The 48842-nt window shown below is 45.9% G+C and carries 44 protein-coding genes and 1 pseudogene; 30 read left to right on the top strand and 15 right to left on the bottom strand.

Features of this window, described 5'->3' with window-relative positions; translation table 11 throughout:
* From AKL11_RS25495 to purM, 7 genes and pseudogenes are all read right to left on the bottom strand, one after another.
* Positions 1–314: pseudogene (locus AKL11_RS25495) on the bottom strand (IS630 family transposase); the annotation flags it as partial.
* 5 nt (positions 315–319) lie between these two features.
* On the bottom strand, positions 320–823 hold the full coding sequence (locus AKL11_RS00745; RefSeq protein WP_067514605.1) for a helix-turn-helix domain-containing protein: 504 nt from the start codon (positions 821–823) through the stop codon (positions 320–322).
* Positions 824–986: 163 nt separating this feature from the next.
* Positions 987–2150, bottom strand: a complete 1164-nt coding sequence (gene mltC, locus AKL11_RS00740) for a membrane-bound lytic murein transglycosylase MltC (protein WP_245673385.1) — start codon at positions 2148–2150, stop codon at positions 987–989.
* A 77-nt stretch (positions 2151–2227) separates the two neighbouring features.
* The gene (gene gloA / locus AKL11_RS00735) at positions 2228–2635 is read right to left on the bottom strand and encodes a lactoylglutathione lyase (protein WP_095210061.1); all 408 of its coding nucleotides are present in this window, start codon (positions 2633–2635) and stop codon (positions 2228–2230) included.
* A 22-nt stretch (positions 2636–2657) separates the two neighbouring features.
* A complete protein-coding gene (locus AKL11_RS00730) occupies positions 2658–3497 on the bottom strand; it encodes a DUF3108 domain-containing protein (RefSeq protein WP_095210060.1) in 840 nt (279 codons plus the stop codon).
* Entirely contained in the window at positions 3494–4156 is a 663-nt protein-coding gene (gene purN / locus AKL11_RS00725; protein WP_067514600.1) for a phosphoribosylglycinamide formyltransferase, read from the bottom strand. Before purN ends, AKL11_RS00730 begins: the two co-directional genes overlap by 4 nt.
* 105 nt (positions 4157–4261) lie before the next feature.
* A complete protein-coding gene (gene purM / locus AKL11_RS00720) occupies positions 4262–5308 on the bottom strand; it encodes a phosphoribosylformylglycinamidine cyclo-ligase (RefSeq protein WP_067514598.1) in 1047 nt (348 codons plus the stop codon).
* Between the two features lie 375 nt (positions 5309–5683).
* On the opposite strand from purM, the gene AKL11_RS00715 reads away from it, so the two are divergent.
* Complete coding sequence (locus AKL11_RS00715) at positions 5684–7627, top strand: ankyrin repeat domain-containing protein (RefSeq protein WP_067514596.1); 1944 nt, start codon at positions 5684–5686, stop codon at positions 7625–7627.
* Positions 7628–7697: 70 nt separating this feature from the next.
* Here the strand turns inward: AKL11_RS00715 and AKL11_RS00710 are convergent, their stop codons facing one another.
* Entirely contained in the window at positions 7698–9374 is a 1677-nt protein-coding gene (locus AKL11_RS00710) for an acyl-CoA dehydrogenase family protein (RefSeq protein ID WP_067514594.1), read from the bottom strand.
* 200 nt (positions 9375–9574) lie between these two features.
* Between AKL11_RS00710 and AKL11_RS00700 the strand changes: the two genes are divergently transcribed.
* From AKL11_RS00700 to AKL11_RS00685, 4 genes are all read left to right on the top strand, one after another.
* Entirely contained in the window at positions 9575–10735 is a 1161-nt protein-coding gene (locus AKL11_RS00700; protein ID WP_095210059.1) for a DUF2066 domain-containing protein, read from the top strand.
* 3 nt (positions 10736–10738) lie between these two features.
* Positions 10739–11821, top strand: coding sequence for an AI-2E family transporter (locus AKL11_RS00695; RefSeq protein WP_067514589.1), 1083 nt, complete (start codon positions 10739–10741; stop codon positions 11819–11821).
* A gap of 202 nt (positions 11822–12023) precedes the next feature.
* Positions 12024–12740: a DnaA regulatory inactivator Hda gene (gene hda / locus AKL11_RS00690; RefSeq protein ID WP_095210058.1), complete on the top strand. Its 717-nt coding sequence runs from the start codon at positions 12024–12026 to the stop codon at positions 12738–12740.
* 31 nt (positions 12741–12771) lie between these two features.
* Positions 12772–13896 (top strand): hypothetical protein, encoded by a 1125-nt coding sequence (locus tag AKL11_RS00685; RefSeq protein ID WP_067514587.1) that lies wholly within the window; start codon positions 12772–12774, stop codon positions 13894–13896.
* Positions 13897–14227: 331 nt separating this feature from the next.
* On the opposite strand, the gene AKL11_RS00680 is transcribed toward AKL11_RS00685, so the two are convergent.
* From AKL11_RS00680 to arsC, 3 genes are all read right to left on the bottom strand, one after another.
* Positions 14228–14878: a DUF938 domain-containing protein gene (locus tag AKL11_RS00680; RefSeq protein ID WP_067514585.1), complete on the bottom strand. Its 651-nt coding sequence runs from the start codon at positions 14876–14878 to the stop codon at positions 14228–14230.
* 161 nt (positions 14879–15039) lie between these two features.
* Positions 15040–15405 carry a DUF2069 domain-containing protein gene (locus tag AKL11_RS00675; protein ID WP_067514583.1) on the bottom strand — a complete coding sequence of 122 codons (366 nt, stop codon included), beginning with the start codon at positions 15403–15405 and terminating at the stop codon, positions 15040–15042.
* A gap of 14 nt (positions 15406–15419) precedes the next feature.
* On the bottom strand, positions 15420–15767 hold the full coding sequence (gene arsC / locus AKL11_RS00670) for an arsenate reductase (glutaredoxin) (protein WP_067514579.1): 348 nt from the start codon (positions 15765–15767) through the stop codon (positions 15420–15422).
* 127 nt (positions 15768–15894) lie between these two features.
* Here arsC and AKL11_RS00665 point away from each other — a divergent pair, with 127 nt between their 5' ends.
* From AKL11_RS00665 to AKL11_RS00655, 3 genes are read left to right on the top strand one after another with little or no spacing between them, the layout of a single operon-like run.
* On the top strand, positions 15895–17136 hold the full coding sequence (locus AKL11_RS00665) for a YihY family inner membrane protein (RefSeq protein WP_067514577.1): 1242 nt from the start codon (positions 15895–15897) through the stop codon (positions 17134–17136).
* Positions 17137–17190: 54 nt separating this feature from the next.
* Positions 17191–17667: a TlpA family protein disulfide reductase gene (locus AKL11_RS00660; protein WP_067514576.1), complete on the top strand. Its 477-nt coding sequence runs from the start codon at positions 17191–17193 to the stop codon at positions 17665–17667.
* Positions 17660–17935, top strand: a complete 276-nt coding sequence (locus AKL11_RS00655) for an acylphosphatase (RefSeq protein WP_067514575.1) — start codon at positions 17660–17662, stop codon at positions 17933–17935. The genes AKL11_RS00660 and AKL11_RS00655 overlap by 8 nt, the downstream gene beginning before the upstream one ends.
* Before the next feature lie 68 nt (positions 17936–18003).
* Here the strand turns inward: AKL11_RS00655 and AKL11_RS00650 are convergent, their stop codons facing one another.
* Together AKL11_RS00650 and AKL11_RS00645 are read right to left on the bottom strand one after the other, a co-directional pair.
* Complete coding sequence (locus AKL11_RS00650; protein WP_253705154.1) at positions 18004–18615, bottom strand: lytic transglycosylase domain-containing protein; 612 nt, start codon at positions 18613–18615, stop codon at positions 18004–18006.
* Positions 18575–20293 (bottom strand): proline--tRNA ligase, encoded by a 1719-nt coding sequence (locus tag AKL11_RS00645; protein WP_067514574.1) that lies wholly within the window; start codon positions 20291–20293, stop codon positions 18575–18577. The genes AKL11_RS00650 and AKL11_RS00645 overlap by 41 nt, the downstream gene beginning before the upstream one ends.
* A 136-nt stretch (positions 20294–20429) precedes the next feature.
* Between AKL11_RS00645 and AKL11_RS00640 the strand changes: the two genes are divergently transcribed.
* Both AKL11_RS00640 and AKL11_RS00635 read left to right on the top strand, forming a co-directional pair.
* Positions 20430–20879, top strand: a complete 450-nt coding sequence (locus AKL11_RS00640) for an HIT domain-containing protein (protein ID WP_253705153.1) — start codon at positions 20430–20432, stop codon at positions 20877–20879.
* A gap of 54 nt (positions 20880–20933) precedes the next feature.
* The gene (locus AKL11_RS00635) at positions 20934–21140 is read left to right on the top strand and encodes a SlyX family protein (protein WP_067514572.1); all 207 of its coding nucleotides are present in this window, start codon (positions 20934–20936) and stop codon (positions 21138–21140) included.
* A 168-nt stretch (positions 21141–21308) separates the two neighbouring features.
* Here the strand turns inward: AKL11_RS00635 and AKL11_RS26390 are convergent, their stop codons facing one another.
* The gene (locus AKL11_RS26390; protein WP_067514570.1) at positions 21309–21929 is read right to left on the bottom strand and encodes a cold-shock protein; all 621 of its coding nucleotides are present in this window, start codon (positions 21927–21929) and stop codon (positions 21309–21311) included.
* A gap of 571 nt (positions 21930–22500) precedes the next feature.
* On the opposite strand from AKL11_RS26390, the gene AKL11_RS00625 reads away from it, so the two are divergent.
* From AKL11_RS00625 to ruvA, 11 genes are all read left to right on the top strand, one after another.
* Entirely contained in the window at positions 22501–22842 is a 342-nt protein-coding gene (locus tag AKL11_RS00625) for an HU family DNA-binding protein (protein WP_067514568.1), read from the top strand.
* A 184-nt stretch (positions 22843–23026) separates the two neighbouring features.
* Positions 23027–24274, top strand: coding sequence for an OprD family outer membrane porin (locus AKL11_RS00620; RefSeq protein ID WP_067514566.1), 1248 nt, complete (start codon positions 23027–23029; stop codon positions 24272–24274).
* 144 nt (positions 24275–24418) lie between these two features.
* Positions 24419–24883: a tetratricopeptide repeat protein gene (locus AKL11_RS00615; protein ID WP_067514564.1), complete on the top strand. Its 465-nt coding sequence runs from the start codon at positions 24419–24421 to the stop codon at positions 24881–24883.
* 30 nt (positions 24884–24913) lie between these two features.
* Positions 24914–26461: a hypothetical protein gene (locus tag AKL11_RS00610; RefSeq protein ID WP_067514562.1), complete on the top strand. Its 1548-nt coding sequence runs from the start codon at positions 24914–24916 to the stop codon at positions 26459–26461.
* 389 nt (positions 26462–26850) lie between these two features.
* Positions 26851–28425: a coiled-coil domain-containing protein gene (locus AKL11_RS00605; RefSeq protein WP_067514558.1), complete on the top strand. Its 1575-nt coding sequence runs from the start codon at positions 26851–26853 to the stop codon at positions 28423–28425.
* A 197-nt stretch (positions 28426–28622) separates the two neighbouring features.
* A complete protein-coding gene (locus AKL11_RS00600) occupies positions 28623–28895 on the top strand; it encodes an FmdB family zinc ribbon protein (protein WP_067514555.1) in 273 nt (90 codons plus the stop codon).
* A 61-nt stretch (positions 28896–28956) separates the two neighbouring features.
* Positions 28957–30741 (top strand): aspartate--tRNA ligase, encoded by a 1785-nt coding sequence (aspS, locus tag AKL11_RS00595; RefSeq protein WP_067514553.1) that lies wholly within the window; start codon positions 28957–28959, stop codon positions 30739–30741.
* A gap of 57 nt (positions 30742–30798) precedes the next feature.
* Positions 30799–31545, top strand: a complete 747-nt coding sequence (locus tag AKL11_RS00590; RefSeq protein ID WP_067514551.1) for a YebC/PmpR family DNA-binding transcriptional regulator — start codon at positions 30799–30801, stop codon at positions 31543–31545.
* Between the two features lie 168 nt (positions 31546–31713).
* Positions 31714–32208 (top strand): CAP-Gly domain-containing protein, encoded by a 495-nt coding sequence (locus AKL11_RS00585; RefSeq protein ID WP_157673342.1) that lies wholly within the window; start codon positions 31714–31716, stop codon positions 32206–32208.
* Between the two features lie 259 nt (positions 32209–32467).
* Positions 32468–32986, top strand: coding sequence for a crossover junction endodeoxyribonuclease RuvC (gene ruvC, locus AKL11_RS00580; RefSeq protein ID WP_067514546.1), 519 nt, complete (start codon positions 32468–32470; stop codon positions 32984–32986).
* A 12-nt stretch (positions 32987–32998) separates the two neighbouring features.
* The gene (gene ruvA, locus AKL11_RS00575) at positions 32999–33616 is read left to right on the top strand and encodes a Holliday junction branch migration protein RuvA (RefSeq protein WP_067514545.1); all 618 of its coding nucleotides are present in this window, start codon (positions 32999–33001) and stop codon (positions 33614–33616) included.
* Here ruvA and rarD read toward each other — a convergent pair.
* A complete protein-coding gene (gene rarD, locus AKL11_RS00570; RefSeq protein WP_067514544.1) occupies positions 33613–34503 on the bottom strand; it encodes an EamA family transporter RarD in 891 nt (296 codons plus the stop codon). The two genes, ruvA and rarD, sit on opposite strands and share 4 nt — an antisense overlap.
* A gap of 247 nt (positions 34504–34750) precedes the next feature.
* On the opposite strand from rarD, the gene ruvB reads away from it, so the two are divergent.
* The 9 genes from ruvB to ybgF all read left to right on the top strand — a co-directional run bounded on the left by ruvB (position 34751) and on the right by ybgF (position 48605).
* Positions 34751–35755: a Holliday junction branch migration DNA helicase RuvB gene (ruvB, locus tag AKL11_RS00565; RefSeq protein ID WP_067514543.1), complete on the top strand. Its 1005-nt coding sequence runs from the start codon at positions 34751–34753 to the stop codon at positions 35753–35755.
* Between the two features lie 581 nt (positions 35756–36336).
* On the top strand, positions 36337–39906 hold the full coding sequence (locus tag AKL11_RS00560; RefSeq protein ID WP_067514541.1) for a hypothetical protein: 3570 nt from the start codon (positions 36337–36339) through the stop codon (positions 39904–39906).
* Between the two features lie 83 nt (positions 39907–39989).
* Positions 39990–43385 carry a PAS domain-containing hybrid sensor histidine kinase/response regulator gene (locus AKL11_RS00555; protein WP_067514539.1) on the top strand — a complete coding sequence of 1132 codons (3396 nt, stop codon included), beginning with the start codon at positions 39990–39992 and terminating at the stop codon, positions 43383–43385.
* A gap of 179 nt (positions 43386–43564) precedes the next feature.
* Positions 43565–44245, top strand: coding sequence for a protein TolQ (gene tolQ / locus AKL11_RS00550; protein ID WP_245673389.1), 681 nt, complete (start codon positions 43565–43567; stop codon positions 44243–44245).
* A 17-nt stretch (positions 44246–44262) separates the two neighbouring features.
* Positions 44263–44700, top strand: coding sequence for a protein TolR (tolR, locus tag AKL11_RS00545; RefSeq protein ID WP_067514535.1), 438 nt, complete (start codon positions 44263–44265; stop codon positions 44698–44700).
* A complete protein-coding gene (gene tolA, locus AKL11_RS00540) occupies positions 44701–45525 on the top strand; it encodes a cell envelope integrity protein TolA (protein WP_067514533.1) in 825 nt (274 codons plus the stop codon).
* Positions 45522–46856, top strand: coding sequence for a Tol-Pal system beta propeller repeat protein TolB (gene tolB / locus AKL11_RS00535; protein ID WP_067514531.1), 1335 nt, complete (start codon positions 45522–45524; stop codon positions 46854–46856). Before tolA ends, tolB begins: the two co-directional genes overlap by 4 nt.
* A gap of 318 nt (positions 46857–47174) precedes the next feature.
* On the top strand, positions 47175–47726 hold the full coding sequence (locus AKL11_RS00530; RefSeq protein ID WP_067514528.1) for an OmpA family protein: 552 nt from the start codon (positions 47175–47177) through the stop codon (positions 47724–47726).
* 105 nt (positions 47727–47831) lie between these two features.
* Positions 47832–48605, top strand: a complete 774-nt coding sequence (gene ybgF / locus AKL11_RS00525; protein WP_172807220.1) for a tol-pal system protein YbgF — start codon at positions 47832–47834, stop codon at positions 48603–48605.
* Positions 48606–48842 lie beyond the last annotated feature (237 nt).

Here is a 48842-nt window from a genome sequence, read left to right as displayed (position 1 = left end):
TCTTCTACCAGAACAATTTTATCAACATCCTTGTAGCGACCATCCACCAATGCTTTGACCTGATGCGCCCAGTCGATCGCGGTTCTACTGTCGGTTACCTCTACATGCCGCCAACCAGCCAGTGGTTCGAAAATCATAAAGAGATTACTGACACCGTTACGCTCATACTCTGTGTCGTATCGTTCTGGATTACCGGGTTCAATAGGAATGGGATTACGTACCTCAATTAACTGCTGCTTGCTGGTCTCATCCAGACATGCCAACGGTCTTTTGGGGTCATATGGAAGCTTGTAAAGCTCCAGAATATCTTCCATGGCACTCACAAAGTTGGCGCTTTCTTCCTTGGGAATACACCATTCTTTTTTCTGCCAAGGCTTAAGTTCGTTTTTTTTAAAGATTCATGGATGGTGCTTCTGGATATTTCATCAATGTACTCCAGCTCGATCATCTTGTCCCTGAGGAGGTTTAACGTCCATCGCGCGTTTCCTTTTGGCGGTGCAGAACAGGTCAGAGCGATAAGGTGAGCCTCTAACTCACCATCCATTTTCCGTTTTCCTCCATGACGACTGTGCTTGCTATTGATCGCAACCTCTAATCCTTCCTCAGCAAGGCGTTGACGAAGACGACAGATAGTGAGCGGTTTCACGTTGAAGGCTTTAGCTGCCTGCTCATGGGTAAGCGGCGAGTGATTTTCATCGATGGCGAGTAAAATTTGTGCGTGGCGTTTTTTGTGTTGCGCAATTATTGGTTTTTCTTGTTTGATTAAAGCCTCAAGCATTGAGCGTTCATCATCACTTAAACGAACATGGTATTTAACGTTCATGACGGCTCCATCTTTTGTTGCAGTGGAGCTGTCAGGATAATACAAAATTCAGTCTATCATTTGACGGTGGATGGAGTAGTAGCTTATAAAAAAAGTTTATTTATGTTCTGTTTGATTTTAAATCTGTAAAGGGTTTGATGTTGCAACGATGCGGACGTATCTCTTAAATCTTCCCCTCATAGAAGTCTTTCTGGGCAGTGGAGACTTTTTCCAGGTAACGTCGGCTTTCATCTCTCGGGTGTTTCTTCGTCAAGGCCCAGTACACTTGATTGGGTTGCAGGTTATTGATTTTTTGCACCGCTCGATTCCGGTTTCTATCGAATGTGGCAAACACATTACCGGCACCGCCATTATATGCTGATATCGTCGTGTATTTTCGAGAGAGTGGGTTATTTATTTTCTTTAAATAGTGGTTATTCAATAGGGCAAGGTACGCGGTACCAGTATCAATATTATTGTGGGGTTGGAATAACCAGCTCTTTGAAGGTTGCCCTGGCAAGTTCTTCACCTTGTTGAACACATCACGGCCGGCAGTTTTTGGAATAATCTGCATCAAGCCATAGGCATTGGAAGAGCTGACTGCATAAGGGTTAAAGCTGCTCTCGGTACGAATTACTGCATAAATGAGGCTTTCTTCAACGGCATAAACCTTAGAGTATTTCCGCACCAGGCTGGCGTATTGATATTCCCGCTGGGATAAATGATCTTCTACCAGACTGAAGTCCACCGCATACACTTGGCCTTTTGCTGATTTTCTGCTGCTCATCTGTCGATCAATCAAATAATCCGCATAGCGAAGTGCTCGCCATTGCCAGCGGATGGGCTGGCTTTCATGGTCTAGCACTTGTCCGTAGAGCATGGGTTCTTCACCGACGGGTACGTCTTTATCACTGAACAGGTCAACCTGATCTGGCGCGTAGGGCGTTAACAGAATGGCGGCAATGGCTTTACGAAGATCCTGGCGATCCAGCGTTTCTACGTGAACGCTGCCCGCTTCAAAATCCACAAATACACGGGTGCGGTAATGGTTGGTGTATTTAACATACTCTTTACTGGAGGACTTTTTTTCATCCCCCCAGTTTACCCGGGCTTCTTTCAATAACAGGTGAACCAGTGCTTCAAAACCAATGGTGTCTTTTTCCAGATTCATACCAATAGCTATGGCATCACCGGCAGGCCCCAGTTCATTTAAGGCGGCATTGGTTACATAGTTCTTTACATGGTTTTTTGCATAGCTTTTGGAATAATTAACGGCCTGATCTGTAGAGCAGGCAGAAAGCAGCAGGGGAAGAAGAGTCGGCAACGCCAGAGTGCGAAGACGTGGCATGATTGGCATCCATGTCATTGGTTCAGTAAGTCCACCGAACCAATTTACCACTTTTGTCGTTTATAAAGTAATGGTGATTATCCCTTAAGCCCGGCAGAAGCTGCTTTGGCCTGAATCAGTTCGATTTTGTAGCCATCAGGATCTTCAACAAAGGCAATTTCAGTGCTTCCACCAAGAACCGGGCCGGGTTCACGGGATATTTTTCCGTCGGCAGCGCGAATGGTTTCGCAGGTGGCATAAATGTCGTCAGCACCAAGGGCAATGTGGCCAAATGCACTGCCAAGGTCGTAGGAATCCGTACCCCAGTTATAGGTCAGTTCAATCACAGCCTGTTCGGACTCATCACCGTAGCCAACGAAAGCCAGGGTATATTTGTACTCTTCGTTGTCATGCTTTCTCAGCAGTGTCATGCCGAGCACTTCAGTATAAAATTTGATGGACCTATCAAGGTCGCCAACGCGCAGCATCGTGTGAAGAAATCGCACTGCAGAATCCTCAAAAAGTAACTTAGGGTTTATTTGTCAAACGAGCAGTCTGACTGTCTTTAAAGGGCTTGCCATCTATGGAAGCATTCTTGATTTCAATGGTGTAAGACGTGCCTTTTTCTTCCTGTAACAGCTTTACCAAAAAGTAGTCATAATCTTTGGCAAACCAGAGCCAGGTGGAGCGGTCATTATCATCCCGTTTGATTTTAACCTTGATGGTATTGAGTTTACCAACCCCGGTTTTTATGACTTCTTCACCTTCGATAATGAACTGCCGCTCATACACTTCATCATCATCAGCAACCTCATAACTGAGTTTTGGTGGGTTGCTGGCGGCGAGATCCATGCGTAATTGCAGTTGATAGCTCAGTTTATCGAGGGTTTCCGGTTTCAGGTTGATGGCCCATTCTTTGTCACCCTGTTGCCAGTGGATCTTGTTTTGCTGCCAGTTGAAAGAGGCATACTCTGTGGGTTTTTTACCCAGGCCAGTGCGCTTGTAGGTGTACTGGTTGGCAATCAGCTGATTACCCTCGGACAAAAACTGGCTGGTTTCATTAAGACCAACAAAGGCGGTATCCGCACTGAATGAGAGTGTCCATGTGCCATCGGCGTTTTTTTCCAGTGAACGGCTGCCGGTACCGGAAAAAGGCAAACCTTCTACAGAAGCCGTGTACTCAGCGGTATAGGGTTTCAGAATAGGGTGATGTTTGCTTTTACCCGCCATCTGTTGGCCGGAGGCCGATGGTTGAGCCGCGCTGCCAGAGTTTGCAATGGCCAGTAGCGCTATAAAACACGCGGTTTTGAATCCTGTGGATGTGGGATTCAATGTCTGTTTCGTTTGTGGCTCAGCCTGAAAAGTCATGCCAGCTCCAAAGCATTTTCCTTGAGTTGATAGCCTAGCGGATTTATCGGGTGATTATCCAGTAAGACTTTGTCGTCCTTGAATTGCAGGCGGCCACTGGTAATCAGATGCGCTGTCAGGGGGTAGATTTGGTGTTCCATCGTCTGCACCCGCTGCATCAAGCTCTCTTCATTATCGGTTGCTTTTACTTCCAGTGAAGCCTGAATAATATGAGCACCACTGTCCAGTTCTGGCGTGACAAAATGAACGGTGCAGCCGTGTAATGGCTTTTTATCTGCAAGCACTCGCTTGTAGGTGCCAAGACCTTTGTAATCAGGGAGCAGAGAGGGGTGTATGTTAATCAGCTTGCCGGCAAAACGATCCACAAACTCCGGGCTTAGAATCCGCATGTAGCCAGCCAGTACCACCAGATCAGGATCAAACCGGTTCACCTCTTGGATCAGTCGCAGGTCAAACGCGGTGCGAGAGGAGAACGCTTTGTGATCGAGCCCCAGAGCCGCCACTTTATGCTGTCGTGCTCGCTCAAGGCCATAGGCATCAGGAATATTGCTGATCACGCCAACGACCTGATAACTGTATTTATGTTCCTGATCCAGAAGTGCCTGAAGGTTAGTGCCGTTGCCTGAGAGTAGAACGACAACTCGCTTTTTTTCGCTCACTGCTGATTCCTGATGATGTTTAGAAATAACATTTAAAAAAACGGACTCACGAAAGAATGTGAGCCCGGTTCAACTTTGATGAGGAAACGCCGGTAAAAGTTCCGGTTAACGGAAAATCACCGTTTCACCTTCCGCTTCAGCCGTCTCAATATGACCAATAACCATTGGCGCTTCGCCCAGTTCCACCAGACGCTGCATTGCCTGCTCTTGATGGCTTGCCGGGATGCAAAGAATCATGCCAATGCCGCAATTGAAGGTACGGTACAGTTCAAAAGCGTCAATGTTGCCTTGTTCTTGCAGGAATCGAAAGATGGCGGGGATTTCCCAGCTGTTGGTATCAATCACCGCCTGACAGCCTTCGGGAATCACTCGCGGCAGGTTCTCTGGCAAACCGCCACCGGTATTATGTGCCATGGCGTGAACCGGCAATTCTTTTTGCAGTTGGAGTAACGATTTCACATAGATGCGCGTTGGCGCCATCAGGTGTTCAGCTATGGGTTTGCCTTCCAGAGGTGTGCTCAGATCAGTGTCAGAGACTTCCAGCACTTTTCGAATCAACGAATAACCATTGGAATGAGGACCGCTGGACTTCAGACCAATTAATACATCGCCCGCTGCCACTTTACTGCCATCGATGATTTCAGACTTTTCCACCACGCCCACACAGAAGCCAGCCAGGTCGTAATCATCGCCCTGATACATGCCGGGCATTTCGGCGGTTTCGCCACCAATCAGGGAGCAGCCGGAAAGTTCGCAACCTTTGCCGATACCGGCAACTACCCGTTCTGCCACATCCACATTGAGTTTGCCGGTGGCGTAGTAATCCAGAAAGAAGAGAGGTTCTGCGCCGCACACCACCAAGTCATTCACGCACATGGCCACCAGATCGATGCCGATGTCGTCATGCATGTTGAGATCCATGGCCAGCTTCAGCTTGGTACCAACGCCATCGGTGCCAGAGACAAGAACGGGTTGTTTGTAACCTGCTGGCAGTTCGCAAAGGGCGCCAAAACCGCCAAGGCCTCCCATCACTTCCGGGCGTGCGGTGGCTTTTGCCACTTGTTTTATTCTGTCAACCAGAGCATTTCCAGCGTCGATATCTACGCCAGCGTCCTTGTAGCTCAGGGAAGTTCTGGAGTCCGATTTGTTCATTGGTATGAATCCGCCTGTGGCCAGAGCTTGTTATTGACTGAGTCTGTTCGGGAACTCACGTGACTCAGTTTGAAAATTCGGGTGGATAAGGGCGGGTATTTTAGGAGGGTGGTGCGCTGATCGCAATGATTGGTGCAGAGAAGTTTGTCAATTGGTGCGGCGAATTCTGGCTCGATAACTAAGCTTGTACATCAACTGGTTGTTTGATTTCAGATTTATTGACTCAACATCAATCACTTAATTCTTGAGTTCGGTTCACGTCTAGCTTGTATAGATAGCGGGATTGGCTCTAATAAATTTACGACTAATCCCTGAGGTTATCATGACTCTCACGTAGAGTCGGTTTCTGTTTTACTGCTTTCACATGAGAATAAAATGCTGACAAATACTTCACCAGCATCACAGTTGCTGTATGTTCGGAATAGTGCGGAGGTTGTTGCGGACAAAGAAAGGAAAATACGGTTTGTTGAAGCTGACAATTTGATAAATGGGTTTTGGTTAAAACGGGGTGGGGTGGATATTTCACAAGGCTTTTTTGGTCCTTATAGCAGGCGTGTTAGCTTCTCTGAGCCTGTTGCTACTGTTGACCTTAAGCCGAATAATGCCCCGCCTTTTGCGCCGGTTAGTCTAAGAGAGCTGAACCCTGCTACCGATTGGTCTACTGCTGAATCGGTAGATCGTGTTGGGGGATGGTTTGCTGATGGAAATGCAAGCGCATTTCTAAACACCCTCCATGAGTTAGGGCAGGAAAATCGTTTTATTGAAAGGCAGCGGGCTGCAGAGGGTGCTGGAAGCGAAAAAGTATCAACAATAGCAACCTCAGGAGCAGGTTCTGATGAATGCTACCTCGACCCTGATGTTCAGCTTGTGGCTTATTGTCTCGCCGTCATAGTAGAAATGCATGTGTATAAAAAGGTTAGTCGCCATGATGAACGTATTGAGATATTGGCGTTTATAAAGCAGAAGCTCGAAGAGAGTCTTCCGGGTACTAATCCGCTCAAACCGGTATTTACTGCTTTCTTTGATAATGCTATGCAGACGGAGAAGGCACTGTTTCAGCTTTCCTGTGATATTTCAGGGCAGACGTTTATTCAGCGTCATCATGATGAGTTGTGTGGTTTTTATGTGGATGAGTCTTCCGGGCGGTACCGACATTTGCAAGATATCTACCCTTATCACGCCATAAAAATGGTTAATGGTTTGAGCTATGTTCTGACGGTGAATATTAATACGGGTTTATGTCTTCAGCATCTTGAACAAATCAGTCACAAACTGGGCGATGGCGGTTGCTGGTCAGAAAATGTTTATCAGAAAGTAGCATTTGAGAAGGGCGAATATTCCCAGGCAACAATGGAGTCGATTATCAAGAATTCGGTGATTATTTGTAGTAGTTTGGAAGACAGAAAAAACGCTGCGGGTTTTATCAGGCGATTCAGTAATGTAGAAGCGGTTATGGCGGATAGAGATAATGCTAAAAAACTGTTACAGGTGACCAATTATAAACAGGCAATAAAAATTGACCCAAAAGACCCTTCTTGTTTTTTTCTGGCATCCCCTTTATCAAAACAGGATAAAAAAGCACAGCTGACAGAGTTGGTTGATGGTTTTAATTGTGCAGTTCAGGGATTGAAAAATGGGGATCTGCCATCACAACAAAAAGAAACGGCTTTACGCAAAGAGATAGTAAAAGTGCTGAGGCAGGTATTGGCGGTTCACCCTTTTCAATCAGGCAATACAAATCTGGTTTCTCTTCTGGATGTGCTTTTGTGCCGAATTGCTGGAGTTCGGTATATCAAAATGGATGCCGTCAGCTATTTGTTGTTTCCTGATGAAGCACTTTTAGCCATGCAGAGTAAAAAGATTAATCGATTGACATCCACCTCCGGTAACCCTCTCTTTAACCTTATTGAATGTGAAGCGGTCAATGAATTGAAGGTGGTATTGGACAGTGGGGCAAAAGAGTTTATTAACAGGAAGCAAAATGGTGTTACACCTCTGATGCAAGCCTGCTTAATGGGCAATGCCCGGATGGTCGATGCGCTTCTGAAAAATGGAGCGGATACCCACACCACTTCTCTGGTACCTAAGAAAAGTCCGTCAAAAGAAGAGTCACTTATGACAGTTGCGCTTACAACACCGTTTTCTCCCGAGATTATTGAACTGCTTCTTGCTTCAAAAATAGATCTTGATAATTCATATCTCGCATTGTGTCAGTATCAACAAAAAATGCCGGAAAACGCCTCTGCTAAGTTGAGAGGGTTAGTGGGTTCTCACTTAGCTAATATGATCGATGGCGCTAAAGTCAAAGATCCATGGTGATCAATACATATACATCCAGTTTACCTCAGCTTCACCACTTTCTGTCTATGGAGGAAAGTGGTGATGACAGTCAAAGATCGGGTTGTGCTTTTTTCAGGATTTTTATGCAGTCTGTGCATGCATCCAGCGTACCTAGATTGAAACCGTCACGGTTCTCAATACGGGAGCGGATAAATGCTTCAGTGACTGTTTCATCGCCATGCTTTATTAAGATAGCAGCTTGCAGGCTGATGGCTAATTTATCAACCAGCGTACGAGCTCGACGTTCAATACTGTCAGTGTCGTAGAATGTTTCTCTCAAATTTTCCAGATACTGATCATAGCTGCGATATTGCCCGGCAGATTGTTGCAGCTCCTGGAAAAAGGCATCCAGCACTTTGGGTTCTTTTTGTATCGCACGTAATACATCCAGACACTGAACATTACCGGAGCCTTCCCAGATCGCATTCACTGGTGCTTCGCGATAAAGCCGTGGCAGGATGTTTTCTTCCACATAACCCACGCCACCGATGCACTCCATCGCCTCATACGTAAAGTGCGGTGCGCGCTTGCAAATCCAGTATTTGCCAACGGCGGTGGCAAGGCGTGCGAATAACTGCTCTTGCTCGTTATCAAGATTATCCAGTGCGGCGCCAACCCGCATGGACATGGCAAGAGCTGCCTCGGACTCAATGGCAAGATCCGCCAGCACGTTTTGCATCAGCGGCTGATCGTGAAGGTTTTTACCAAATGCAGCGCGTCCGCCAGTGTGATGAATGGCTTGCGCCAACGCTTGTCTCATTAAAGCGGAAGACCCAACCATGCAGTCAAAACGTGTCATGGCCACCATATCGATAATGGTGGGTACGCCGCGGCCTTCTTCGCCAATCATCCAGGCAAATGCACCTCGAAGTTCTATTTCCGAAGAGGCGTTGGAGATATTGCCCAACTTGTTTTTCAACCGCTGGATGTACATGGCGTTTTTATTACCATCCGGGCGCCAGCGGGGCATCAGAAAGCAGGAGAGCCCCTTTTCTGTGTGAGCCAGCACCAGGAAAGCATCGCACATGGGCGCGGAGCAAAACCATTTGTGACCAAACAGTTCGTAGGTTTTGCTATTCCCTGTGTCAGACGTTAGCGGGTAAGCCCGGGTGGAATTAGCGCGGACATCAGAACCGCCTTGTTTTTCCGTCATGGCCATGCCGATGGTGACGCCGGCTTTTTCAAAATAAGGACGGTTACCATGGTCATAGTGGCAAGCGGTGATTTTTGGCAGCCACTCTTTAGCGATTTCTGGCGCATGTTTCAGAGCCGGCACGGCGGCAAAGGTCATGGTCAGTGGGCAACCCGAGCCCGCATCGGCCTGAAAATGGAGGTATTCCATGGCTGCCCGGGCGACATGGGCGCCTTGTTGCTCTGAAGTCCAGGGAAGAGAGTGCATGCCTGCGTTAATGGCTGCACTCATCAGCTGGTGATAGGCCGGATGAAAACGCACCAGATCTACGCGATGACCAAAGCGATCGTGTGTTTCAAACAGAGGTTTGTTTTCGTTGGCAAGAAAGCCGGCTTCTTGCAGTTCGTGGCCGCAGTGGTGACCGTATTGCTTTAATTGATCTTCTGCCCAGTTTCCGCCATAAACTGCTGTCCAGCGCTGTAGAGCGTCATCACTGGTATAGAGGTTGTAGTCTTTCAGGGCGCTGGGTTGATTGGTCACCTGATGAGTTTCTGAACTTTCGTTTTCTTTTTGACGATCAAAGGTCAGCGACATAGCGAGGGGCACCGGCTTTTATTATTCTGAATTTTAGAAACAGTTTACTGGTATCTTTTCGTCTGTCAGTAGCAGCAATGCAAAAACATGATTTTTTCTTAGATTCTGGGCGGAGATTCAAGCCTTGCTGTGTAAATCTGCTCTTTTTGTTGTAAATTGTGGCAGAATTACATTTTGCTTTTTTGAACAGGATTTTTTCGATGCCGGCGGCTGTGCAATGCCAAGCTACCCAGACTGGAACGACCAGTGTCACGATCCAACATGTCTTCCTCTTTATGGCAAATGCTTTAAGGGGTCGTTACCTGCTGCCTATGCTTTTGGCGCTGAGCGTGATGGCGTTGTCGAGCGTTACTCAGGCTGCTGTGGTTAAAGGTCTGTATCGTCATGAAGTGCCTATCGCCGGTCAGGATGGCACACAGCGGGCTGAAGCTATGAGTCAGGCGCTGTCGGATGTGCTGGTGAAAGTTGCCGGGCAGCGGGGTGTGCTTACCAATATCTATATTCGAAATGCATTGTCTAAGCCGGAAACCTATATCCGGGAGTTTGGTTTTCGTACCGATGACACTTCAACAAACCGGCAGAAATATTTTCAGGCGACCTTTGATGAGCTGGCAGTGAATCAGCTGCTGGAACAGGCAGGTGTGCCGATTTGGGGCAAAAATCGCCCATCAACGTTGATGTGGTTGGCCATTGAAGATCGTGGTCTACGTACTTTGGTAAGCTCCGCTGATGAGTTGCCAAGAGTGTTTGGTCAGGCCTTTTCCCAGCGAGGGCTGCCATCGCTGTTTCCATTGATGGACTTTGAGGATGAGGCTGCTATTTCTGCGGTGGATGTGTGGGGCGGCTTCAGTGGAAAGATTCTGGAAGCGTCCAAGCGGTATGGCTCGCAATCTATTTTGTCCGGTCGTCTTGCGGAAGATAATGGCCGTTATTACGGTCGTTTAAACCTAACGTTCCGTGGTAATACCCAATCTGCAGCGATTCAGGGGCTGAACAGTCAGGGGGTAGCACAGACTGCATCGGATTTGGTTGGTTCTGTTTTATCGCAACATTATGCCGTCAATACGTCCGATGCCAGCAGTAAGGTGAACCTGACGGTGGAAAACGTCAGCACGCTGGATGATTATGCAACACTGGTTAAGTATCTTGAGCGAGTCAATGCGGTTCGTGCTGTGGATGTGGAAAATGTTCGTGGTTCAGTCATTAGTCTGGAGTTGACCATCGATGGCTCCGAAAGCCAGCTGGCGGATGCCCTTGCTCTTGGTCGGAATCTCGAGCCAGTGTCGTTGGTCAGTCAGGATGTTAATGATCCACTGAGCGAAATAACGGCCATGACCTATCGCTGGACAGGACGACAGTAACTCATGCAGCTAACGGTTCACCAGCGCTATATGATTGCTGCAGTGGTTGTGGCGTCGATTCTTCTTGTGCATTTTCTGGGTGCTGTATTGACGCCATTTGTCGTCAGTATGGTGCTGGCTTATCTGGGCGACCCTCTGGCGGATTGGCTTGAATCTAAAGGGTTGTCTCGCTCATTATCAGTCACCTGCGTTTTCTTCCTGATTTTTAGCATTCTTGCCATGGGGTTGCTGCTGGTGATTCCGGCGCTGGCGCATCAGATTAAAGCTGTCGTTCAATTGCTGCCGGTATGGGCAGTGTGGATCGAAAGCAACCTGGTTCCGCTTATCTCAAAGTATGTCTCTATTGATCCGGCTCTTTTTGATTTCAGTGAAATGTCTAAGCAGCTGGCTAGCCAGTGGAAGAATGCTGGTGGTTTGTTAGCCAATTTGGGTGTGTCTATTTCCCGATCTTCCATGGCTTTACTGGGCTTTCTGGCGAATTTGACCCTGGTTCCGGTGGTGACATTTTATCTGCTTCGAGACTGGGACAAGATGATGGGCGACCTGAAAATGATGTTGCCCAGAAATGTGGAGCCAGTGGTTGTCACTCTGATGAAAGAGTGTGATGAAGTTCTGGGCGCCTTCCTGAAAGGCCAGCTGATGGTAATGATGGCTCTGGGTGGCATTTACAGCCTGGGCTTGATGATGATTGGCCTTGAATTTTCTATCCTGATTGGCATGTTGGCCGGGCTTGCCAGCATCATTCCTTATATGGGGTTTGTGATTGGTTTCGCCGCAGCCATTGTGGTTGCCCTGTTCCAGTTTGACACTTATACCGGTATCGCCATGGTGACGGCGGTGTTTTTGGTCGGTCAGGTTTTGGAGAGTTGGGTGCTGACGCCAATGCTGGTGGGTGAGCGCATTGGTTTGCACCCCGTTGCTGTGATTTTTGCCCTGATGGCCGGTGGCCAGTTGTTTGGCTTTGTAGGCATGCTGATTGCTCTGCCCATGGGCGCGATTATTATGGTACTCTTGCGACACTTGCATAGAAACTATAAGTCCAGTGACCTTTATCATGCGGGGCTGAATAAAGATCGGGACGGGTAAAAATGGAGGTAGTCGGGAATTCTCTGTAGAAAAATCCCTTTATCTTCAAGTTGTTTGACTGGTGTCAATGTCGGTTGATAAATGAACGGTTTTATTTATCTCCGCTATTTTGTAACTTTGCAGTATCTGTCGTGATGATCCAAACGAAGGATCAGGAAACGAGCGGCAGAATAAGAGCGCTCACGTTACGTTTACGGATTTGATGTCCATTATGAGTTTGCCTGTGCAGCTTCCGCTTGGTGTCCAGCTTAGAGATGATGCCACGTTTGCCAACTTTTTCAGCGGTCAGAACGACACGCTGGTAAACCTGTTGAATATGGACAGGGCGGCAGCGGGCATTGAATCTGAGCAGTTTATCTTTGTCTACGGAAATTCCGGTGTTGGCTGCAGCCATCTGCTGCAGGCCGCCTGTCATCAGGTGGATAGCCGTGGTGGCAGAAGTATTTATCTGCCCATGAAAGAGTTGATCCATTATTCACCCAAAATGCTGGAAGGTATTGAACACCTGCAGCTGGTGTGTCTGGATGACATTGGTGAAGTGGCTGGTGTGGATGAATGGGAAGAAGCACTGTTTGATTTGTTTAATCGCCTTCGTGATTCGCAAACCCGTTTTCTTGTGGCGGCAGGCAATCCACCCAAATCCCTGGGTATTCAGCTTCAGGATCTGGTTTCCCGCTTAAGCTGGGGGCTGGTGTTTCAGGTTCACCCACTGAATGATCACGATAAACTCTCTGCGTTGAAATTACGGGCACGGTTCCGTGGTTTTGACCTCAGTGATGATGTTGCCCGGTTTATTATCCATCGTGGCTCCAGAGATATGGGGCAACTGTTTGGTATGTTGCAGAAACTGGACAGTGCTTCGCTGCGAGCCAAGCGTAAGTTGACCATACCTTTCGTCAAAGAAGTGATGGGCTGGTAGCTTTTCCACTGTTATCGGGAGCAACAGACACATGTCTTTTATTGGCCGTCGTTGGTTGCGCCCTGTTCTTGTATCTCTTTTTGCCGTTCTTGGCTTATTTTTTGGCTTTCTCTATTTCACTAATGAGTCTGAACATAGCAGCCCTGACTCTGCGCTTGAGATACCAGTAAACTCTAAAGTGGATGAACAGGTTGATGCTGGTCAACAGGTAGAAGATGACACAACTGATTTACCTGAAGAAGAGCCTGATGACTCAGAGAAGCCATCTTTAGAAGACACTCCCACTGAAAAAACAGTTGATCCTGATAAAAAAGATCAGAAAGAACCGGTCATTGATATCAACCAGCTGCTTGCCAATCCTGGGTTAAGTCTTCTGGATGGGAGTGTGTTTGGAGTTGAATATGACGCTACGAATGGTCAAGGAAATTTACGAGTATCTCGCTGGGCTGATGCTCAGAAAAATCATTATTTTAAACGACTAACCGCTGATAAGTCCGGCGCAAGTATTATTAACTTTAGTGGGGATCGTCGTCATCTTTCTGAAAATGAACTGGCTGAATTACTGGTTCGCCGGATTCAATGGATTTCAGATCATCCCTTTGAATACCTGTCTCAGGTTATTCAGATGCCGATTGCACCAGCGCTTAGCCACATTATTGGGCAGGCAGAGCTTCAGGCGTCTGATGGCTCCAGTATGCGGGCTTTGAAAAAAATGATGTCAGCTCGCCCTGATTTACGAATTGAAATAAAGGTAGGCATTTCAGAAAAAGAAGACAGTAGAGCATTATCCCGGCAGGCGTTGGATTCTGCTTTGCTGGAGTTGTATTCAGTGATTAGTCCCTCCAGTGAAGTGACAGATGTGGAATCAATACCCCTGGATGTGAAGTCTGCCTTACTGGAGCAAATGTATTTAGCAACCCAACAAAAGAAAATCCCGGAAGTGGGGACGACATCATCCAATGAACGATTTCAGATAGCCGAGCAGTGGTTGCTGGAAAATTGGCCCGGCAATCAGCAACTGCTGAAACAGCTGCAACAAGGTAGGCTCAATTATCTGAAAGCACAGGTAGAAAAGGCGGGGCTGGATGTCGGTCGAATTAAGTGGCGCCTTTCAGGGGTAGAAAATAATCCTGTGTCAGTGCTTACTATTTATTAATCGCCTGAATTTTTGGGTTATATCTAGATCTGTTTTGCTCGTTCCCGCGCTCCGAGGCTGTCGCAAAAGTCCAAACATCTCGTTCCCATGCTCCGATGTTGTCGCAAAGCCCTCTACCTCAGGTTTCCATGCTTTGCGTGGGAGTCGGAAGCCCTGATGTTTGGGGTATGCATTCCCACGCTGAAGCATGGGAACGAGTCGGTTGAGAGTATTTCGGTACCCTCGCTCCACATAGGAATGAATATCTCATGATTTTAAAGAGATAGAACTGTGGGTACCATGCAGATCCCAGAGGGTCTAAAAGCACGGGAGACAGAAGGATGAATTGATTTTAATCTCGCTGTTCTTCGCGCTTTTGAAGGATAAGTATACGGTTGTTTGCTGGCATTTCGATGTCCTTCAACAGGCTCAGCCCTGCTTTGTTTGCGGCAAGCACAATCTGTTCAAAGTCTTTAATGCCGGATTCCGCATCTCGCTGTCGTAACCATTCATCCAGTTCTCGATTACCATCACTGGTGAATTTGCCATCGTAATTATAGGGGCCATAAAAAAACACCAGCCCATTGTCTTTTAAGACACGACTTATGCCTTTCAGCATAGAGTGAACTTTTGACCAACCGACAAAATGCACGACGTTGGCGCAGAACACAGCATCCACTTCAGCCACAGGCCATTGAGTTTGAGTGATATCAAGCACTATTGGTGGTAAAAAATTCTCAGAGCCAGACTGTTCCCGCCATGCATTAATGCCTGGCAATAATTCAGCGACATCCGATGGTTGCCATGTGATGTTACTTAGTGATGAAGTGAAATAAGCAGCGTGCTGGCCGGTGCCACTGCCGATTTCCAGCACGAAAGAGTGTTGTGGAAGTTCTGCGTGCAGCATCTCGGCGATAGGCTTTTGATTACGCAGGCATGACTCCGCAATGGGCAACTCGGAATCTGATTGTTTCACTGATGCTTGGGAGTCGGTGCCTGTCATAAACTGCTCGCTGTTATTGCTTTGCTAAGAGCCTGGTCCGAAATTACTTCCGTATTTCGACAACAAACCCCGTTCGGGCTGAGCTTGTCGAAGTCCGTTGGCACTGCCCTTCGACTTCGCTCAGGGTGAACGGGAGTAGGTAGGTTATTAAAGGCCGATTCCTAAGCATTAGCCATTTCACGATTAGCCTGAGCCTGCCAACGAATAAACATTATGGAGGTGATAAAGAGAGAAACACTAAAGCCGGTAATAAACCATCCGTGCGGTTGCTCTGGTCGTAGCCATGCATCCAGCACACCACTGGTGAAATAGAAGCATAGGATAAAGCAGAGCCAGGAGGCTGCCCGTATTCCTCTTTTAAGTAATCCGTAAAGTGGTAAAAATAGTGGCAGCAACTGCAGCAGAGAAATAATCCATACATGGTTATCCGGAGGTGTAAACCACCAGGTTTCTGCCAGCAGTGAAAGTACCAGCCCGGCGTAAAGTGCCAGACTGATGTGGTAAATTCGGTTCGCCTTTTCTTGCATTGTTATTTGTCCGGTTAAAGGATATCGAGGACTGATTCGGGTGGTCGTCCTATTTTGGCTTTTGAACCGTTAACGACGATGGGGCGCTCAATCAGTTTCGGGAATTGGCACATAAAATCGATCAGTTGCTCATCGGAGAGTGATGTGTCTTTCAGGTTGTTGTCCTTGAAGTCTGGCTCACCTTTGCGCAGCAGTTCTCGGGCACTGATTTCCAGTTGGCCTAGCAATTCTTTGATGTTGTCGGCGTTAGGTGGCGTTTCCAGGTAAAGGATGATTTCTGGGGTAATACCTTGTTCTTCGAGCAATGCCAGAGTCTGTCGGGACTTTGAGCAGCGAGGATTGTGATAGATTTGAACGCCCATGGTTCTCTCTTTTATTGGAATAGCCGATGATGGCAGAGCCTACCAACCACCGGGGATTCTCTGCAAACTTTTTATTTTGAGTCGGTAATTCGGTACACTTTTCTCTCTGGCGGACAGGGAGTGCACTATGGCACCGGCGGTTAATATCTGGTCAACATTTCAGAGCTTTGTTGCTGAGCTCGGTAGGCGGTTCATCGAACACCGATGTCTTGAAAATGCGGCGGCTCTGACTTACACGACACTTTTTGCTGTTGTCCCGCTGATGACGGTGACCTACAGCATACTCTCTGCGGTGCCCGATCTTCAGGATGTAGGGGATACCGTTCAGAATTTCATCTTTGAAAGTTTTGTGCCTTCTACTGGGGAAGTGGTTCAATCCTATCTTAATGAATTTTCACAGCAGGCTCGTAAGCTGACCGGTGTTGGTGTGATGTTCCTGTTGGTCACGTCGTTTTTGATGCTGCGAACCATCGATAAAGCATTAAATAATATTTGGCAGGTGTCTCATGTTCGTCGAGGCATTTCTGGTTTCTTGCTCTATTGGGCCATCCTCAGCCTGGGGCCGTTATTCCTGTCAGCGGGGCTTTTGGCAACGTCTTATCTGGCTTCGATCAAACTGGTGTCCGATACCACGGCCATTATTGGCGGTGAGCAGTGGATGCTGCGATTGATACCGATTTTCCTCAGCACACTTGTGCTGACATTGTTGTATACCGCAGTCCCCAATCGCAAAGTGCCGGTGCTGCATGCCTTGGCCGGCGCTTTCTTTGTGGCGATTATGGTGGAGCTGGCGAAGATGGGCTTTACCCTCTTTATTACACTGTCGCCTACTTATCATTTGATTTATGGGGCTTTTGCCGCCGTACCGCTGTTTCTACTCTGGGTATATTTGAGTTGGTTGATGGTCTTGTTGGGGGCTGTGCTGGTTCGCTCACTGGATCTGTATGGACGACAGGGGCGTATTGATCACCCGCATCCATTGATCTCAATACTGTTAATTCTTAAACAGTTACAGGTGAAGTTTACCTCGGGTGATGGTTTGAATTTCTCGGATGTTCAGAAGCGGGATCTTCCGGTTTCTCTCGATGACTGGGAATCCCATACGGCTCGGTTGATGTCTATGGGCTTGATCAATAAAAATGAAAGTGGAGAGTGGATTTTGACCCGGGATCTTCGGCAGGTGAGTCTCTTTGATTTTTGCAAAGAGCTACCGTGGCCAATGCCGCTGGATGAAGAGCTGGAGAATATTCTTTTCTCTGACGAGCCCAACTGGCTTTCCGAACTGATTCATCGGGTTCGAACCGTAAACCATACCCGGGTAGAGGCGTTTGATTGTTCTTTGGATGAACTGCTGTCAAAGCAGTCTTGATAAGGGGCTTTTCGTCGCTAATACTGAACAGGTTTATTTGGGTTAGAGGCAGTTATGAGAATAAAAAAAGTCATAGAGTTCAGTTTCCTTGCTGTCGTTCTGAGTTTCTTGGTGGGTTGCTCTCAATCTCTGGATTTTACCGATACGCAGGGTAAGGCCGTGGATTTGCGCAGTGATGATAACCAATGGCTGGTGCTGAATTTCTGGGCCGAGTGGTGTGGCCCATGTCGGGATGAAGTGCCGGAACTGAATGCGTTATCTGACGATGGCAAGGTCAGAGTGGTGGGTGTGGATTATGACGACAGTCAGGGGGAGCAACTGATCAGTAAGGCGGAAGCCCTTGGTATTCGTTTTCCTGTGTTGCAGGAGTCGCCTCTGATTGCCTTGAAAACATCTCCTCCCCAGGTATTACCGGCAACGTATATTCTTTCTCCGGAAGGAAAAATTGTTGAAAAACTGATAGGTCCTCAAACCCGTGAAGTGCTGGAGGCTACCATCCAGCAATTGAGCAAGGCTGGTGCTAATGGCTGATATATGCAGACGTGCTTTTGTGGAGGGGCGGGTTCAGGGCGTTTGGTTTCGTGGTTCCGCTCAGGAGCAGGCCAGGCGATTAGGCGTTGGTGGTTGGGCTCGAAATCTGCCGGATGGTCGGGTTGAAGTATTGATGTGTGGGCCTGAATCTGCGGTGTCACAGCTGGAGAAATGGCTCCATAAAGGGTCGCCATTTTCCAAGGTTAAAAATGTTACGGTGACTGATGAGGCGGATTATCAAACTTTTGATGGGTTTACGACGGGTTAACAACTCACCTTTCTCTTAGAGGCTGTTCATGATCGTTTGCAGCTCGCAGAAAGATTGTGAGCAGCTTCTTACCATTGAGTCGTTAACCAGTGTCGTTCAAGGTTTGTGTACACTCTTTCTGGATACCACGTCTTGCCAAGACTACCATTGTATCGAGCCAGTGCTCTGGTTAGGTTGCCTTTTTCCTTTTCCAGATAATGATCCAGAATCGCCACTCCATAACGGATGTTGGTTTTCGGATTCATCAAATTATCATGCTTGCTGCCAAGAATGACTTTCCAGAATGGCATCACCTGCATCAAGCCTTGGGCGCCCGCTGAAGAAAGGGCAAAGTGGTCAAAGGCAGATTCTGTATGAATCAATGCCAGCACCAGTTCCGGTGGTAAATCCACGCGGGATGATTCTCTATAAACCAACTCTAACACTTCCCGTCGCAAATCCGGCTCCTTGATATATCGGGAAAGTCGGTTGGACATATCTACCATCCAAATCTGCGCTTCATAGTCTTTCAGCAGTGCTTCAGAACTGTCCGCAGAGGGTGGAGGCAGTGTTGGTTGGCTGGCTACATTTGTGGTAATAATAGCGGCAAGCAGCCCCAGAACGCCCGCGAGCGTTCTGGAAGATGCGTTAAGCCACTTGTTAGCCGTTAATGCGGTCTTTAAGTAGTTGAATGATATCACTGATCTGAATGTCTTCTTTGTCGGTAGCGGTACGGTGCTTGTATTCCACCAGACCATCGGCCAGTCCACGGTCACTCAGGACCACGCGATGAGGAATACCAATCAGTTCCATATCGGCAAACTTCACGCCGGGGCTAGCTTTTCTGTCATCCATCAGCACTTCGAAGCCGGCTTCAGTCAGTTCTTTATACAGCGTTTCTGCTGCTTCACGAACCACTTCGGATTTTTCAATCTTCAATGGCACCAGGGCAATCTGGAAGGGTGCAATCGCTTCTGGCCAGATAATGCCGCGAGTGTCATTGTTCTGTTCGATCGAGGCGGCAACGGTTCTGGATACACCAATGCCATAACAACCCATCGCCAGCGGAATGGCCTTGCCATTTTCGCTAAGCACAGTGGCGTTCATGGATTCGCTGTACTTGGTACCCAGCTGGAAGATGTGACCGACTTCGATGCCGCGCTTGATCACCAGCTTACCCTTACCGCAAGGGCTTCGGTCGCCTTCCTGCACGTTGCGCAGATCTTCAATACGGCTGAAAGTACAGTCACGATCCCAGTTGATACCGAAGTAGTGTTTGTCTTCAATGTTTGCACCGGCACCAAAGTCAGCCATTTTGGCAACGGTACGATCGACCACAACAGGAATCGGACAGTTAACCGGACCAAGTGAACCTGGGCCAGCGTTCATTAGAGGTTTGATCTGTTCTTCTGTAGCAAAGGTCAGAGGCGAAGCAACGTCGGGCAGGTTTTCTGCTTTGATTTCGTTCAGTTCGTGATCACCGCGAATCAGCAGGGCGACAAAATCGTATTCCGCTTCTTCGGTGGCTGCGACGATTAACGTTTTCACCGTTTTTTCAACGGGCAGGTTGAACTGCTCGACCAGTTGATCAATGGTTTTGGCATTTGGCGTATCGACCAGAGTCATCTCATCAGATGGCGCAGGGCGATCTCCTTCCGGTGCCAGTGCTTCGGCTTTTTCAATGTTGGCTGCGTAATCACTTTGATCACTGAAGACGATGGCATCTTCACCGGATTCCGCCAGAACATGGAATTCCTGTGAACCGCTGCCACCAATGGCACCACTGTCTGCCTGAACCGGGCGGTAATCCATGCCCAGACGATCAAATATACGACAATAGGTATTGTGCATATTTTGGTATTCCGCCTGCAGGCATTCTTCTGAAGCGTGGAAGGAGTAACCGTCTTTCATCAGGAACTCACGGCAGCGCATTAAGCCAAAACGTGGGCGGCGCTCATCGCGGAATTTGGTTTGGATCTGGTACAAATGAATAGGCAGCTGTTTGTAGCTGTTCAGATCGTTGCGAGCAATGTCGGTCACGACTTCTTCGTGGGTTGGGCCGATAACAAAATCACGGGAATGGCGATCTTTGAAGCGCAGCAGCTCAGGGCCGAACTGGTTTCCACGACCGGTTTCCTGCCACAGCTCGGCAGGTTGAACGGCTGGCATCAGGGTTTCCAGTGCGCCGGCGCGGTTCATCTCTTCACGAACGATGTTTTCCACTTTGCGTAATACGCGCAGACCTAACGGCAGCCAGGTGTAGAGACCAGACGCCAGTTTACGGATCATGCCCGCACGCAGTAGCAGCTGGTGACTGATCACCACCGCATCGGCAGGTGTTTCCTTGAGGGTAGGAATCAGGTACTGACTGGTTTTCATAGGTTGTGTTACCGGGCTATACAAAAATAAATAAACTGCTATTTTAAGCCCAAGTGATTGTTATACCAACTGCTGATTTGTTCAGGCTCTATTCTGTGCCTGTTTTTGCCTTAATAAATTGTACAAGGAGTAGGTTTTGAAGGACTTCGCGCTGGGCGCATTTGATTTGAATAACCAGCTGGCAAATGACTGTATTGTGCTGGGTGACTTTCCGGTTTGTCGGCTGTTGTTAATGAATGACAGTCAATATCCATGGTTTATTCTTGTTCCGCGCGTTGCTGGCGCTGAAGAACTTTATCAGCTGGATGAAGAGATTCAGCAACAAGTGTTACGTGAGTCCTCGTTCTTTGCGGAAGTGCTTTCTGTATTGTTCGGCGCGGAGAAAATGAACGTGGCGGCCATAGGCAATATGGTCAGACAGCTCCATATTCATCATGTGGTACGGTACAGCCACGATATAGCCTGGCCTGCGCCGGTATGGGGAAAATTCCCGGCTATTCCCTACTCAGAAGAGCAACGATCAGAAGTGCTGGCTAAGATAACTGAAGCGTTAAGTGGTGATTTTCCATTTCAAATGGCGGTGTGATTCATAGCAATATGGTTCAAGGTTGAATCTCTCATAAAATGCAGGAGAAGACATATGCAGGATGAATTGATGGACCTTCAAACACAACTGAGCTTTCAAGAAGATACGATTGCTCAGCTCAATGAAGTGGTTACACGACAACAGAAAGATATAACCCGGTTGACCGAAGCATTTTCACAGTTGAAAAAACAGTTTGAAGTGATGGCTGCCGAGCAGCAGGAAGGTGGTAATCATGAGGAGGCGCCACCTCCCCATTACTAAGATCGACTCTGAATAACTTTGCTGCTCACAGAGACGCTTTCCGTTGTCCGTTATCCGTAAAAGCGCAAGCAACAAGGCTTTTACGGATAACGGTTCTCTAAATTATTTTGTAACAGTTCCTTAGCTAGGCCATATGATTTCCGTTGTGCCTGATTCAGGTGAAATCAATCAATGCACAGCGGTAACGTCTTCTGCCTGAAGTCCTTTGTCTTTTTCCACAACAATAAACTCTACTCTCTGACCCTCGCTCAAAGTGCGATGCCCTTCGCCGCGAATGGCGCGATAATGAACAAATACGTCATCACCCAAATCCCGGGTAATAAAGCCGAAGCCCTTAGTCACGTTAAACCATTTGACCGAACCGCCTTCGCGGTCTGAATCTTCTTCTTCGGTGAATGTGAATGTTGCTGGTTTTGAAGAAACCACTGTGTCCAGCGTGGCAGAGAGTTGCAGTAGTGTTGCAAAGCTCAATAGTACCAGTGTGGCACCAAAGAGCGTGCTGGAGGCTTGGCCGCTTGCCGCAGCACCGTAAAACAAAATGACAGCGGTTATTGCACCAGCAGCAAACAATAACGCACCGAGAACTTGCAGACCTCGGCGGGCACCATTCCGTGCTGATACGGTGGTAGCCATCAGGTTAAGAAGTGATGCGGTCAGCAGCGCAATCGCTACAGAGTTGCTGACAGTGACCGGAGTTGATGAAAAAGTGACAATGCCGGTGAGGCTGGCAATCAGCAGGCACGCAGTGCCCAGGCCGATCAGTAAATTTATACGCTTTAACTGTTTCAAAGCATGTTCCTTCTGGTTTTTATCCGTATAAGGTGAAGATAACTAAGCCTTTTCTAAAAGCCCTGAACTAATGAAGGGCGCACTTGATATCATGACGTTTTTTTATAAAACAGAAGCGACGCTCATAGAAAATGCTTCTGCGCTATGAAGATAACAGCTCCTCATGGCAAACGATAATTTACCTTTATGCTCTAATTTTCTCAAATTAAGTGTGAATTATTGATTGAAAAGTACTCGACATCGAAAAATGCCCTAATTATAGTGGTATTGAATACTTGTATTGTTCAATAAAGCAAGAATCGTCCTGATGGTTGTTTTGTCAGACGGTAGTTGTATGTTTTATGGGCATAGCTCTCAGGGAAAGCTGTAAGGGATGGCAGTAAAGAGAGTGAAGGGTATTCTATCCGTCTGATGCAGTGGCAGATAAAGCAGTAGTGTAACGCCGTTAGCTGGCATGCCTTTGCTGGAGTGATGATACGTCGTTCTGGTGGGTTAAGCATAAAGCATTGGCGAGCATTCAATGCCTTATCGTAATGGACATTTAAAGGGAATTTCATCAGGAGAGTCTGATATGGCCGCTAAAAAAGCCCCCGCTATTAAAGATAAATACACCAAAACCCAGATGCTTTCAGAAATCTCTGAAAACACCGGGTTAAGTCGCCGGCAAGTCAACGATGTGATGGATGAGCTGGGTGATCTGGTTGAACGGCACATCAAAAAACGTGGCTGTGGTGAGTTTACCTTGCCAGGGTTGCTGAAAATTATTACGAAAAAGAAACCGGCGCAAAAAGCCAAAAAAGGTGTGCCCAATCCATTCAGGCCAGGTGAGTTGATGGATGTGGCTGCCAAGCCGGCATCTATTCAGGTGAAAGTAAGACCGCTGAAGAAGTTGAAAGAGTTTGCGACTTCGTAGGCGAAATTGCGTATTGACAAAGGGGCTAAAAAGCCCCTTTTTTTGTGGTTGCATTTTGTCCGGTGATGGTAAAGAATGGTTTCACGTTGCGTTAAGTAGTATATCGCCAAGGGGAACCGCTTATGTCGGTTGGTGATAGTCGCAATAATAAATAGAACACACACTACAGGGAGCAATTCCGATTATGAAAACCCTCGCCAAAAGCGTACTGGGTGTAGCTGTTGCTGCAGCCGTGGCTTCTACCTCTGTTCAGGCTGCTGAAGAAATTGTAACGATTGATCCTAGTCTGACGTTTACTTATAAGAACTACTACTGGGATTACGACAACAAGAATAAGAGCGGCAATGAAGGTAAAACTAGTGAGTGGGCGCATGCACTGGTTGCTGATTTCGATACTGGTTATGTAAATGATCTGGTAGGAGCCGTTGTTACAGCTGGATATGTAGGCGCTCTTGATAACGATAACTCTTTCTCTAACGTCCCAAAAGCTAGTAATGGCAAAGATGGAAATGATTTCTCTGGTTTCCAGCAGGCTTACCTGAAAGCTCGTACCACCTTAAGTGGTGTTGATTTTGCTGGTTCTGTCGGTGTTAAGAAACGTGGTACTGAAACTTACAGCGATTCAGGTTCTCGTCTCGTAGCCGCAAGCTCTATGGGATACGATCTTTCAGCAGGCTTTGGTGGTGCGAATTTCTATTTCACTGAAATTACCGGTGTAAGCGGTCGTGATGACTCAGCTCTCAGCAATAAAACGACAACTGGTGAAGACCTTCAAATCATTGGCGCTAATTACAGTTATGAAGGTCTTGGCCTTGCCGCTGAGTATGGAGAAGTTGATAAAGGAAAAGAGCAAACCTTCCTGAAAGCTGGTTACGGATTTGACTTGGACGACATGAGTTCAGTTGATTTAGATATTCGTTACGGTAAATTGGAAGTTGATGGCACTAAGACTGAATCCAAGTACCATAACCTGAATGCAACCTATAACTATGGCAATGGCTATGTAGGTGTAGGTTACAACAAAACCAAAGACGGCAACTACGACGCTGATTATGGTATTGGTGGTAACAATGGTAGCTTCAACTCTAGTCTTGCTCTGTGGGCAGACTACGCAAATGAAGATGAGAAAGCTTATGTAGTTAATGGCGGCTATAACTTTGCTGATCAGGGCCTTGAGGGGCTGAGTGTTGATGTGTGGTATGGCAAGGGTAAAGATGCTAAGGGTGTCGACGGCTTCGAACGTCGTGAATACGGCAGTTATGTATCCTACGCTTTTGACGGATCATTTGAAGGTCTGTCTGTTGCATGGTTGTATACGAACTATCGTGAAGAAGGTATTGCACCTAAAACTGGTGGTGGTACTGAGAATCTCGACAAAAACGATATTGACGTAAACCGTTTCTACCTGACCTACTCTGTAGCAGCATTCTAAACCCGCTGTCACAGCTATATAAAAGAGGGCCTTGTGCCCTCTTTTTTTATGCCCATAAGACCAATGATCCCGTTCAATCCTGTCAGACTGGTTATACTTCAGTAACTATCAGGGATTTTGTGCAGGGATGAGGCTCTCAGGGGCATGGATAACCAACCGACTACCGCGTCTAACGTACTGGGCTGGATGGCTCAGGGCGGCACTTTTCAGAAACTCCGCAACATCAGTCAAAGCCAGCTGGATGAAGCCTATAAGGTGGCGTTCACCCAGTTTAATGCTGGCCAATATAAAGACGCAGTGACAATTTTTCGTCACCTTTGTTTGATGAACCACACTTGCCATCGTTACTTTCTTGGGTTGGGAATGTCTCTGTTTGAACTTGGGCGATTTGATCTGGCGATAGCGTCACTTTCCTACGCCGAAAAAATCGAGCCAAAAGACCCAAGGGCTTCTCTGGTGATGGGTAAAAGTTTTAAGGCCATGAATCAGAAAACGCTGGCTTTGAAATCGCTGTCCGAAGCGATCTTCAGAGCGCAGAAAGGTGTTCGGTGGAAAAGCGAATTACACATTGCCCAGCGCCTGTTTGCGGCGTTGAAAAATAAAAGATAAAGGAATATTGGATTCAGGGAGGAGGTTTCTATGACAAGCCCAATAAGCGGCAGTGGCAGTACGCCATCCACAGAGCCAGTTTCATCAACAACCGTTGCTGAGAGCAGTGATGCGGAAAGCCCTGTCAGTAGTGGTTATGGTTCCGATGATTCAGTGTCATACACCGAAGGTGATGGAGCGGCTTCTGAAAGTAGTGAGGTTTCTCTTGATTCTCCGACGGCTTCTGATGAAGTTGCTGAAGATACATTACAACAAGCTATTGGTCGGCGGCTGGTAGCGACCACAAGATTGCTTTCATTCTACAGTAACCACATAGAGTCAGGTGGCTTTGATGTTCAGTCAGATACTGCCTCGATTCTTTTGGTGTTGCGTGGGTTTGTGAGCGATTTGAAGACGATTAACAACGCTCAGAACATCGCTACCGTTGCTAATGAGCGACAAGCTCTACAAGAGCTGCGGCTGGAGGCTGCTCCCCTGAAAGTCGAAATTGTCAGGATTGAGGGTGAAATTGGCGCAAAGGAAGAGGAACTGGCTGATACGCTCACTGAACTTGCCACTAATGCATCGGTTTCGGTTTTGGGTGTGTTGATGTCTTCATTGTCTACGGCAGAAGCAGGTGATACCGCAGATCCTGAGTTGGTCATTGCACTAACTTCTGCTTTTTCAGGGCAGCCAGAAATCATTGCTGCTATTAATCACATTCATAAATCTGCTGTTTCTGGTGAGGCACCGGATCCGGACCAAGTGTCCCTGGTGGGCAATGAAATTGCGCGTTTGCAGGGCGTCGTTAATACGCTTCAAGCAGAGGTAGCTACTTTAACCTCTGAAATAGCAAGCCTGAAAGCAACCAATGAGAATAATAAAATTCTGCTGGCGATAATAATCGCAATATTGGCGGTAACTGAACAAGAAGAAGTACTGACCCGTGCTTATATGTTTGACCCGGCCATAACAGATGAGAAGGGGCAGCGAGAGGTAGGAGAAAAAAGAGTTGACGCACTTCAAGAGGATTTAAAGAGACTCTTGAAACTTTTTGAAGACGAAGATTCTTCAAGAGCTTTGCAGGATTCTTTATTACTCACTTCCGTTAAGCAGGACGCTATTGAAAGTGACCAACGTCAATATGCAAATATTGATCCACAAGGTATTGCGGTTCAACTTCGAGAAGTATTATTGCCGGAGATATTCGGAGACTTGGCGGAAGTGTTTGACCTACAGAATGCAGACACTTTGAATTTTATTAACAATCAAGATACACCTTCGCCACAGGATATTCAGAGTGTTTCAGAAGCCCTGGCGGTGGTGCTGTTATCAGGTATTGAAAATCATCACGGTAATAACGCCCTGACTGATGATAACTCCGGCTCTTTCGCTTTATCGCTACTCAGAGAAAAGATGATTGACGAACTGGGTGAGTTGGCCGCAAAGCTGGATCAGCAACCCGTTTTGGATGGAGTATCAAGAGATCAGATTTCCCGGGTTCTGGATGCTGAGCGTAAAGTGGATGAATTGGTTCTGAACGCCAGAAAAGATCAGACGCTTTCTCAGGCGGCGATACGAAGAGCTAACAGAGCTTGATCGTCAAGCGCTGTTAAATTCTCGATTACAAAATACGGTTACAAAAATATTCCCCGATGTGCAGAGAGTATTGCAAAACCTCAAACACCTCGTTCCCATGCTCTGAGATTGTCGCGAAAGGGTGAGAAGGGCTAAATATTCTAATATCGTCGTTCCCGCGTAGGCGGGAACCTACCACGAACAGTGGATCTCCGCCTGCGCGGAGATGACGACTAAGTGTTTTATCCTTATCAATATACCTTTTGCGACACCCTCGCTCTGCGTGGGAATGCATATCACTTGATTTTCAAAGGGGTAGACATGTGGGTTCCCACGCAAAGCATGGGAACCAGGGCTTTTGCGATACGATCGTGCAGTTATGCACCAGTTAGTGATCATGGAGGATTACTATGGCGGATTCAATCAATAAAGCAGGCACTACTTCAGATGCTCCTTCGATGGGTGCTGTTTCGGGCAGTGAGCAGTCACCCAAAGGTGAAATCAGTTCCGGGTACAGCCCCGAGTCAACAGTCTCCCGTGCGAAATCACACGAGAAAGGCATAAGTGTCTCAACAAAAATGGACTCTGTGACGCTTGATGAACCATCAATGGACGACAGTGGTGATGTAAATACCGAGCTGCCTTTTCAGAAAAAACTCAAAATGATTACCGGTCAGTTATCCAGTTATAACGACTATCTCAGAACCGGCAACTTCGATTTTCAAGCGGATTCAACCACATTACTGATTGTGTTGAGAGGCATGATTAGCGACCTGAAAATTGTCAATAATGCGCAGAGGATTGCCACTGCGGCAGAGGAGCGGCGGCAGTATCAGGAAATGAAACTTGAGGTTGCCGTGCTGGTTACTGAAATCGCACAAATTGGAGAGCAGTTGGTTGCGTTAAGGCTGGAGCTCGCGGATATAATCAGAGAGTTGGCCAGTACGCAAGCAGTGCATGGGCAGTTAATGCTTGCGCTCACCGCAGCTCAGGGTGGTGTTGCTGAAAACCACAACGATATTATTTTAGCGGTGCAGCAGGCTTATAAACATCACCCGGAAGTTATCTCTGTATTAAAAGACATTAATACCGCTGTAAAAAATGGTAACCCAGTTAATCCAGAACACTTGCTTTTGATTAATGAAGAGTTGAGTGAACTGGGTGCAGAAATGAGCGAGATTCAGGAAGAAATAAAAAAACTGAAAGCGTCAATTGAAGCAGCGGAAAAAGCGCGGGCGGAAAAGCTGACAGAGTTGACGGTAAAAGAAGTGCTGTTCACTCTCTATTTATATGAAGATATTATTCATCGGGCGCTGTCGGTGGAGCCGGGACGAGTATTTTTCAAAGAAAACATTGAGTCCGGTGAAGAGCGCTTGCATGAGCTTAAGCTCGAGCTGCAACGTTTGCGCCAGTACTTTGAAAGTGAAGAAATGGAGCAGGTTTTGCAGGATGAGCTGGCGAGGATACAACAGTTGGATTTTACTAATGTGGGTTCGGGTCAGACCGAGAAAGTAGCCAGCCAGGCCGCAGGTGAACAGCGCAGAAAAGAGCTGATACAGCAAATATTTGGTGGTTTGCTGAAGCAATACGCACCTGGGCAAATCCGAGAGGCAAACGATTTCAGAGTGAATGATTCAACGCCTGATTATGCGGTAGAAGATATTTATCAGGCACTGTCGGTCATTCTTCTGGCTCGGGACTTTAACGGTGATCATGTTGGTCATTCAACTGGGCAGACTTATCTTGGTGATAACTTGAGCCTCGAAGGTGCGGATAGTCCTATCGTCTTTGCTCGCCTCCTGCTAACTGAACAACTCTCAGAGTTTGGTGATGCGTTGATTCAGCAAGCTGGGCTGGAACAAGCCTCCAAGGAGCAGGTTAATAGCTTTCTGGATTCAGAAATGCAGATGCAGGAACTGATGACGGTTATTCAGAAAGGGAAGGAGGATGCCCAGGCAACGATCAAAAAAGGTGGTTGGGCTTGATGCCATTCTTTTAAACCGTTTGATTCTACCAATAAGCCGCGTTAGCACTAACGGGGCTTTTTAATTTCCCCTTTTTTATTGACAACGGCTGACTCTCTCTGCCTTTGGGGTATAATGGCGGTTTTGCGAAAATCCGCACCTGCCCGGTGTGGAGGATTCATTGTAAGAAAGTTGAGAGTAAAGGTAGACCAGCGTCGATGCCGATCTATGAATACCAGTGCGAGCAGTGCTCTGAAGTCACTGAAGCCATTCAAAAATTCAGTGATGCCCCGTTATGCGATTGCCCGGCCTGTGGCGAACCGGCACTGAAGAAGTTGTTGAGTGCCCCGGCGTTTCGTCTGGGTGGCAGCGGTTGGTACGAAACCGATTTTAAAGGTGGAAGCAAGAAGAACCTGGCTTCCAGTGATAACCACTGCCCGTCGAAAGACACTAAAAGCGGCTGTGGCGGTTGTGCGGCAACCAGCGATTGATTTGTATTCCGCACGATTGTGTCGGATGTGAAGTTTTTGAGTTCCTGATAAGAGGTATATTATGCGCAGCCATTATTGCGGCGAACTGAATCTTTCCCACGATGGGCAGGAAGTCACCCTGTGCGGATGGGTACATCGCCGTCGTGATCACGGTGGTGTTATCTTTCTGGATCTGCGTGACCGCGAAGGCCTGACTCAGGTTGTGGTTGATCCGGATACCGTAGAAGCGTTTGCCCTGGCGGATAAGGCGCGCAGCGAATACGTTCTGAAAATCACCGGCTTTGTTCGTCCACGCCCGGAAGGTACCGTGAACAAGAACATGACCACCGGTGAAATCGAAGTGCTGGGTAAGCAGGTAGAAATCCTGAACCAGGCGCAAACACCTCCGTTCCAGATCGAAGGTTATACTGATGTAGGCGAAGACGTTCGTCTGCGTCATCGTGTGATTGACCTGCGTCGTCCGGAGATGCAGGAAAAAATGATTATCCGCAGTAAGGCGACTTCTGTAGTTCGCCGCTACATGGAAGACAACGGCTTCCTGGATATCGAAACGCCAATGCTGACTCGCGCGACGCCAGAAGGTGCCCGTGATTATCTGGTGCCAAGTCGTGTTCACCCTGGGCATTTCTACGCGCTTCCACAGTCTCCACAGCTGTTCAAACAGATGCTGATGGTTTCTGGTTTTGACCGCTACTATCAGATTGTTAAATGTTTCCGTGATGAAGACTTACGTGCTGATCGTCAGCCAGAATTCACCCAGATCGATATCGAAACTTCCTTCCTGGAAGAAGAACAGATTATGGGTCTTACCGAATCCTTGATTAAGAAACTGTTCACAGAAGTGAAAGGTGTTGATCTCGGCGGTGCATTCCCACAGATGACTTATGCTGACGCTATCAAGCGCTTTGGTTCTGATAAGCCAGACATGCGAATCCCACTGGAAATCGTTGACGTTGCTGATCTGATGGCGGGCGTTGATTTCAAAGTGTTCAAAGGCCCGGCTGAAGATCCAAAAGGCCGTGTTGCTGCGCTGAAAGTCACCGGCGGTGCCGAACTGAGCCGTAAGCAGATTGACGACTACACCAAGTTCGTCAGCATCTATGGTGCGAAAGGTTTGGCATGGATCAAGGTGAATGAGCTGGAAAAAGGCGTTGAAGGCCTGCAGTCGCCAATCATCAAGTTCCTGGGTGATGACGCGACCATGAACATCATGTCTCGCATTGGCGCAGCTAATGGTGACATCGTGTTCTTCGGTGCAGATAAAGAAAACATCGTAAACGAAGCGCTGGGTGCACTGCGTAGCAAAGTGGGTGAAGATCTGAATCTTTACACTTGCGATTGGGCGCCGCTTTGGGTTGTTGATTTCCCAATGTTTGAAGAAAACGATGATGGCTCTCTGACCGCACTGCATCACCCATTCACCGCGCCAACCTGTTCTCCAGAAGAGCTGGAAGCCAATCCAAAGGCAGCCTTGTCTCGCGCCTACGATATGGTGTTGAATGGTTATGAAGTGGGCGGTGGTTCTGTTCGTATCCACCGTCAGGATATGCAGGAAGCGGTATTCCGTGTACTGAATATTCAGGAAGAAGAGCAGCGTGAGAAGTTTGGCTTCCTGCTGGATGCCCTGAAGTACGGTGCGCCGCCTCACGGTGGTCTGGCCTTTGGTCTGGATCGTCTGGTGATGTTGCTGTGCGGTACAACCAACATTCGCGAAGTGATTGCCTTCCCGAAAACTCAGTCAGCGTCCTGTTTGCTGACTCAGGCACCGGGTGAAGTGGAAAGCCAGCAGCTGAGTGATTTGAATCTGCGTATTCGTCGCGATCCGGCTTCTGCAACCAGTCACTGATTTATAAGTGGCAGCTTCTTTAGAGGCTGCCAGTAAAGTTCAAAACAGAGGTTTTCTATGGCAGGTCATAGTAAATGGGCCAACATTAAACACCGCAAGGCTGCACAGGACGCCAAGCGGGGAAAGGTCTTTACCAAAATCATCCGTGAGCTGGTGGTTGCTGCCAAAGAAGGTGGCGGAGCGGTTGAAGACAATCCAAAACTAAGAGCGGTCGTTGATAAAGCGCTGGCCGCCAACATGACTCGTGACACCATCAACCGCGCTGTTGCTCGGGGTGCTGGTGGTGATGACGATTCCAATATGGAAGAAGTCACCTACGAAGGTTATGGCGCTGGTGGTATTGCGGTACTGGTTGAATGCTTGACTGACAACCGTAACCGTACCGTTGCAGAAGTGCGTCATGCATTCTCCAAACACGGCGGCAACCTTGGGACTGACGGTTCCGTTGCGTACATGTTTGAACGCAAAGGTCAGATCTTCTTTGAAGAAGGTGCCGATGAAGAGCAGGTGATGGACGCCGCTCTGGAAGCCGGTGCTGAAGACGTTGTGACCAATGATGATGGTTCCATCGAAGTGCTGACTGAATGGACTGAGTTCATGGCGGTCAAAGATGCACTGGAAGCAGTTGGCTTGACACCGGCTGGTGGCGAGGTCGCTATGATCGCTTCTCTGCAAACAGAACTGGATTTAGCTGGCGCAGAAAAAATCATGAAGCTGATTGATCGTCTGGAAGATCTGGACGATGTGCAAAACGTTTACACCAATGCGGATATTTCTGCTGAGGTGATGGAACAGCTGGGCTGATCTTATTGGATTGGTTGAAGTACTAAAAATGCCTGGTGTGAGAACACCGGGCATTTTTTTATGGAGTAAGGGAGTAACAGGTGGGTTTTTGATGTCTCAGATAATATACACGCCGTTGTGTATATCATCAGAGCGCAAATAAAACTGAACTTGTTATTGGAGAGAGCCATGGAATCATCTAATTCATCAGGCAGAATCGGAGGTGCTTACTCGTCGGAGCTAGCTCGGCCCGTGCAAGTGCAACCGGAATCAGAGGAGGTTGCTCGTAAAGGTGGGCAAAGCATTAGGTCGGTTGAGGGAGGCAACTATCTAGCAAATGATGGTTCAAGAAAGCCAACAAATGCTGGTATTGCAGGCAGGAAAACTGATCAGGTTGTGCCTCAAACTCCGGAGTTTTCTGAATGTGAAAATCTAAAAAAAGGGGAACGAGTGTCTATTTTCACGCAGGATTTATCAGAAAAAGAAGTTATAGCGTTGGGTACAGTTAGGTGGACTGGATATTTGAATAATAGTGAACAGCTGGGGATTTACGTAGGGATCGAAATGGATCAGCCTTATGGTAATGGAAGAGGCACGTATAACCATGTTGAATTATTCCGAACACAAGAAAAACATGCTGCACTAGTGCCGCTTAGTAGTGTAGTAAAAGGCGAGTTGAAATAATCACAAATTAAGTAGCAACGTGACGGTAAAAAGGGTGAGGGTCAAAAAGGTTATGACCAATAAGGTTTTAGCTTGGCTATTCATTGCAAACTTGTCCCAAAAAGCAACGTACCAAGATTAAGTCTTTGTGGCTTGTTTTCGTAGTCTGTTTTAGTAATGCACTGTTTCTCAATTGTAAGGGAGCTATGAGATATTGTTCTGGAAAGGTGTACATATATACAGTATTATTTTTAAAGTAATACAGCGTTGAAGGACAGGAATGGCCATCTTATTAGGAATTGATCCAGGTTCCAGGATCACAGGCTATGGCGTTATTGAAGAGATTGGCTCCCAGTGTAAATACGTGGCGTCCGGTTGTATACGAATACAGGATGCACCGTTACCAGAACGTTTGTTACAAATATTTCAGGGCATCAATACGGTGATTGAAATGTACGCACCGCAATCGGTGGGTATTGAGCAGGTGTTTATGGCGCGCAATGCGGATTCCGCTTTAAAACTCGGTCAGGCTCGGGGCGCTGCGATTGTTGCTTCAGTCAATCATGGGTTGGAAGTCTCTGAATACTCTGCCCGGCAGGTGAAGCAGGCAGTAGTAGGTACAGGGTCTGCGGAGAAATCCCAAGTGCAGCATATGATTACCTCCATTCTAAAGCTGGATAAAACACCGCAGGCAGATGCCGCAGATGCGCTGGCTATCGCCCTTTGCCACTCTCACACCCGCGCCAGTCTTGTGCGCATGGCTGGTGCCACCGGTCGAAGAAATCGTCGTTTACGTTAAGGAACTGATCACATGATTGGCAGACTTCGTGGAATTTTGCTGGAAAAAAAAGCACCTCACCTGCTGATTGATGTATCAGGTGTAGGTTATGACGTAGAAGCACCCATGTCGGTGTTTTACCGCCTGCCTGAGACTGGCGAAGAAGTGGTGATTTATACGCACTTTGTCGTGCGTGAAGATGCTCAGTTACTCTACGGTTTTAGTGATGCCAGAGAGCGTGAACTATTTCGTACCCTGATAAAGGTAAACGGGGTTGGTCCAAAGCTGGGTTTAACACTGTTATCAGGTATTGATGCCACTGAGTTTGTGCGCAGTGTGCACGATGGCGATAGTTCGAGACTGGTTAAATTACCGGGCGTTGGCAAAAAAACAGCAGAACGTTTGATTGTCGAGCTTAAGGATAAACTCACAAAATGGGATACAAGCGCAGCTTCGTTTGATGGCCTGAGCGGCACACCATTGGGTCAAGTGATTGAACGCCAGGATGCAGAATCTGAGCAGGAAGCGATCAGCGCACTAGTTGCTCTGGGCTATAAATCTCAGGATGCCAGCAAGGTCATTGCCCGAATTAAAGTAGATGGCCTGTCCAGCGAAGAGTTAATTCGACAGGCACTGAAGAGCATGATCTAAACGACAGCAGGCCTGCGGACAATGATACGGATAGAGTCTATACAAATGATCATCGTTGCCATCCATATAAATCCGTAGGTCACCCATTGCGCTGTTGGTAATGGTTCCCGAAGAATGAAAACCGCGACCATAAAGATAATCACCGGCTCCAGATAGCTGAGCAGGCCGAACAAGCTAACGGGGAGCGACTTTGAAGCGGCTACATAGACCAACATGGCAGCAGTAGTTAGCACGCCAAGCCCGGGAAGCAGCAGATATAGATGGCTCTGCGCCATTAATGCAGATGAAAAACTATTATCTGTAGCAATGGCAAAAAGGGCAAAAGGAAGCAGCAACATATTCTCAAAGAAGAAGCAGGTAAGACTGTTAACCTTCACTTTTCTGCGAATGAGAAAGTAGAAAGGGTATCCTGCAGCAACGGCCACAGCGACCCAGGAAAGAGAACCAAACTGATATATTTCATGTCCAACACCCATGGCGGCGAGAATGGCGGCAGTTAACTGGAGCGGGCGGAGCTTTTCTCCGTAAGCTATACGACCTGTTAACACTAATGTCAGAGGAAGAAGGAAGTAGCCCAGAGAAAGCTCCGTTGTCAGATCATTTACTGGTGCCCAGACGAAAAGCCACCACTGAACAGCCACCAAGGCCGTACCCACTGAGAGCAGAGCGACATTTTTGGGTTGTGACAACAGCGCTTTTAGGAAACCCAGTTGTTTAAACAGAACCAGCGCAATGAATGCGGTGATGGCTGAGAACAAAATACGGTTCCAAAATAACAAGGAGCCGTCCAGAGGTTCTAAAAATTGAACATACCATGGGATCAACCCAAACAGCAGGGAGGCAAGGATGGAACAGGTCAACCCGGTTGTGGATAGTTGTGATGACATTACAGCTCTGCCAAGTTAATAGGACAATTAGCACTACTCGTGGTAAGTCTTGATAGCATAGTCGCTAAAAAGCTGTTCATGATCTTTTGCAGCTTGCAGAAAGATGGTGAACAGCTTCTCAAGGCATACCCGCTTCATTTACGGCAGATTAGACAGTGCTTTGGTGCTTTAGTTCCATTCGTGATTATGCGTTCGCATCATCACCTTGTAGTGGTAATCTGTTACTAATTATTTATTGGAAAACATCATGATAGAAGCTGATCGCTTGATTTCGGCACAGGAACGCCCTAATGAAGAAGTGCAGGATCGTGCCATACGTCCTGTTCGCCTCAGCGAATATACTGGCCAGCCAAAAGTCAGGGAGCAGATGGAGATTTTTATTGAGGCTGCCAGAAGGCGTAAAGATGCATTGGATCACACCTTGATTTTTGGACCGCCTGGTCTTGGTAAAACGACACTATCCCATATACTGGCTAATGAAATGAGCAGTAAGATTCGCTCAACATCAGGGCCGGTTATTGAAAAAGCCGGTGACTTAGCGGCGCTGCTCACGAACCTTGAACCCAACGACATTCTTTTTATTGATGAAATTCACCGGCTGAGTCCAGCAGTAGAGGAAATATTGTATCCGGCTATGGAAGACTATCAGTTGGATATCATGATCGGTGAAGGGCCTGCGGCGCGATCCATTAAGTTAGACCTTCCACCTTTCACTCTGGTTGGCGCAACCACAAGAGCAGGTTTGCTTACCTCCCCGCTAAGAGATCGGTTTGGCATTGTTCAGCGTTTAGAGTTTTATAATGTTGCTGATCTTTGTGACATTGTACTTCGTTCCGGAAGAATACTGGGTGTTCAAATGGATAACGAGGCTGCTAGTGAAATAGCGCGCCGTTCAAGAGGAACCCCACGAATTGCCAATCGATTACTCCGTAGAGTACGAGATTATGCAGAAGTAAAAGGTAATGGTGTGGTAACGAAAGAGCTGGCAGATGGAGCACTGACCATGTTGGATGTTGACAGCAATGGCTTTGATAATATGGATCGTCGCTTACTGTTAGCAATGATTGAAAAGTTTGACGGTGGTCCAGTTGGTATAGATAGTTTGGCAGCTGCGATCAGCGAGGAAAGAGATACTATTGAAGATGTGCTGGAGCCCTATCTTATTCAGCAAGGTTATATTATGAGAACTCCGAGAGGGAGAGTGTTGACAAAAAGCGCATATCTGCATTTTGGATATCAATATAATAAGTAATATCCGCAGCAAGCCTAAGTACCCGATCATATGAAATCGAATATTTCTGGCTTAGTGGTTGGTTGCTCTGCAAGGCACATCGGAGTGAGCATAGCCTTTATGCCCTATGGGTATTAGCTATGTGATCGTAGATGTAACGCCGCACGACTGCATGGATGCAGGAGGTAGTGCAAGGCAGGAGCAGGTTGCCGAGAGTGGCTAACCAATGAACCAGAAAATATGATTTCATATGGTTGGGTACTTATGAGTTGATTTCACAGTTTTGATACATCATGGGCTAAAATATTTTTTATTTGAAATAGTTCAGCTAAATTTCAGAGGCTTAGAGTATTGCGGTTAAATTGAAATGTGAAAGCAACTAATAAGCGAAATGAGAAATAGATGGTACCAACTTGGGTAATGTTATCGAATTGCTGAAAATTGAAGGAAGTTGGATGATAAGTTTGAATATAATGAATTGCATGCTAATGACAATATTTTGTGAAATTGGAATAGCAATAGAGTTAAATGATTGTTTGGATGATTTCCTGAGACTTACGCTTCGGGTATAACCGCTCTTCTTAAATAAAGAGTACTAAAAAATGGCGATGGGTAGTAATTTTGGTGGCACAATCAGGGGTGGTACTGGTTACAGTAATGAATCATTAGGGACGAAAGTAGGAATTGATAATAAAAAAGTGGCCTCGTTGAATGAAAAAGGCACAATGGGTGTTGCAGGGGTTGCTATAGTCATCAACCCTAAAAAAAATATTCCACTCCAGCCGAAACATCCTTCCTTACATGCACAGAAACTGCAGACTGATAGTAAAATATCGTCTTCTAAAATAAATAGGCTGTTAGTCTCATCTCATCAACTAGACGTAAAGTTTAATTTTTCTGCCGGAATTGATCCTGTACCGAAAGAAAAGCGTAGGTTAATCCGTTTAGAGAGTATTCCAGAGAGAGGCGGTAGTGTTGAAGCATGGGAGAATTTTCCATATATGAAATATTTTTTTAACGGACTTTGTGAAAAAAAAGAAGATGGCTCCGAAGTTTTTAAGCAAGATCACGAAGTAGTAAAACAACTTTGGGAAATGTATAAAGAAAAAAAAATGATCTCAGGTGTTTTGTATGATCTCGAGTTTTCACTAAAAGATAGTGGTTCAGGGAATGGCTGTGATCTATATGTGAGTATCAAAAATAGTAAATATTCAGAAGCTAAAACACCACAGCTGGAAGTCTACAGCGACTATTTTAAGGGTGGTTCTTTAGGCTGGGGAAATGTAGAGGATAAAATTGTAGAATTTGATATAGGTGATTTGAGTGATTTGAGTGATTTGGGTGTGATAGGAGGGTTCAGGCTGGCCAAGTTGGATGATATGAATGCATATAAGGGGATTGTTGATAGATTGGTTGAGTTGCAAAGTAAATATGATGTTGGCGTTTTTACGGCTTTAATAAAGTTTAGAAAAGAGATACCACTATCTCAGGAGGTGTCAAATTTTTCCTCGTTCAGGTATGTGTTTCAAAAAGAAATAGATATGTCTTGTTTGTCATTTAGTAGATGTATATCTGATCAAAATGATAGCCCTGTTTATTTAGAGTATCAGATTCCAGTTAAAAAGATTGATGAATCTAATTTGTTGGATGATATGATTGATGATAAAAAAGAGTACCCGGCAACATTGAAAAAACTAGTAAGAACTCAATCTAATAGTAGGTTGACTAATGATGAGGTAAATGATAGGTTGATCTGGCATGGAACTAATCAGGTTCTGGAAGCAATATTAAAAGAGGTGAGTAGTAATTTTGGTGTGAGGTCAAGTGTTTTGGGGGAGGGAATATCTCAGAGAGTTTATGATCATAAGCTATTTCCTGGGCTTGTTGTTAAAATGATCAAGAACGGAATGCCGCAACAAAAGGCGGTAATAACGTTGAATTCGATAAGGGTCTCTATGAGCCTTATCAAAGAAGCCTTTAAAACCAAGATTGATGGTCTGGGCGAACTCATGAGTGTAAAACTAAGCCCTGTTATCTATTCAATGTTTAAAATTTCAGGTACTAAAGTTTCAGAGGGTGGAACAGAAGACTTATTTATCTGTGCAGGTGTTCAAAAGAAATATAAAAAAGAAAATATGGTTAGTGAAATTTTAGCTAATCCTGATAATAGTGGAGAATATAAAACTGAAATTATTAGGAGTATTATTAAATGTGTCATGCAATGTAAAGCTTTTAATGAAAAAAGTGCCGTTGCCGGTGATAGACCAACTTTGACATGCATGGTAGATCCAAACCCGGAAAATTTTGTACTTGTGAAAGAAGATGGTGAAGAGGTACTGTATTGTATTGATGCTTCACCTCCTTTTTTTACATGTGATGGTGAAATAGGCCCGGGCACAGAGTTTGTCACCACTAAATACCCTTCATTGCGTGATGCCAGAATTAAAAAAATATCTACTTGTTTTTTTACATCACTTTTACATTCTTATACAATGCTTCGAAGATCATTCGAAAAGTTGTCTGCACAGAAAGAGAGTTTAGAATCTGCTCATGTAGAAGTAATCAATATTACTCAATGCTGTAAAAGTATGAAGCAAGTGATAGGAATCTTCAGTACAGAGTTAGCGAATGTTGCAGAATTTACTAATTGGCTTTGTCTACGTTTTCTCGGAACAAGTGATGCAAAAAAGTGTAAGAATGTTCTTCATTCCAAAGAAGAAGACCTGAAAGAACTGATTAATAAAAAATTTATAGCTTTTATGAAATCTGATTCTTTAATTCCTAACATGAAAAAGCAGAGTGATTTAAACCTCCGGGATGGCTCGAGGTTGTTGGATCTTGTGTCTAGTCGTGATCTTGAATTTCTCACAGAGATCAGAAAGCAGTGTCAGGATACTGAATTGGCGAAAGATAGCGTTGATTTAGGCAGTACAACAGGAATAAATAAGAGAGTAAGTGTTTTTAGCAGGGATGAAATGAATTTTTATCTAAGGAGTGTTTGCGGGTTTAAATGCAAAATTATTTCTAAGGAGTCATCATTGGAAAAAGGAAATATTCAATCGGTTGTCGGATGCTGGTTGAAGAACAGTAATTATAAAGAAAGTTCTGATGATAAATGTGCAAGTACTGATATTGCGGTTAGGTATTCTGAGGTGCTAAAGAAAATCCTGAGTGAGGGGGATTATGGGAAGGTATTTACGGTTCCAGTATTGTTAAGAGTATTGAGAGAGTTAACAGGAGAGCGTATTGAATTAACTGTTGTCGAACCTTTCCCGAAGGAAGGTAGTAAGATCAGGCTTGTTTCTTATAGCTATGGACCTAAAAAAAATAGCACAGGTGAAGATACTCGAAACATTGTGATTGCCGAATCATACCCTGAAGTTGATGATGAATTATTTTTACGATTGAAAGATGAATCTTTACTATTATTGTTTAATCATGTTGTCCCTGATCAGTATTTTAATGAAGACTTAGAGCTTTTTGCCTGGTCTTGCTTTTCAATAGATGGATGCTCTAAAATCCCACAACCCGTTTGTGATGATTTGAAGGATTTAGTGAGCGTGGGGAAAAGTTCTGTTGAGGATTTGATAGTTTGTGAAAAAATATTTTGCGCTCTTAGTCAGCTAACCTTTCTTAGAGTCGGGGTTGAAATTGATAAAATTCACGAGACTTTTCTAAAAAAAGTTGCAAGGTTTTTACCAGATGATTGTATGTGTCAATCTAAGGAATTTCCACAATTATACAATGCGGATTTCTCTGGCTTATCCACTACATTGTATTCAGCAGAAAAATTGTTGAATGGTTATATTTCTTATCTACTGTCTATCTCTAAAGGCGATGCTGCAATTTTGAAATCTGAGACAAATACGCCGAAGACAATTTTTATTCTGATGCATTCTGTCATAAGTAGTCACTATTCCCTTTGGCAGTTCGAAACTATAAGGAGTGAAGAGTGGGGGAGGGATGCCTGTTTATATTTTAGAGATATTTATAGCATCACTGAAATTACCAAATTGTTTTCAGAGGAGGGTAAAGATAGTGATTATATATTTTTAGGTGGGCTTTATGGGTTTTGCAGTGGAGACTATGCTCAACTTAATGACTTAACTGTAAGTTGTAAGTCAGGTTCATATGATGATCTATTGGATTCTATCCCTCGTATCGATAGGTGATAATTCACAATTTTTCTTTATTCTGGTTGAGTGTGTTCTTGCTAGAATTGTCTAAGTTTTTTTGTTTGGCGGGTTGGTTTTAAATGTCTGGTAAATCTATTTCAATAAGGAAAAAGATTGCTCTATTTAACCTGCTTCCAGCATTAGTATTTTACATTATTCTGTCTTTTGTTTTTTTATTTTTTGCTTTTAGATATGTGTCTTCTGAAATAGCAATAAACCATATTAATGAAACGTTGCGTTACTCGGCGATTGTTGATAGTAATTTGAGGTTTGTGGTCAATCTTGGTTGGGCTCTTTCTTCGGTTTCAAGTATTTCTGACTTAGAAAACTTTGGTTTGAATGACTTTCTTAATAACGATGAAAGTATTAGTCATGTTGTTTCTGTTAGTTTGGTAGAATTTATTGAAAATCAGGCAGGGTATGATAGACGTGATCGTGTTTTGTGGCATTCCGAACATTCTCAGATTTCTGAGAACGTTCTTTTTGAAGCATATCCACATGTTGATGATACCTATTTTATTGATAATGATAGTCTCAGAAAAAATGGGCAGTACTGGTATGTGCATGGAGTGATTAAGGATCCAGACTTGTTTATTACAAGTTATATTATCAGGAGTATTAGACAAAATGGGCGGCTGGGTTTTGTTCGTATAGATATAGATGGGCGCAAACTATTAGGCGATGCAGTAAATTTGAGTCATGATTCTCGTGCTGTTATTGCGAATCAGCATGGTGATATTGTATTTGCTAACGGAATCTCTTTACCAAGAATGAGATCTATTCATGAGTTTGCTAAGAAAGGGCCGTGTACAGGCTATAGCGAGCTATTTTTTCCAGATATTGGTAATAATTCAGTTTCTGATTTTATTTTAAATCCGATTGTTTCACATGATGACCACAGTTCCCCTTGTGATTATTTTGTAAACGTTTTGGACGAGGTGGTTAATAGCGGTAGACTGACATCAGTTAGAATTGAGTCCAGAGGTTATACCCGATGGAGTACCGCTGTTCCTTTAGGAACTGTAGGGTGGTTTTTCAGTTTTGCTATTAAAGAAAGCTATATATTAACACCTCTCAGAAAACAAGCTGTTTTAAGTGGAAGCCTCATTTCGATAGCTTGTCTTTGTTCTATTCTATGCTTGTGGATCGTGTCTGGCAGAATAGTGTCACCCCTTAATAGGTTGAAAGAGGAAATGAATGCTTTTGGCAGCGTGACATCTTATAATAATCAATATGGTTTTGAAGTGAATGATGAAATTGATAGTTTGCATAGAAGCTTTCATCAACTAAAGAATCGGTTGTTAAGTCGTGAAGGTGAAATTCAGAGATTGAGGTTTACTAATTTTGGGAGTTTAGTTAATCAACTTAAAGGAGGGTATTTTTACTTTAGCTTAAGCAAGTCTGGAAAAATAAAGTATGTCAGTCCTTCAATAAAGTCTGTTTTGGGTTTCAGTGAGGAACAGTTTGTCGGGCTGTTTCAAGATTATTTGACAGATGCTTTATCAAATTATCTTTTTAAAAGTATGCTTCAGGAAACATTTGCGGATACTCGTCCGGAATCGTTTGAGTTGGAAATGATGCATCGTGATGGGACTTCACGCTTCATAGAGGTTTATTGTGGATGGTTGGAGCATAAGGGTGATTTGTCAAGTTGTGGGCCAACGTCTGAGCTTACCATTGAAGGGCTTGGAAATGATGTGACTAACAGAGTTAAAGATGCTGAACGTTTTCGACTTTTAGTTGCAGGCTCACCGGATGCTATTGTCATTACAGATAATAAAGGAATCATTCAACTGATCAATCGGCAGGTTGTCAATTTATTTCGTTATGATGATGAAGACATTGTTGGTTTACCGTTATCAATTTTAATTGATCCCGAGAGTCGAGATCAGCTTGTTTTGTTAGATCGCCTTGAAGTGAATTCTCCTGAGACACACTGTCTGAATGAAGTTTTATCGCGGGGTTATAACCGGCACGGTTTCAGCTTTCCAGTTGAAATTTCGAGCAATGTTCTAATGACTTTGGATGGCGCAATTATCTCAATTGTATTCAGGGATATCACGGAACGTGAAGCTATTCAAAATGAGCTGTTAAGAGCTAAAGAAACGGCAGAGAAAGCAAGCAGCGCAAAGTCGCTGTTTTTATCGCATATCAGTCATGAGCTCAGAACTCCGTTAAATGGAGTGCTTGGTTATGCACAACTCTTGCTTACAGATTCGGAGATACATGATCATTGTCGAGAGAGTTTGGGTTGCCTTGAGTCTTGTGGGCTTCATCTACTGACGATGATTAATGATATTCTGGACATCACAAAGATAGAAAGTGGAGCCGTTAAAGCGGACCCTGTGCCCTTCAACTTAATGCATACTATTGAGGTGGTACTGGCAAACGTGAGGGAGTTGGCTTTTGCCAAAGCCTTGGAGTTAAAAGTGACTGTCAATGAATATGTGCCTGACGAAATTGTTGCTGACCATATTAAGTTGCGGCAGGTCTTGATCAATTTGGTTGGTAATGCTGTTAAGTTTTCAAGCAAAGGTAGTATCTGCTTGAATCTCAGTATCGTTACTGGAAAATTGCTGTTTGAGGTGATAGACAGGGGGCCTGGTATTGCTTTAGAAGAGGTAAACAGATTGTTCCAACCTTTTACCCAGCTCAATCAGGGATCTGATTCCGGCGGGGTTGGATTAGGACTATCAATTTGCTATAGACTGGTTAAGGCAATGGGGGGCGAGCTTCAGGTTGATAGCGTCCTCGGAGAGGGAAGTAATTTCTATTTTTCGATACCTTGTCAAACTTGCGAGGGTAAGGAAGTTTCAGCGCTCTCATTGAATATTGATCACTCTGTAGGAATCACGAGCCACTCAATTAGTGCCACTAAAGGCAAAATACTCGTAGTTGATGACAGTCAGACAAACCGTAATATGCTGGTCAAGGCGCTTGAATCCAGATCCTATAGTGTTGATGCGGCTGCTGATGGAGTAAAAGCTTTAGAACTGTTTCATGCGAACCGGTATGAGGTGATATTAATGGATCTGAGAATGCCGGTAATGGATGGGTTTGAAGCAGCACGGTCTATCCTTGCGGTCAGCGGCCAGAAAACGGTCAACATTATAGCTGTATCAGCCAGCGTCACTGATTCAACCCAAATGAAGATTACTGAGTATGGGTTTGCTTCTTTTATTTCAAAGCCAATTCGTTTTGACCAGCTGTTTGAAATACTTGAGCATTATATGGGCTCCGATCAAACTAATGAGTTAAGCATGCAGGTTGAACGTGTTGTTATTAGTGAAATGACCGCTGCGATGAAAAGATCGCTCGATATAGGCGACATTGACAGCCTTCATCGGATAGCGAGCACCTGGGTTGGAAATCGAGGTTATGGTGATTACCCTAATAAAATTGTCGCAGCTTGTAAATCTCTGGATATACATCAGTTAGAAACCTTATGTGATGAGCTGAAATCTTCACAAGGCTAAATGAAATTTAGATATATTCAGTCTGTAAATTTTTTTGCAACCCTATCCATATAGTATCATTCAATACATAATTATCTTTTCAAAACGTGCTTGATCTATCTCTTTTCGCCTCTTATGGCTATCTATTTGATGATATGATCAGCGCCAATTTTTGTATTTGACGGTCTGAGAGGTTTTTAGTGGCAGAAAGCATGTCTCTTTGGGCGCTGGTGAGTAACTCCAGTTGGATGGTTTTGCTGGTTTTACTGATCCTGGTTGCTGCATCGGTTACTTCCTGGGGGATGATCATTCAGCGTGGGCTGTTAATTCGCAGTGCGCGAAATGAAATGCTCTCCTTTGAAGATCGTTTCTGGTCCGGTATGGATCTCATTGTGCTTTATCGGGAGGTTCAACAGAACGAACATCCGAACTCAGGTCTTGAGCACATCTTTAAAGCGGGGTTTTCTGAATTCACCCGTCTTCGTAATCAGGGGACAGAAGACCCTGATGCGGTCATGGAAGGTGCTCAGCGGGCGATGAGGGTCGCTATTTCCAAAGAGCAGGAGCGTCTGGAAATGAACTTACCCTTTCTCGCCACAGTGGGTTCTACGTGCCCATACCTTGGTTTGTTCGGTACCGTTGTAGGGATTATGAATTCCTTTCGTGGTTTGGCTGTGGTGCAACAGCCCACGCTGTCCTCTGTGGCACCTGGTATTGCTGAAGCGCTTCTAACCACAGCCGTAGGTCTGGTTGCTGCGATTCCGGCCGTTGTCGCCTATAACCGCTACGCCGCCAAAGTGGAAGCTCTGTTGGCAAACTATGAAACCTTTGCGGATGAATTTTCAAGCATTCTTCATCGCAAAGTGTATAGCAAAAATTAACAGGGTTTGTTGAGTTTATGGCACAGGTTAGAAATCGTCGCAAACCCATGTCTGAAATCAACATGGTGCCTTTCATCGACATCATGATGGTGTTGCTCGTCGCCTTTATGATCACTGCGCCGATGTTGACTCAAGGGGTAAAGGTCGAGCTACCGAAAACCTCCAGCGACAGTATTGCTTTGCCAGAAGATCGTGAAATTCTTATCGTCTCTGTGAAAGCAAATGGCAGCTACTTCATTGATCTGGGCGGAAAAAGTGATAAGGCAGTCACTCTTGAATCGTTGACCGAGAAAGTAGCCAAGGTGGTGGCCGCCAAACCGGATATCCAAGTGCTGATTCAGGGGGATACCAATGTTGCCTATGGTTCTGTTGTACAGTTGATGGCGGGCATTCAAAAAGCCGGTATCAGCCACGTAGGACTGGTTACTGATCCGGCGGCCCTGGAAGGACAGTAAATGAAAGGACGTTTTAGAAGTCTGTTTTCAGGGACGTTTTCCGGTGGACGGGAAAGTGAAAGTTATATTTTTGCCATTGCCTTGTCGGTGATTCTTCATGCATTGATGGTTATTTTGTTAACCATCAGCTGGCACACGGAATCAAAACCGAAGTTTACGCCGCCAATGCCCATCAGTGCAGCGCTTGTTGAGCTCCCGAAAGCGACGCCGAAGCCTGTTCGTGCTCCTGATAATACCAAGCAAAAAGCGGCGGAACAGAAGCGCATTGCAGACGCCCGGAAAAAAGCAGATGCGAAGCGCAAGGCAGAAGCTAGGAAAAAGGCTGAACAGGAGCGTCAGAAAGCCATTGCCCTGAAGCGTGAACAGGAAAAGAAAAAAGCCGCGGCTGATGAGAAAGCGTTAGCAGAAAAAAGACGGCGAGAAGAGGAGCAACGACGCTTTGAACAGCAGCAAGCAGCCCTTGAGCAAGCGCTGGCAGCAGAAGCTCGTGCTCAGCAGGAAGCGCAACAGCTGGAACATGATCAACTTGAACAGGCTCGTTATGTTGCACTGATTAGACAATTGGCTTCCCAATATTGGAACCGTCCCCCCAGTGCTAGAAATGGCATGGTGGCAGAAGTGCGAATCAACCTGTCGCCTTTTGGTGATGTGCTGGATATCAGTATGATGACTTCTAGTGGTAATGAAGAATATGACCGCTCCGTGATTCAGGCATTGCGGCGAGCCTCGCCTTTTTCTGAGCTAAAAAATCTTGAACGACGCCTGTTCGACCAGTATTTTCGACAGATAACATTTCGGTTCAGCCCTGAGGATTTGGTGAGATGAGGGAATTACTCAAAAGCTGCTTAGTCATTTACAGTTTGTTATTTGGCATGCTGGCTCACGGTGAACTGTTGATTGAGGTCACCAGTGGTAATGATCAGGCTGTTTCCATTGCGGTGTCACCATTCAGCTGGCAGGGAGATCAAATTTTACCAGAGGATCCTGCTGGCATTGTTGATAATGACTTGAATCTCAGTGGCGTGTTCAAAGCGATGCCGAGAACCAGCATGTTGAGTTTTCCTGTCAACGAGGCCGAAGTTTACTATCGTGACTGGAAGGTTCTGGGCGCTAACTATCTGGTGACCGGGCAAGTGTCGCAAACCGGTTCTGTGTTTACCCTGAACTATCAACTCTATGATGTGATCAGGGGTAAACGAATTGATCAAGGTGGCTTTTCAGGAACGGTCAGTCAATTACGTGAAATGTCCCACCGGGTCAGTGATTCAGTGTATGAAAACATTACTGGGCTAACGGGGGATTTTTCTACCCGAATTCTCTACGTCACAGCTCAACGCCACAGTGTAGAAAGAACAGATTATCAGTTGAACTATGCGGATGCGGACGGCAAACGAACCCGCAAAGTATTCAGTTCAAGAGAACCGATTCTGTCTCCCAGTTGGTCTCCTGATGGCACCCGTGTGACGTATGTTTCATTCGAACAAGGTCGCCCTGCTATATATATGCAGGAGCTGGCAACAGGAAAACGCAAGAAATTAACCAACTTTAAAGGCTTGAACAACTCGCCAGTCTGGGCGCCGGATGGAAAGTCCATTGCCATGGTGCTATCTAAAGGTGGTAATCCGGATGTGTATATTCTGGACTTGGCGACCAATAAATTCAGCAATGTAACCAGTCACTATGGTATCGATACAGAGCCCGATTGGATGCCGGATGGTAAGAGTTTTATTTTTACCTCGAATAGAGGCGGTGGTCCGCAGGTTTATCAGCAAGCTGTGTCCCGAAGAAGCAATGGTAAATTTGTCGCTGAAGGTAAACCAAAGCGGCTGACCTTCGAAGGCAAGTTTAACGCCCGCGCCAAAGTATTCCCTGATGGCAAGTCTATCGCGCTTGTTCATAAAGGACAGGGGGCAGCGGCATTTAATATTGCTATTCTGGATTTGGATACTGGGCGCCTGCGACCACTGACGTCTTCTAAACTGGAGGATTCACCCAGTATTGCACCTGGTGGTCGGCGTTTGATTTATTCGGTTCAAGGTGGAGAGCATGGCGAGCTGGGTATTGTCTCCGCCGACGGCCGCGTAAAGCAGCGTTTACCGTCGGCTTATGGTGATGTGCGTGAGCCAGCATGGGGGCCAGCTACTTCTTTGAAATAGTCTGGTTTCCTGAAGGTTTGACAGTGGACTCCGGAGCCATAAAAGGTTACGGAGTTTGTAAGTGTTAACCCGCTGATTTAGTTATTAAATGCTATGCTGCTGTTACTACGAGAGTTACTACAAGACAGCAGTACAATATTTGAGGAATTCTTATCATCCCTTGGTATTCGTGCTAGTCGAGGGTCTTGACTTCTGATAGTGTACTGCTCGTTTAGTGATACTGATGTTGTATCTCAGTTTCGTGATGACTTTTTCAGTAGATAATCGGACTGAAATGTGACTTTAGTGTAAATACCGTAAAAACGATTGGAGTTAACCATGCGTATGGGTCATTTTGTTAAGGTAGCAGCAATTGCTGTGGCTTCTATCTGGCTGGCGGGCTGTGCTTCCAAGCAGGATTCTGCTAATACTCAGCCTTCCGTATCCGTTGAAGAAGAAGTGCTGGTAGAAGTACAGCCAGTGATCGATCCTGCTATACAGGCAGTGGTTGATAGTGGCAAGGTAAATGCCTCTGTTGAAGAAATTCAGGCGCTGCTGGATAAGAACACTTACTTCTTCCCATTCGACAGCTCCAAGCTGAGTCAGGAAGCTTATAAGTCTCTGGACGTTCATGCTGCTTATCTGACTTCTGATCAGGGCTACATGAAGAACATCGTTATCCAGGGTCACACCGACGAGCGCGGTACCAGAACTTACAACCTTGCTCTGGGCGAGCGTCGTGCTAAAGCGGTTAAAGACTATCTGGCTGCTAAAGGCGTAGCTGCTGGCCGTATCGAAGTGATTAGCTTCGGTTTTGAAAAGCCACTGGACCCATCGCATAATGATACTGCTTGGTCTATGAACCGTCGTGCAGTTATCATTACTGAGTAATTGCAATATATTGGGGATTGAATGATTACAGGTAAAAAAGATTCGGCATTGCTATCAAAGCAGACCTTGGTGTTTTCGTTACTCGCAGTATTTTCCTGTAGTGTAATGGCAGCTCCAGCCCCGGTTGAAGATTCAGTTCCCATGGGAGCGTCATCGGTTCAAACGGGCGTCAGCCAAATATCGGATCAACCTGTTCGTTCAATTCCTTCTGATCAAGTGGGCGGTGCTGATAACAGTACAGCCCATCTGATCAATACCCTGAATCAAATGCAGCAGGAATTGATGGAAGTTCGTGGCCAGCTGGAAGAGCAGGCTTTCCTGATTGACAAACTGCAGCGTGAAAACAGGGAGCGATATGTTGATCTTGACGATCGAATCACACGTCTTTCCAATTCTGGTTCAGCCACACCAAGTACTGCGCGTGCCATCAGTGGCATAAAGTCAGCCACCCCTCCGTTATTAAAGCCATTGCCAGAAGTGGTTAATGAACCTGCAGACATTGAAGAAGAAAAAGCGTATCAAGCAGCGTTCAGTTTAATCCGATCCAAACAGTTTGATGAAGCCAAAGCCGCGCTGCAGAAGCAGCTGAAAACATATCCAACAGGCCGTTTTGCTGCTAATTCATATTACTGGTTAGGTGAAGTGGATATGGCTCAAGGGCGATATGATGAAGCATTGGCCTCGTTTCTAGTGGTGATAAAAGATTTTTCCAAGAGTGCCAAAGTACCGGATGCCAGCTATAAGCTTGGGCGGATTTACGACTTAAAAGGTGAGCGCGACAAATCCAAAGCGTTGCTCGAAGCGGTCATCGAAAAATATCCGGGCAGCGCTGCTGCACGTTTGTCAGGCACGTATCTTCGGGCTATGGGTAGCTCCTGACGGCTTGTTTAAGTGCAGATTTTTCTATCTGCACTGACTGTATTTCCCTTCTCTGCGTACTCTTTGTTGAACCAAGCCGCTAACGCGGCAAAAAATACCGTAGATACTCTCCATTTTACTATATCCAATACTTCCTAATAACCGCACCACTCAGGTTCGGCTTATTAGGAAGCAATCAACATGGAACGTTCTGAGCAAACCCGGTTCGACGAACTATACCAAAAACACCTCACCACC

Origin of the sequence: Endozoicomonas ascidiicola, assembly GCF_001646945.1 — a bacterium.
GTDB classification, from domain to species: domain Bacteria; phylum Pseudomonadota; class Gammaproteobacteria; order Pseudomonadales; family Endozoicomonadaceae; genus Endozoicomonas; species Endozoicomonas ascidiicola.
The sequence above is the reverse complement of the archived record's forward strand: the minus strand, read 5'-3'. Positions and strand labels throughout refer to the sequence as shown.

Coding starts and splice junctions, on each gene's coding strand:
- AKL11_RS00700 (WP_095210059.1), top strand. CDS start 9,575: ATGCCGGCGGCTGTGCAATGCCAAGCTACCCAGACTGGAACGACCAGT.
- AKL11_RS00560 (WP_067514541.1), top strand. CDS start 36,337: ATGGCGATGGGTAGTAATTTTGGTGGCACAATCAGGGGTGGTACTGGT.
- AKL11_RS00645 (WP_067514574.1), bottom strand. CDS start 20,293: ATGAAAACCAGTCAGTACCTGATTCCTACCCTCAAGGAAACACCTGCC.
- rarD (WP_067514544.1), bottom strand. CDS start 34,503: ATGTCATCACAACTATCCACAACCGGGTTGACCTGTTCCATCCTTGCC.
- purM (WP_067514598.1), bottom strand. CDS start 5,308: ATGAACAAATCGGACTCCAGAACTTCCCTGAGCTACAAGGACGCTGGC.
- AKL11_RS00585 (WP_157673342.1), top strand. CDS start 31,714: ATGGAATCATCTAATTCATCAGGCAGAATCGGAGGTGCTTACTCGTCG.
- AKL11_RS00685 (WP_067514587.1), top strand. CDS start 12,772: ATGTCTTTTATTGGCCGTCGTTGGTTGCGCCCTGTTCTTGTATCTCTT.
- AKL11_RS00710 (WP_067514594.1), bottom strand. CDS start 9,374: ATGTCGCTGACCTTTGATCGTCAAAAAGAAAACGAAAGTTCAGAAACT.
- tolA (WP_067514533.1), top strand. CDS start 44,701: ATGAAAGGACGTTTTAGAAGTCTGTTTTCAGGGACGTTTTCCGGTGGA.
- aspS (WP_067514553.1), top strand. CDS start 28,957: ATGCGCAGCCATTATTGCGGCGAACTGAATCTTTCCCACGATGGGCAG.
- tolR (WP_067514535.1), top strand. CDS start 44,263: ATGGCACAGGTTAGAAATCGTCGCAAACCCATGTCTGAAATCAACATG.
- ruvC (WP_067514546.1), top strand. CDS start 32,468: ATGGCCATCTTATTAGGAATTGATCCAGGTTCCAGGATCACAGGCTAT.
- ruvB (WP_067514543.1), top strand. CDS start 34,751: ATGATAGAAGCTGATCGCTTGATTTCGGCACAGGAACGCCCTAATGAA.
- AKL11_RS00660 (WP_067514576.1), top strand. CDS start 17,191: ATGAGAATAAAAAAAGTCATAGAGTTCAGTTTCCTTGCTGTCGTTCTG.
- AKL11_RS00625 (WP_067514568.1), top strand. CDS start 22,501: ATGGCCGCTAAAAAAGCCCCCGCTATTAAAGATAAATACACCAAAACC.
- mltC (WP_245673385.1), bottom strand. CDS start 2,150: ATGCCACGTCTTCGCACTCTGGCGTTGCCGACTCTTCTTCCCCTGCTG.
- AKL11_RS00695 (WP_067514589.1), top strand. CDS start 10,739: ATGCAGCTAACGGTTCACCAGCGCTATATGATTGCTGCAGTGGTTGTG.
- hda (WP_095210058.1), top strand. CDS start 12,024: ATGTCCATTATGAGTTTGCCTGTGCAGCTTCCGCTTGGTGTCCAGCTT.
- AKL11_RS00555 (WP_067514539.1), top strand. CDS start 39,990: ATGTCTGGTAAATCTATTTCAATAAGGAAAAAGATTGCTCTATTTAAC.
- AKL11_RS00745 (WP_067514605.1), bottom strand. CDS start 823: ATGAACGTTAAATACCATGTTCGTTTAAGTGATGATGAACGCTCAATG.
- AKL11_RS00715 (WP_067514596.1), top strand. CDS start 5,684: ATGCTGACAAATACTTCACCAGCATCACAGTTGCTGTATGTTCGGAAT.
- AKL11_RS00675 (WP_067514583.1), bottom strand. CDS start 15,405: ATGCAAGAAAAGGCGAACCGAATTTACCACATCAGTCTGGCACTTTAC.
- AKL11_RS00600 (WP_067514555.1), top strand. CDS start 28,623: ATGCCGATCTATGAATACCAGTGCGAGCAGTGCTCTGAAGTCACTGAA.
- AKL11_RS00655 (WP_067514575.1), top strand. CDS start 17,660: ATGGCTGATATATGCAGACGTGCTTTTGTGGAGGGGCGGGTTCAGGGC.
- AKL11_RS00610 (WP_067514562.1), top strand. CDS start 24,914: ATGACAAGCCCAATAAGCGGCAGTGGCAGTACGCCATCCACAGAGCCA.
- ybgF (WP_172807220.1), top strand. CDS start 47,832: ATGGCAGCTCCAGCCCCGGTTGAAGATTCAGTTCCCATGGGAGCGTCA.
- AKL11_RS00680 (WP_067514585.1), bottom strand. CDS start 14,878: ATGACAGGCACCGACTCCCAAGCATCAGTGAAACAATCAGATTCCGAG.
- AKL11_RS00620 (WP_067514566.1), top strand. CDS start 23,027: ATGAAAACCCTCGCCAAAAGCGTACTGGGTGTAGCTGTTGCTGCAGCC.
- AKL11_RS00730 (WP_095210060.1), bottom strand. CDS start 3,497: ATGACTTTTCAGGCTGAGCCACAAACGAAACAGACATTGAATCCCACA.
- tolB (WP_067514531.1), top strand. CDS start 45,522: ATGAGGGAATTACTCAAAAGCTGCTTAGTCATTTACAGTTTGTTATTT.
- AKL11_RS00590 (WP_067514551.1), top strand. CDS start 30,799: ATGGCAGGTCATAGTAAATGGGCCAACATTAAACACCGCAAGGCTGCA.
- AKL11_RS00605 (WP_067514558.1), top strand. CDS start 26,851: ATGGCGGATTCAATCAATAAAGCAGGCACTACTTCAGATGCTCCTTCG.
- AKL11_RS00635 (WP_067514572.1), top strand. CDS start 20,934: ATGCAGGATGAATTGATGGACCTTCAAACACAACTGAGCTTTCAAGAA.
- ruvA (WP_067514545.1), top strand. CDS start 32,999: ATGATTGGCAGACTTCGTGGAATTTTGCTGGAAAAAAAAGCACCTCAC.
- AKL11_RS00530 (WP_067514528.1), top strand. CDS start 47,175: ATGCGTATGGGTCATTTTGTTAAGGTAGCAGCAATTGCTGTGGCTTCT.
- AKL11_RS00665 (WP_067514577.1), top strand. CDS start 15,895: ATGGCACCGGCGGTTAATATCTGGTCAACATTTCAGAGCTTTGTTGCT.
- arsC (WP_067514579.1), bottom strand. CDS start 15,767: ATGGGCGTTCAAATCTATCACAATCCTCGCTGCTCAAAGTCCCGACAG.
- AKL11_RS00615 (WP_067514564.1), top strand. CDS start 24,419: ATGGATAACCAACCGACTACCGCGTCTAACGTACTGGGCTGGATGGCT.